The organism is Listeria goaensis (assembly GCF_900186125.1).
Classification (GTDB): Bacteria; Bacillota; Bacilli; order Lactobacillales; family Listeriaceae; genus Listeria; species Listeria goaensis.
In genome coordinates this window covers 1-57,671 of sequence record NZ_FYBQ01000011.1, presented here as the reverse complement: position 1 = coordinate 57,671, position 57,671 = coordinate 1, and the positions used below count along the sequence as shown (strand labels likewise).

The 57,671-nt window shown below is 42.5% G+C and carries 51 protein-coding genes and 1 rRNA gene (1 of these 52 running past the window's edge); 8 read left to right on the top strand and 44 right to left on the bottom strand.

All coding sequences use genetic code 11. The annotated features are described in order from the left end of the window. On the top strand, positions 1-125 hold the 3' portion of the coding sequence (locus CFT42_RS11980) for a MurR/RpiR family transcriptional regulator (protein ID WP_088810886.1). 628 nt of this gene lie to the left of the window's left edge; the window shows 125 of its 753 coding nt (coding positions 629-753); its start codon lies beyond the left edge, outside the window; its stop codon occupies positions 123-125. Between the two features lie 269 nt (positions 126-394). On the opposite strand, the gene CFT42_RS15125 is transcribed toward CFT42_RS11980, so the two are convergent. The 3 genes from CFT42_RS15125 to gltB form a co-directional block, all read right to left on the bottom strand. Continuing rightward, positions 395-484, bottom strand: a complete 90-nt coding sequence (locus tag CFT42_RS15125; protein WP_220387118.1) for a putative holin-like toxin — start codon at positions 482-484, stop codon at positions 395-397. Between the two features lie 285 nt (positions 485-769). After that, entirely contained in the window at positions 770-2,239 is a 1,470-nt protein-coding gene (locus CFT42_RS11975) for a glutamate synthase subunit beta (RefSeq protein ID WP_088810885.1), read from the bottom strand. Positions 2,240-2,253: 14 nt separating this feature from the next. Next, positions 2,254-6,840: a glutamate synthase large subunit gene (gene gltB / locus CFT42_RS11970; protein WP_088816219.1), complete on the bottom strand. Its 4,587-nt coding sequence runs from the start codon at positions 6,838-6,840 to the stop codon at positions 2,254-2,256. A gap of 179 nt (positions 6,841-7,019) precedes the next feature. Here gltB and gltC point away from each other — a divergent pair, with 179 nt between their 5' ends. Then, positions 7,020-7,910 carry a glutamate biosynthesis transcriptional regulator GltC gene (gene gltC, locus CFT42_RS11965; protein WP_088810883.1) on the top strand — a complete coding sequence of 297 codons (891 nt, stop codon included), beginning with the start codon at positions 7,020-7,022 and terminating at the stop codon, positions 7,908-7,910. A 96-nt stretch (positions 7,911-8,006) separates the two neighbouring features. Here the strand turns inward: gltC and CFT42_RS11960 are convergent, their stop codons facing one another. From CFT42_RS11960 to CFT42_RS11915, 10 genes are all read right to left on the bottom strand, one after another. Continuing rightward, the gene (locus CFT42_RS11960; protein WP_088816218.1) at positions 8,007-8,522 is read right to left on the bottom strand and encodes a GNAT family N-acetyltransferase; all 516 of its coding nucleotides are present in this window, start codon (positions 8,520-8,522) and stop codon (positions 8,007-8,009) included. 1 nt (position 8,523) lies between these two features. Next, positions 8,524-9,624 carry an iron-containing alcohol dehydrogenase family protein gene (locus tag CFT42_RS11955; RefSeq protein WP_088810881.1) on the bottom strand — a complete coding sequence of 367 codons (1,101 nt, stop codon included), beginning with the start codon at positions 9,622-9,624 and terminating at the stop codon, positions 8,524-8,526. Then, positions 9,609-10,676, bottom strand: coding sequence for a sensor histidine kinase (locus CFT42_RS11950; RefSeq protein WP_088810880.1), 1,068 nt, complete (start codon positions 10,674-10,676; stop codon positions 9,609-9,611). Before CFT42_RS11950 ends, CFT42_RS11955 begins: the two co-directional genes overlap by 16 nt. Positions 10,677-10,681: 5 nt before the next feature. After that, positions 10,682-12,424, bottom strand: a complete 1,743-nt coding sequence (gene ade / locus CFT42_RS11945; protein ID WP_088816217.1) for an adenine deaminase — start codon at positions 12,422-12,424, stop codon at positions 10,682-10,684. Between the two features lie 15 nt (positions 12,425-12,439). After that, on the bottom strand, positions 12,440-12,901 hold the full coding sequence (locus CFT42_RS11940; protein ID WP_088816216.1) for a hypothetical protein: 462 nt from the start codon (positions 12,899-12,901) through the stop codon (positions 12,440-12,442). 16 nt (positions 12,902-12,917) lie between these two features. Then, positions 12,918-13,808, bottom strand: a complete 891-nt coding sequence (locus CFT42_RS11935) for an NAD-dependent epimerase/dehydratase family protein (protein WP_088810877.1) — start codon at positions 13,806-13,808, stop codon at positions 12,918-12,920. A 75-nt stretch (positions 13,809-13,883) separates the two neighbouring features. Then, the gene (locus CFT42_RS11930) at positions 13,884-14,561 is read right to left on the bottom strand and encodes a response regulator transcription factor (RefSeq protein ID WP_088810876.1); all 678 of its coding nucleotides are present in this window, start codon (positions 14,559-14,561) and stop codon (positions 13,884-13,886) included. Between the two features lie 159 nt (positions 14,562-14,720). Further along, positions 14,721-16,700: an ABC transporter permease gene (locus CFT42_RS11925; protein WP_088816215.1), complete on the bottom strand. Its 1,980-nt coding sequence runs from the start codon at positions 16,698-16,700 to the stop codon at positions 14,721-14,723. Then, a complete protein-coding gene (locus tag CFT42_RS11920) occupies positions 16,687-17,457 on the bottom strand; it encodes an ABC transporter ATP-binding protein (RefSeq protein WP_088810874.1) in 771 nt (256 codons plus the stop codon). The genes CFT42_RS11925 and CFT42_RS11920 overlap by 14 nt, the downstream gene beginning before the upstream one ends. 119 nt (positions 17,458-17,576) lie before the next feature. Beyond that, complete coding sequence (locus CFT42_RS11915; protein ID WP_244169969.1) at positions 17,577-18,080, bottom strand: hypothetical protein; 504 nt, start codon at positions 18,078-18,080, stop codon at positions 17,577-17,579. Between the two features lie 182 nt (positions 18,081-18,262). On the opposite strand from CFT42_RS11915, the gene CFT42_RS11910 reads away from it, so the two are divergent. Next, positions 18,263-18,766 carry a shikimate kinase gene (locus CFT42_RS11910; RefSeq protein WP_088810873.1) on the top strand — a complete coding sequence of 168 codons (504 nt, stop codon included), beginning with the start codon at positions 18,263-18,265 and terminating at the stop codon, positions 18,764-18,766. A 69-nt stretch (positions 18,767-18,835) separates the two neighbouring features. On the opposite strand, the gene CFT42_RS11905 is transcribed toward CFT42_RS11910, so the two are convergent. Together CFT42_RS11905 and CFT42_RS11900 are read right to left on the bottom strand one after the other, a co-directional pair. Continuing rightward, complete coding sequence (locus CFT42_RS11905) at positions 18,836-19,375, bottom strand: molybdate metabolism regulator (RefSeq protein ID WP_369821473.1); 540 nt, start codon at positions 19,373-19,375, stop codon at positions 18,836-18,838. 81 nt (positions 19,376-19,456) lie between these two features. After that, on the bottom strand, positions 19,457-20,332 hold the full coding sequence (locus tag CFT42_RS11900; RefSeq protein WP_088816214.1) for a hypothetical protein: 876 nt from the start codon (positions 20,330-20,332) through the stop codon (positions 19,457-19,459). A gap of 183 nt (positions 20,333-20,515) precedes the next feature. Here CFT42_RS11900 and CFT42_RS11895 point away from each other — a divergent pair, with 183 nt between their 5' ends. From CFT42_RS11895 to CFT42_RS11885, 3 genes are read left to right on the top strand one after another with little or no spacing between them, the layout of a single operon-like run. Next, positions 20,516-21,151, top strand: coding sequence for an ATP-binding cassette domain-containing protein (locus CFT42_RS11895; RefSeq protein WP_088810871.1), 636 nt, complete (start codon positions 20,516-20,518; stop codon positions 21,149-21,151). Positions 21,152-21,164: 13 nt separating this feature from the next. Then, complete coding sequence (locus tag CFT42_RS11890) at positions 21,165-22,334, top strand: ABC transporter permease (protein ID WP_088816213.1); 1,170 nt, start codon at positions 21,165-21,167, stop codon at positions 22,332-22,334. A 46-nt stretch (positions 22,335-22,380) separates the two neighbouring features. Beyond that, on the top strand, positions 22,381-22,665 hold the full coding sequence (locus tag CFT42_RS11885) for a hypothetical protein (protein WP_088810869.1): 285 nt from the start codon (positions 22,381-22,383) through the stop codon (positions 22,663-22,665). 273 nt (positions 22,666-22,938) lie between these two features. Here the strand turns inward: CFT42_RS11885 and rlmD are convergent, their stop codons facing one another. From rlmD to CFT42_RS11830, 11 genes are all read right to left on the bottom strand, one after another. Next, positions 22,939-24,300: a 23S rRNA (uracil(1939)-C(5))-methyltransferase RlmD gene (rlmD, locus tag CFT42_RS11880; protein WP_088816212.1), complete on the bottom strand. Its 1,362-nt coding sequence runs from the start codon at positions 24,298-24,300 to the stop codon at positions 22,939-22,941. Positions 24,301-24,347: 47 nt separating this feature from the next. Further along, the gene (locus CFT42_RS11875; protein WP_088810867.1) at positions 24,348-25,103 is read right to left on the bottom strand and encodes a hypothetical protein; all 756 of its coding nucleotides are present in this window, start codon (positions 25,101-25,103) and stop codon (positions 24,348-24,350) included. Between the two features lie 106 nt (positions 25,104-25,209). Then, positions 25,210-26,166: a glycosyltransferase family 2 protein gene (locus tag CFT42_RS11870; RefSeq protein ID WP_088810866.1), complete on the bottom strand. Its 957-nt coding sequence runs from the start codon at positions 26,164-26,166 to the stop codon at positions 25,210-25,212. 30 nt (positions 26,167-26,196) lie between these two features. Then, the gene (locus CFT42_RS11865) at positions 26,197-27,141 is read right to left on the bottom strand and encodes a diacylglycerol kinase (RefSeq protein WP_088810865.1); all 945 of its coding nucleotides are present in this window, start codon (positions 27,139-27,141) and stop codon (positions 26,197-26,199) included. A gap of 134 nt (positions 27,142-27,275) precedes the next feature. After that, positions 27,276-28,706 carry an Asp-tRNA(Asn)/Glu-tRNA(Gln) amidotransferase subunit GatB gene (gene gatB, locus CFT42_RS11860; protein ID WP_088810864.1) on the bottom strand — a complete coding sequence of 477 codons (1,431 nt, stop codon included), beginning with the start codon at positions 28,704-28,706 and terminating at the stop codon, positions 27,276-27,278. Between the two features lie 15 nt (positions 28,707-28,721). Further along, positions 28,722-30,173 carry an Asp-tRNA(Asn)/Glu-tRNA(Gln) amidotransferase subunit GatA gene (gene gatA, locus CFT42_RS11855; protein ID WP_088810863.1) on the bottom strand — a complete coding sequence of 484 codons (1,452 nt, stop codon included), beginning with the start codon at positions 30,171-30,173 and terminating at the stop codon, positions 28,722-28,724. Between the two features lie 14 nt (positions 30,174-30,187). Continuing rightward, positions 30,188-30,481 carry an Asp-tRNA(Asn)/Glu-tRNA(Gln) amidotransferase subunit GatC gene (gatC, locus tag CFT42_RS11850; RefSeq protein WP_088810862.1) on the bottom strand — a complete coding sequence of 98 codons (294 nt, stop codon included), beginning with the start codon at positions 30,479-30,481 and terminating at the stop codon, positions 30,188-30,190. A 123-nt stretch (positions 30,482-30,604) separates the two neighbouring features. Next, on the bottom strand, positions 30,605-31,723 hold the full coding sequence (locus CFT42_RS11845; protein WP_088810861.1) for a CamS family sex pheromone protein: 1,119 nt from the start codon (positions 31,721-31,723) through the stop codon (positions 30,605-30,607). Between the two features lie 3 nt (positions 31,724-31,726). Beyond that, entirely contained in the window at positions 31,727-33,736 is a 2,010-nt protein-coding gene (ligA, locus tag CFT42_RS11840) for an NAD-dependent DNA ligase LigA (protein WP_088816211.1), read from the bottom strand. Between the two features lie 15 nt (positions 33,737-33,751). Then, a complete protein-coding gene (gene pcrA, locus CFT42_RS11835) occupies positions 33,752-35,947 on the bottom strand; it encodes a DNA helicase PcrA (protein WP_088816210.1) in 2,196 nt (731 codons plus the stop codon). A gap of 31 nt (positions 35,948-35,978) precedes the next feature. Next, positions 35,979-36,677 (bottom strand): geranylgeranylglyceryl/heptaprenylglyceryl phosphate synthase, encoded by a 699-nt coding sequence (locus CFT42_RS11830; protein WP_088810930.1) that lies wholly within the window; start codon positions 36,675-36,677, stop codon positions 35,979-35,981. A gap of 187 nt (positions 36,678-36,864) precedes the next feature. On the opposite strand from CFT42_RS11830, the gene CFT42_RS11825 reads away from it, so the two are divergent. Continuing rightward, positions 36,865-38,214: a sodium-dependent transporter gene (locus tag CFT42_RS11825; RefSeq protein ID WP_088816209.1), complete on the top strand. Its 1,350-nt coding sequence runs from the start codon at positions 36,865-36,867 to the stop codon at positions 38,212-38,214. An 83-nt stretch (positions 38,215-38,297) separates the two neighbouring features. Here the strand turns inward: CFT42_RS11825 and CFT42_RS11820 are convergent, their stop codons facing one another. Beyond that, entirely contained in the window at positions 38,298-41,492 is a 3,195-nt protein-coding gene (locus tag CFT42_RS11820; RefSeq protein WP_088816208.1) for an immunoglobulin-like domain-containing protein, read from the bottom strand. Between the two features lie 356 nt (positions 41,493-41,848). Beyond that, positions 41,849-42,124 (bottom strand): WxL protein host-binding domain-containing protein, encoded by a 276-nt coding sequence (locus CFT42_RS11815; protein WP_159457903.1) that lies wholly within the window; start codon positions 42,122-42,124, stop codon positions 41,849-41,851. 202 nt (positions 42,125-42,326) lie between these two features. On the opposite strand from CFT42_RS11815, the gene CFT42_RS11810 reads away from it, so the two are divergent. Beyond that, positions 42,327-43,229, top strand: a complete 903-nt coding sequence (locus CFT42_RS11810; protein ID WP_088810855.1) for an acyltransferase family protein — start codon at positions 42,327-42,329, stop codon at positions 43,227-43,229. A gap of 93 nt (positions 43,230-43,322) precedes the next feature. Here the strand turns inward: CFT42_RS11810 and CFT42_RS11805 are convergent, their stop codons facing one another. From CFT42_RS11805 to rrf, 16 genes are all read right to left on the bottom strand, one after another. Beyond that, positions 43,323-43,577, bottom strand: coding sequence for a hypothetical protein (locus CFT42_RS11805; RefSeq protein WP_088816207.1), 255 nt, complete (start codon positions 43,575-43,577; stop codon positions 43,323-43,325). A gap of 11 nt (positions 43,578-43,588) precedes the next feature. Then, the gene (locus CFT42_RS11800; RefSeq protein WP_088810853.1) at positions 43,589-43,882 is read right to left on the bottom strand and encodes a YerC/YecD family TrpR-related protein; all 294 of its coding nucleotides are present in this window, start codon (positions 43,880-43,882) and stop codon (positions 43,589-43,591) included. Positions 43,883-44,011: 129 nt separating this feature from the next. Further along, positions 44,012-45,274: a phosphoribosylamine--glycine ligase gene (purD, locus tag CFT42_RS11795; protein ID WP_088816206.1), complete on the bottom strand. Its 1,263-nt coding sequence runs from the start codon at positions 45,272-45,274 to the stop codon at positions 44,012-44,014. 15 nt (positions 45,275-45,289) lie between these two features. Continuing rightward, complete coding sequence (gene purH / locus CFT42_RS11790; RefSeq protein ID WP_088816205.1) at positions 45,290-46,807, bottom strand: bifunctional phosphoribosylaminoimidazolecarboxamide formyltransferase/IMP cyclohydrolase; 1,518 nt, start codon at positions 46,805-46,807, stop codon at positions 45,290-45,292. Further along, the gene (purN, locus tag CFT42_RS11785) at positions 46,808-47,368 is read right to left on the bottom strand and encodes a phosphoribosylglycinamide formyltransferase (protein WP_088816204.1); all 561 of its coding nucleotides are present in this window, start codon (positions 47,366-47,368) and stop codon (positions 46,808-46,810) included. Next, a complete protein-coding gene (gene purM / locus CFT42_RS11780; RefSeq protein WP_088810849.1) occupies positions 47,365-48,414 on the bottom strand; it encodes a phosphoribosylformylglycinamidine cyclo-ligase in 1,050 nt (349 codons plus the stop codon). The genes purN and purM overlap by 4 nt, the downstream gene beginning before the upstream one ends. Positions 48,415-48,433: 19 nt before the next feature. Continuing rightward, entirely contained in the window at positions 48,434-49,864 is a 1,431-nt protein-coding gene (purF, locus tag CFT42_RS11775; protein WP_088816203.1) for an amidophosphoribosyltransferase, read from the bottom strand. After that, complete coding sequence (gene purL / locus CFT42_RS11770; RefSeq protein ID WP_088816234.1) at positions 49,849-52,047, bottom strand: phosphoribosylformylglycinamidine synthase subunit PurL; 2,199 nt, start codon at positions 52,045-52,047, stop codon at positions 49,849-49,851. Before purL ends, purF begins: the two co-directional genes overlap by 16 nt. A 7-nt stretch (positions 52,048-52,054) precedes the next feature. Continuing rightward, positions 52,055-52,744 (bottom strand): phosphoribosylformylglycinamidine synthase subunit PurQ, encoded by a 690-nt coding sequence (gene purQ, locus CFT42_RS11765; RefSeq protein ID WP_088816202.1) that lies wholly within the window; start codon positions 52,742-52,744, stop codon positions 52,055-52,057. 2 nt (positions 52,745-52,746) lie between these two features. Beyond that, entirely contained in the window at positions 52,747-52,992 is a 246-nt protein-coding gene (gene purS / locus CFT42_RS11760; protein WP_088810846.1) for a phosphoribosylformylglycinamidine synthase subunit PurS, read from the bottom strand. Next, positions 52,992-53,705 (bottom strand): phosphoribosylaminoimidazolesuccinocarboxamide synthase, encoded by a 714-nt coding sequence (purC, locus tag CFT42_RS11755; protein ID WP_088816201.1) that lies wholly within the window; start codon positions 53,703-53,705, stop codon positions 52,992-52,994. The genes purS and purC overlap by 1 nt, the downstream gene beginning before the upstream one ends. Positions 53,706-53,769: 64 nt before the next feature. After that, positions 53,770-55,062, bottom strand: a complete 1,293-nt coding sequence (gene purB / locus CFT42_RS11750) for an adenylosuccinate lyase (protein WP_088816200.1) — start codon at positions 55,060-55,062, stop codon at positions 53,770-53,772. A gap of 18 nt (positions 55,063-55,080) precedes the next feature. After that, the gene (gene purK / locus CFT42_RS11745; RefSeq protein ID WP_088810843.1) at positions 55,081-56,205 is read right to left on the bottom strand and encodes a 5-(carboxyamino)imidazole ribonucleotide synthase; all 1,125 of its coding nucleotides are present in this window, start codon (positions 56,203-56,205) and stop codon (positions 55,081-55,083) included. Further along, on the bottom strand, positions 56,198-56,686 hold the full coding sequence (gene purE, locus CFT42_RS11740) for a 5-(carboxyamino)imidazole ribonucleotide mutase (protein ID WP_088810842.1): 489 nt from the start codon (positions 56,684-56,686) through the stop codon (positions 56,198-56,200). The genes purK and purE overlap by 8 nt, the downstream gene beginning before the upstream one ends. Positions 56,687-56,849: 163 nt before the next feature. Beyond that, complete coding sequence (locus CFT42_RS11735) at positions 56,850-57,386, bottom strand: DUF2179 domain-containing protein (protein ID WP_088810841.1); 537 nt, start codon at positions 57,384-57,386, stop codon at positions 56,850-56,852. A 146-nt stretch (positions 57,387-57,532) separates the two neighbouring features. Beyond that, a 5S ribosomal RNA gene (gene rrf, locus CFT42_RS11730) occupies positions 57,533-57,648 on the bottom strand. Between the last annotated feature and the right edge of the window lie 23 nt (positions 57,649-57,671).

The window sequence follows — 57,671 nt, the reverse complement described above, 5'->3', positions numbered from 1 at the left end:
GTAGTATTAGTGCGGGAATTCCAACAAATGCTTTTCATAACTATGATATTACTTCACGCTCGTTTTTAATGATTCAAATCGATTTGATTCTTGAACTGTTTTTGAAAAAGTATGCAGATAATTAATCGACTATTCCCCCACCTTCCTATGTTCTTGCTCATCTTTATTCAATTATTGCTTATATTAAATTTTGAAATACACCTTGGCTTTCGGTGGATTTTTTGGACTTTAGGAGTAATTTATCGTTTAAAAAGAATTTGTTTTTTTGAAAGTGTGTGGTATACTCGAAATAAGAAAAGGGATATGCGCTAACATATCCCCGCACAGAGCCATTAAAGATGGTGGCTGATTAGATGATATAAATAACCATCCTTTCGTCCAAAGAATTAGATGGTTATTTTTTTTGCTTATCGTTCGAGTCACGAACAGCTAATACTAACATTGCAAAAGCAATCATCAGCACTAGCGTTTCATACACCGACACAGTTAATCCTTTCCAGGAAGAAACCTCGAATAAACATCGGCCTCACCCCCTTGCTAGGGAATTTCAGCCACCATCTTTACTTCTCTGCTCATTTATCTTAACACGAATTGAGTCTCTTTTCTATCCCCTTTTATCTAGGAGAATATTGATTTTTGTGAGGTGTTCATGTTTTTCAAAAGTTATAACTCTTCCAAAAAACTCTCATTGAGTTTATTTTCACTAGTATGCTATTAAAGAATTATTTTCCCACGTAAAAAAGCGAAGGAGGCAAATCCTTCGCTTTTCTTATGGTAAGAACGTTTCGTCCATTAAATAAAAGTCAACCTCACGCGCAGCTTCTCTGCCTTCTGCAATGGCTGTCACAACGAGGCTTTGGCCGTATCTTGCGTCCCCACAAGCGAATACTGCTTCCTCACTCGTTCTGTAAAACCCTTTTGCGGCATCAATTGTGTGGCGCTTTGTTTGGCCCACATTAAAATTCGTGAAAATATCATCTGTAGCGCCAGCGAATCCAGCGGCAATTAGAACCATGTCGGCTTCAAAGAAACGTTCAGTACCTGGTATTTGTGTGTACTTATGATTCTCTACATCATGGTCCACTTGAACAGTGTGAAGACCAATTAGGTTTCCAGCGTCGTCTTTTTCAAACGCGACTGTGCTAATTAAATACTTGCGTGGATCAGCACCATAAACGGCTTCCGCTTCAGCGTGAGCGTAATCCATCTGGAAAATATGTGGGTATTCAGGCCACGGGTTTTTCCCGGTCCGCTGTTCCGGAAGCTTACCGCGGTGTCCGAATTGGTGGATGGAGGTTGCACCTTGCCGAAGGGCTGTCGCAACACAATCCGCACCGGTGTCACCACCGCCAATGATAATCACCTTTTTCCCCTGTGCAGAGAGGGTTTGAACGCCCTTGTTATCGAGATTGTCGCGAATGCTTTCGGTCAAGTACGGGACGGCCATGTGAATGCCTGCTGCTTCTCGTCCAGGGATTTCAACATCACGCGGCTTGCTTGCACCCGTTGCTAGGACGACGGCATCGAATTCAGCTTTTAAGTCCGTCATTGTGATGTCAACGCCGGCGTTGACGTTTGTCACAAATTCGACGCCTTCAGCGGCCATCAAATTGACACGGCGCATGACGGATTCTTTCTCGAGTTTCATCGTTGGGATGCCGTACATGAGCAAGCCGCCGATACGATCGCTTTTTTCATAAACCGTGACGAAGTGCCCCGCCTTGTTTAACTGATCAGCGCAAGCAAGACCAGCGGGACCAGAGCCGATGATGGCAATCCGTTTACCCGTCCTATTTTGCGGTGGCTCTGGCTGAATCCACCCTTCGGCAAATCCGCGGTCAATGATTTCCTTTTCAATCGATTTAATGCCGACCGCCGGTTCCGAAATCGCGACCGTACACGCCCCTTCGCACGGGGCTGGACAGACACGCCCAGTAAACTCTGGGAAATTGTTCGTCTTCATAAGCAACATGAGCGCTTCTTTCCAGTCGCCGCGGTAAACCGCATCGTTCCACTCAGGAATCAAATTGTTCAGCGGGCAACCCGATACGCCGTTTTTAATTTCCATGCCAACGCTACAAAACGGGACACCGCAGTCCATGCAACGCGCCGCTTGAATCGTTAAATCCTGTTCCGGCATCGGTAGATTATATTCATTCCAGTCGCGCGTCCGCGTTTTCGGATCGCGAACGGGCGCTTTAATCCGTTTATAGTCCATAAAACCAGTTGATTTTCCCAAATTCATCGCCTCCTTTACTGCGCCGTAACTTCCTCTTTATTTCCCGTCAGCTCATAAAATGCTGCCAGTTCCGCCGCCGCATGCGTTTCACCGCTCGCTTCAAGCTCTTCCATTCGCGTCAAAATCGCCTCATATTCATGCGGAATGACGTACACGAAATGCTCAAGTTCATTTTCAAATTGGTCTAAAATGGATTTCGCGAACTTGCTCCCTGTGTAGGCGACATGGCGAATCAGCATATCCTTCAAACGATTCGCCTCCCGCGCAGAAGACACGCTCCGCACCGAAACAAGTTCGTGGTTCGTCTTCAAATGAAAGGCTTCCTTGTCACGCGTATAAACGTACGCCACACCGCCTGACATTCCCGCTGCGAAATTGTCTCCCACTTCGCCTAAAATGGCTACGGCACCACCTGTCATATATTCACAGCCATTATCGCCGATGCCTTCTACAACGGCGGTCGCACCGCTATTTCGTACGGCAAATCTGGCGCCCGCTTTTCCTAACATATAAGCTTCTCCGCCTGTTGCGCCGTAAAGTGTGACGTTGCCGACGATGGCCGATTCGTGCGGATTTACGGGTGTCTTGTCATTTGGTGCGACGATGAGTTTCCCGCCTGACAGCCCTTTTCCGAAGTAATCGTTCGCATCGCCTATGATTCGAAGTGTCATGCCATTTGGCGTAAAGGCACCAAAACTTTGACCTGCAGCACCGATAAACGTCAAATCAACGGTATCTTCCGGTAAGCCTTCTGCGCCAAATTTTTCGCTAATCATTGAACCCGAGATGGTGCCAATTGCGCGGTCAATGTTGCGCACAGGGAATGTCCCCGTCACTTTTTGCCCCGCTTCAAGTGCTGGCTGAATTTGCTGTACAATTTGGCGGGCATCAAGTGTTTCTTCTAACTTATGATTTTGCGCCTTCGTGCAAATTTGCGTCTGTGTTTTGTAAAAGTCATCTGTATAAAGCAACTTGCTGAAGTCCAAATATTTCGCTTTCCAGTGTGCGTCTTTTCGTTCGTGGAGTGTGATATATTGTTTTTGGCCAATTAGTTCGTCCAGCGTGCGGAAACCTAGTTCCGCCATCATTTCGCGCATTTCTTGAACGATAAACTGGAAGAAATTCACAACGTAGTCGGCGGAACCGGCAAATTTTTTGCGCAGCTCTGGATTTTGTGTTGCGACGCCAACCGGGCAAGTATCCATGTGACAAACGCGCATCATGACGCAGCCGAGTGTCACGAGCGGTGCTGTCGCAAAACCATATTCTTCTGCGCCTAGTAATGCCGCGATGAGAACGTCTTTACCGGTCATCATTTTGCCGTCTGTTTCCAAGGTGACTTGATTTCTAAGGCCATTCAAAAGGAGCGTTTGCTGTGTTTCCGCGAGACCAATTTCCCACGGTAAACCAGTGTGGCGAATGCTACTTCTGGCAGCAGCACCTGTTCCGCCTTCATAGCCGCTAACTAAAATGACATCGGCGTTTCCTTTTGCCACACCAGACGCGATTGTGCCCACGCCGGTTTTCGAAACGAGTTTCACATTAATACGCGCCTTTTGATTCGCATTTTTTAAGTCAAAAATAAGTTGGGATAAATCTTCAATTGAATAAATATCATGATGTGGTGGCGGGGAAATGAGGCCGACTCCAGTTGTTGAACCACGTGTTTTGGAAATCCACGGATACACTTTCTTCCCAGGCAAGTGTCCTCCTTCGCCTGGTTTCGCCCCCTGTGCCATTTTAATTTGCAACTCTTCCGCATTGACCAAGTAATGGCTTGTTACGCCAAAACGACCAGACGCCACTTGTTTAATCGCGCTTCGGCGCAAATCGCCGTTTGCATCGCGCACAAAACGCGCTGGATTTTCACCGCCCTCACCGCTATTGCTTTTGCCACCAAGGCGATTCATTGCTACAGCGAGCGCTTCGTGGGCTTCTTGGCTAATCGAACCGTAAGACATCGCACCCGTTTTAAACCGTTTAAAAATCGCTTCGGCTGGTTCAACTTCCTCGATAGGAACGGGCTTACGATCACTTTTTATATCAAACAAGCCACGTAGAAAAGCTTGATTTTGATTTTGCATTAAATCGGCGTATAGTTCGTAAGCTTCGCGGTCATTTTCGCGTGTCGCGCGTTGCAAGGAGTGAATCGCAAGCGGATTATAGACGTGATATTCGCCGTTTGAACGCCACTGGTATTCACCGCCTGAATCTAGCGTAAACGCCTGATAGCCAATATCGTGAAACGCTTGTCTATGGCGGAGCCACGCTTCTTTCGCAATAATATCAAGCGGGATGCCAGATAATACGCTTGCCGTCCCAGGGAAATATTTCTCTGTTACGTCAGCGCCAATGCCAATCGCTTCAAAAATTTGTGCTCCGCGGTAACTTTGCACAGTGGAAATTCCCATTTTCGACATCACTTTTAAAATTCCGTCTGTGAGCGCCTCCATGTATCTCGTTTCCGCTTCATCAAGCGTAAAACCTTTCATGCGACCTTGCTCAATTAAATCATGGAAAGCGTGCAGCGCAAGATACGGGAAAATCGCATCCGCACCATAGCCAATAAGTGTTGCGCATTGATGAACGTCACGCGCCTCGGCTGTTTTCACGATGAGGCTCGCTTTCGTCCGCAAACCTTTTTGAATCAAATGTTGATGCAAACCACTTACCGCAAGGAGTGACGGAATACCAATCCAATCGGCGTTCGTCCCTTCGTCCGTTAAAACAATGAGCTTGCTACCTGCTTGAATGGCTTCTTCTACTTGGGTAAAAAGAATGTTTAAGCGCGCATCTAGCGACTCGCATTCTTCTTGTTTGAACAGCATCGGTAAAATCGTCGTGGCTTCGCTAAATTTAGTTTGGTTTTTTAGGGCCGCATATTCCTTACGCGTCAAAATTGGCGTTTTCAAGCGGATTCGATTAGCGTTTTGTGCGCCAGGAGCTAAAATATTTCCTTCGTCGCCTAGAAGCGTCATCGTCGACACAACCGTTTCCTCGCGAAGTCCGTCGATCGGCGGATTCGTCACCTGCGCAAATAGTTGCTTGAAGTAATTAAACAAAAGTTGTGGTCGTTTCGAAAGCACTGCAAGCGGCGCGTCGTACCCCATTGCGCCCATCGGATCTTTTTTCTCCGTCACCATCGGAATTAAAATTTTGTTCAACTCGTCCTGCGTGTAGCCAAAAGCCTGCTCGAGTTTAAAACAAGCCGATTTTGTGAGCGGCACGAAATCCTCTTTTACATCTTTCGTGAGCTCGGAAATATCGGTTAGATTTTCAAGCCAGTCCGCATATGGTTCCGCCGATTCTAATGCCCCTTTAAGCTCGGCGTCCGGAATGATACGCCCTTGCTCCAAATCAATGAGCAGCATTTGGCCAGCGCCAACGGTTTCTTTTTTCACAACGTCTGCTTCATCAACTGGCACAACACCTGTTTCCGACGAATAAATGATTGTCCCGTCTTTCGTCAAATAATAACGAGCCGGACGCAAGCCGTTGCGATCTAAAATTGTCCCAATGACGCGGCCGTCCGTGAAGGAAATCGAAGTCGGTCCGTCCCACGGTTCCATGAGTGTCGCGTGATACTCATAAAACGCACGTTTTTCCTCCGACATATTTTTGTTTTTATCCCACGGCTCCGGAATGAGCATCATTGCCGCGTGCGGGAGCGCCCGCCCTGTTTGCACGAGGAATTCAAGCGCATTATCAAGCGTGGCCGAGTCGCTACCTGCTTCATCAATGATTGGCAAAACCTGACCGAGCTTTTTGCCAAAAAGTGGACTTTCTGCGCGTTTCTCACGAGCCTTCATCCAGTTCACATTGCCGCGTTGTGTGTTGATTTCACCGTTATGAATCAAGTAGCGGTAAGGATGCGCCCGCTCCCAGCTTGGAAATGTGTTCGTCGAAAAGCGCGAATGAACGAGCGCAAAAGCCGACGTGTATTCTTGGCTTGCGAGGTCCAAATAATACGCGCTAATCTGCTCTGGCAGTAACATCCCTTTATAAATCACTGTCCGAGTTGATAAACTCGGCACGTAAAAAGTCCCTTCTAAGTCAAGTGTCTTTGCAAAATTTTCAATTTGTTTCCGTATCAAATAAAGCGCGCGTTCAAATTCCTTTTCAGAACGTGCTTCTTTCTGTTCAATAAAAATCTGGTAAATTGCCGGCTCCGTCTGTTTCGCGCCCGCGCCAATTTTCGTTGCATCGGTTGGCACTTTTCGGTAGCCAAGAAACGTTTGCCCTTCTTCCGAAACAATTGCCGCAAACCGTTCCATCAGCTTTGTGCGTTCAAATTCATCTTGCGGAAAATTAATCATGCCCACCGCATATTTAAATTTTTCTGGAAGTGAAATGCCCTCTTCAGAACAAACTTTTCTAAAAAAAGCATCTGAAATTTCAAGTAAAATGCCAGCGCCATCACCCGTATCTCCGCCAACTTCACCACCGCGGTGTTTAAGCTGGCATAACATGTGAATCCCTTGCTCCACAATTTTATGCGAACTTTTATTTTGTACATTCGCCACAAAACCGATTCCACAAGCATCATGCTCATTTTCTGGATTATATAAACCATGTTTTTTTGGCAATCCTACATTTCTCATTCAAATTCCTCCTCCAGCATCCGCCTCTCTTTATTGACGGAATAAACTAAATTGATAGAAAATTCTCTCCCATCAAGTGACGTTTTGTGTAAGTTCTATTTTATCCCTTTTCATTTATCGAAACAATATATATAATAGAATAAAACAATCTCATTTTGAGAACGAAAGAAGTGTTTAACGTGGAACTACGCCAATTAAAATATTTTATGGAAGTCGCAAGAGTCGAACATATGACGCAAGCATCCGAAAATTTACACGTCGCCCAATCTGCCGTCAGTAGGCAGATTATTAAACTCGAAGATGAACTCGGCGTGGCGCTGTTTGAACGCGTCGGCCGAAACATGCGCCTTACAAATGTTGGGAGAGATTTTCTTGAACAAGCCAAGCGCGCCTTCAATGAACTCCAAAAAGCAGAATCCATTGTTACCGAGTATACCAATCCAACACTTGGAACCGTGCGCGTCGGGCTCCCTAACTCGCTCGCCACAAAAGTTTTACCCGCCGTCATTTCCAAGTTTCGGGAAAAATATCCCGACATTTCCTATCAATTTCTGGAAGGCTCAAACGCAGAACTCACAAACATGCTACACTCTGGCGACCTCGACTTCACGTTTTTGTCACCCGTCCCAGCTGAATCCGAATTTTTTCACACAACCCGCTTTTTTGATGAAAAATTAAAAGTAATCGTCCCAAAAACGCATCCGCTAAGCAGCGAGCAGACGTTAACGCTTCAAGACCTCGTCCAAGAAAAATTTATCCTTTATCCGAGCGACTTCGATTTATTCCAAATCGTCCAAAAGTCCGCCGAAAAAAAAGGTATTATGCTTGATATCGCCTTTCAAAGCACCGATTTCTACACAATTCAAGGCCTAGTCGGCGCTGGACTCGGCATTTCCATTCTCCCAGAAATGATTTTAGACGGTGCCATCTTCAAAGAAACCATCAGCATCCCTTTGCGCGACAAGGACTTACGCCGTTCAGTCGGCCTCATCACCACCAAAAAACGCAATTTATCTCCATCCGAACGACTATTTCACGATTTTATTTTAGAATTTTTCCAAAGCAAATAGATTTTTCGCATCAAAATAAAGAAGCATACATCCAAGTAACCATTCCATTTCAAACATGGTTGTTACTGAATTTATGCCTCTTTTTTTCGCACTCCTTTACACTTGGTTAAACGCATCGGGATAGCTAACTTCTCCGCTAAAATCAGTTAAGCCGCCCGGATACAATTCAAGCGCTAAAAAGTTTTCTTCCGGGACATCAAACGGTGCAGAAATCCCAAAATCAGCAGCTTTCTTAAAACCAAATTTAGGATAGTAAGACGCATGGCCGAGCACGATAATTCCCGGATATGCTTTGGCACGCGAAAGCCGAATGCCCTCCTCAATGAGCGCACTCCCGACCCCTTCGCCTTGAAATTCTGGCAACACCGAAACCGGTGCAAGACCAAGTAAAACGCGTGTTTCCCCTTCTCTTTCAAGAAAAATTTCACTAAGCAAGGCGTGACCGACAAGTTGTCCGTCTAACGTTTCAGCGACAAGTGAAAGGTCACAGACATACTGCTCCGTTTCACGAATTAAATCCACTAACTTAGCTTCATCTTCGCGACCAAAAGCGCGTTTATGAATCTCAAAAATTTCCCGATTTTCCTCCTGCGTTTCTATCCGTATGTTCATTTTATCTAACCTGCTTTTCCATTCGATATTTTTCAAGCCCAAGTATCGCTTGCTCGACTTTATCCGCAGTTATTTCACCCGGCATCATATGAATTGTTTCGCCCGCCTCTGTCGCACGAGTTGAAACAGCGCGTATATCGCTTTCAGAAAGCGACTCCGTCAACATATCGGCAAGTGAAGTCGGCAAACCAAGCGCCGTATAAAATGGCAGTAACCGTTCCAATTCATCAAAACGATTTTCAAGAACGAGTTGAACGAACACGCCGTACGCAACTTTATTCCCATGTAAGATAGAATGTGTTTCTGGAATCATTGTGAGTGCATCGTGAATTGAATGTGCGCCAGCCGTTCGGCCATAGCGGTCACCAAAGCCACCCACCATTCCAGCAACTAAAATATTCGTTTCAACCGTTTTAATAAACGCATCATTTAATTCGCCCGCTTCCATTGCAGCAATTGCCGAAACGCTAAGCTCTAACAGATTTTCCCGACATTTATTCGCTGCAAAGTAAGCAATTTCAACTTCAACCGGCAGATTTTCCAGCTGGGAAATGATGACATCCGCCTCGTACCATTTCGCAAGCGTATCACCAATTCCAGCAATCATTAGCGAGATTGGAGAATGCAAAATGATTTCCGGCTCAATTAAAACAAGCGCGTTGCTTTCAGGGAACACATCGTAGCAAATCATAGCGCCGTTTTGATCATACATGACGCTAAGTGGTGTCGCTGCCGCACAAGTCGAAGCAAGTGTTGGTAAAATAAGTACTGGCATGCGTAACACATGCGCAGCCGCTTTCGCTAAGTCCGTTATTTTCCCACCGCCAACTGCAATAATCGCTTCAAATTGTTTTTCTTGAACGAGGCGAACAATTCGGTCGCGCTCTTCGTAGGTGCAGTCGCCATTATATTGTTCAAATGAAACGGTCACCTCTGGCAAATCAGGAAATTTCTCCTCAGCCACTTCCCATGACTTGTCGCCATGCAAAACGAGGACTTTTTCCAAACGACGTCTTTTTAAATGTTCCGGTAGCGTTTTCCATGCGCCCGTTGTACAAACATATTCTTGCGGTGCTCCGCGTACAATCAATTCTTCAACCATGATGAATCCTCCTCCAAATCTTTTGCCACTAATAAATAGTCTGCTTTTCTTGCAAAGTGAAGAATGAGCTCCGTGAACTCTCCTTCACTCGATTTAATTTCCACGCTGTGGCCGAGCTTTTTCGCCATTTGTTTCGCCAAATAAAGCCCAATGCCCGTCGCTTTCTTTTCTTTCCGACCAATCATGCCCGTGAAGCCTTGCTCAAACACGCGCGGCAAATCTTCTTCACTAATGCCACGACCGTTATCCCAAATATGCAAATCGATGCGCTCTTTTTCCTCCTCACACCAAATCTTCACTTCGCCACCCTCAGGCGTATACTTCAAAGCATTTGAAATAATCTGGTCCAAAATAAACCCAAGCCACTTGCTGTCCGTCCGCACATCAACGTTCACATCGTCCATCGAAAGCTTTTTCTTCCCGGAAATAAACAGCCGCGAATGGCGCTTAATCGACTCCCTAACAACACTTCCAAGATTTTGTTCTTGGATAAAATAGTCTTTTGCAAATGTGTCAAGCCGGGAGAAGTACAGGGCTTGCATCACTAATTGATCCACCCGGTCAAGCTCCTCATCGACTTTCGAAAAAATCGTTGCAGTATCATTCAAATCCGGATTTTTAATCAGCATTTTACTAGCCACAAGTGGTGTCTTAACTTCATGCACCCAGTATAAAATAAAATCATGATATTCTTCTTGCTTATCTTGAAGCGCCGTCACCGTTTTTTGTTCTTCTCGATGTTTTTTGCGCATCAGTTCATTGAAGAAGGCTTGCTCGCTCGTACGCGGTTTCGGTAAGAGTTCGATAATATTTTCATCGATTTCCCCATCAACAAGCTCTTTCATTTCTTGCCAGTACCGATATTTAAAAATATAGCCGAGAATCAGGTAGGCGACTAAAAACATGAACACGAAAAAGTATAAATAAATAATATTGCCGAGTGTTAGTTTACTGTTTGGGTCAATGTAAATTAAAAGACCAACAAAAAACATGACGATGAAAAAGAAAAATAAGAAAAAGCGTTTATCGCGTACATAGCGCCACCAAGTCATTTAGCTCACCCTTTCTCGTCAATTTCAAGTGGAACAAAATCAAATTTTTGGAAATCAAACAGCCCTTGATCGGTAAGTTTATATTCTGGAATGACAGGCAAAGTAAGAAACGATAGCGTAAGAAACGGATCAAATCCGCGCGCCTGACTAATCGTCTGGAACACACTTAAAAGCGTTTCTAAATCGGCTTGCACTTTTTCAAACGGGGCATGTGTAAGTAGGCCCGCAATTTCGAGGCGCAACTCGCCAAGCAATTTGCCATTTGCAACAACGACAACGCCGCCGCCAATTTCCGTTAAACGACGAATCGCAAAATCAATGTCCACATCATTCATACCAACCGCCACAATATTATGAGAATCATGGGCTACAGTGGTCGCAATGGCGCCGTTTTGCATACCGAAACCTTTCACAATGCCTAGGCCAACATTTTCCGTTCCTTTATGCCGCTCCACAACGACCATTTTAGCTAAATCGCGGGAAGCGTCGGGAACAAATTCGCCGTTTTTGAGGTCCACAGTGGCGGTTAAACGCTCGGTGAATAAACTGTTTGGCAACATGCCCATCACGCGTACGTTTTCCGATTTCAAAGTGAGTCGCAAATCTTTTTTCGTTAAGCGATGTGTGATTTTTGGCGATACAAAATTGGTATCCGCTTTTCCGAATTTTTCTTCCAAGCGAATGCCGTCCTGAACGAGTAGCTCTCCTTTTTTGAAAACTTTTGTAATCGCAACATCCTCCAAGCGTTCGAGGAAAACAAGATCCGCTTGGTAGCCGGCTGCAACCGCCCCCAAATAAGGTAAATTATGACAGTTTGCAGCATTAATTGTTGCCATTTGAATCGCTGTAATCGGCGCAATCCCGTGCGCAATCGCAAGCCGAATATTGTAATTAATCGACCCCTCCCGAACTAAATCCGGAATTAATTTATCATCTGTACAAAAACAAAAACGGTGACTGTTTTCAATTCGCACAGCCTGAATCGCTTTTTCTAAATCGCGTCCAACAGTTCCTTCACGAAGCATGACAAACATGCCCGCCTGAACGCGGTCTAGCGCCTCATCGCGCGTCGTACTTTCATGGTCCGTCCGAATCCCAGCCGCCAAATAATTATTCAAGTTATCGCGCGTTAAGCCGGCCCCGTGCCCATCAATGCGCCCGCCATTCGCTTTCGCATCAATGATTTTCTGTAAAATATCAGCCGAGCCTGATGCGACCGACGGAAAATCCATCACTTCCGCAAGCCCAATGACTTTCTCATGTGTATAAAGCGGCTTTAAATCTTCCGCAAGAAGTGTGGCCCCGTTGTTTTCTTGGGGCGTTGCTGGGACAGAAGATGGTGACATGACAAACATATCGATTGGCGCGTCTTCTGCATCTGCTAGCATAAATTCGATTCCCGGAACGCCTGCCACATTGGCGATTTCATGTGGGTCCGTCACAATCGTTGTGACACCATTTGGCAAAAGTACACGGGCAAACTCGCTCGGTGTAATCATGGCGCTCTCCACATGGACGTGGGCATCTATAAAGCCAGGCGCGATATATTGCCCTTTCGCATCAATAATTTTAGCAGCCTCTTCAAACGAGCCAATGCCGGCGATATAACCGTTTTTAATGGCAATGTCGCCCTCCATAATTTCTCCTGTAAAGACGTTGATAATTCGACCATTTTTAATAATACAATCCGCCTTCGCCCGATGATCACTGACGGCAATGCGCTCACGCAAACTTTGAACTGTTTCCAACTCGAAATCCTCCTCTTATTTTTGTTCAAAAAAACCTTCGTCGTTTAAATAGCTTTCCGCGGCTTCAATCGTTGGGAATATCGCTTCCACATTTTCGAAAGCGTAAACAATCCACATTTTATTTTCATAAATTAAGGACAGTTTTTCATTAAATTCATCAACATACGTTATTTCTTGCCCTTCTTGGAATATATCCCCGTCGCTATCCATATATGCGATTGCGGCTTCGATGAGCCCGACTAATTCGGATTCGCTTGCTTCAAAAACGTTGAAATAACCTTGTTTATCAAGCGTATCCGCATCTAAATACGGCGCATACACATAGCCATTTCCGTTAGGATGTAAATGTTTAATTAAGATGGACTTATCACGTTTACTTTCTGGATAATGATAATTCACACGCCCAAGCGAAATCGCTTTTTCCTCTAATTGGGTATACCGGGAAATAATTTGTTTTTTCTCTTCAAAAGTTAGCATCGTCTTCTCTTCTTTCTTATTTAAAATCTTTCGCTAGCATTTGTTCTTTGGCAACAACTGGTAGCCAGTCATGGACATCTTGAAAGATGAAGCCAAGATTTTTAGCTTTTGTATTGTCTAAATAATACGATTTCGGAATATCAAACGGCGATTCGTTTTCATCATCAGTTTCCGAAACATCAGCAACATGCGCTTTTTTCTGCGTAATTGTTTCTAATGTTTCGATTAATTCGCTAAGCTTGTAAACACCATTTGACGCCGCGTTTATCGGGCCAGTAAAGTCTGACTTCGTGCCGATAAACGCAAGAAACCGCGCAGCTTCGTCTGAGGTAATAAACCCGATTTCCGCCTCCTCGTTTTGGAGCCCGATTTCTGTACCATTCATGATTCTTGATGTATGAAATTGCAGACGCTTCGTGTAATCATCGGCGCCAAGCACGATTGGAAAACGTACAGCGACCACGTCGAAATCCGCTTTCTGGCAATATACCGCTTCGCCGAGACGCTTCCCTTCGCCGTAATCAAAGTCCATGCGGTCGCCAAGAATAATTTCGTAGTGCTTGCTATCAAAATCTTCTTCCAAAAGCGCCCGTCCTTTTATCCCGTAAACCGAAAGAGAGGACGTATAAATCAGCCGCGTTTTCTTGCCTTTAAAGGCTTGAATTAAATAAAGCGCATCTTGCGGTGAAAAACAAATATTGTCATAAATTACATCAAATTGTTCATTTGCCAGTTGAAATAAATCTTCGCGCCGCTCGCGATTTAATTTTAAATGCCTCACACCAGCTGGAATAGTCACATCCGCCTTGCCGCGCGTCACAATCGTCACACGGTGCCCCTCCGCTTGCAAAATATCCACAAGACGCTTACCAAAAAAACGCGTACCACCTAAAACTAAAACCTTCATCCAAACCCCTCCTTTTTTTATGTAAAAACAGGAAGTAAAAGTTTCTCGTAGCAAAAGAAACCTACTTCCTCCAATTTATTCAATCATATAGCCCTGCCCTTTTTTCGTCTTAATGAAATCATCTAAGCCAATTTCGGCAAGTTTTTTACGAATGCGCACAACATTAACGGTAAGCGTATTGTCGTCCACAAAACTTTCATCTTCCCAAAGTGCACGCATGATTTCGTCACGGCTAACAATACTGCCTTTTTGTTTCATTAATTCATATAAAATTAAAAACTCATTTTTAGTCAGCTCAATCTTTTCATCAAGAAAAGTAAGCGTGTTTGTGTCGATATGCAAAAAGACATTATTATGTTCCATGACATTGGGCTCTTCAAGTTCAGCATACGAATAAGTACGCCGCAGAAGCGCATTAATTCGCGCCATTAAAACGTCCAAATCGACAGGTTTTTCAATATAATAATCTGCCCCCATATTCATGCCCATAATTTGATCCATACGCGAATTTCTAGAAGACAAGAAAATAATAGGTACGTTCGAAACTTCGCGAATTTGATTGCACCAGTAAAAACCATCAAAGTATGGCAAATTCACATCTAAAATAACCAATTGTGGTTCGAATTCTAAAAACTCATTTAAAATGTTATTAAAATCCTCTACGGTGTGAATATCAAAGCCCCACTTCATCAAATGTTTTTGAATCGTATCGCGAATGACTAAATCATCTTCTACAATATAAACTTTAACCATCGTTTTGCCTCCAATTTCAAACTAACACCACACGACCAGTTCTATTTGTATTTCATTTCGCAGCGCGTATCTGTCTCCATCACCGGATAATGAAATCACCTGCTTTAAAGTAAAATTTCGCTCTTCTCTATTTTAGCTGATTATCGTTATTTTTACCACTTAATGGCGGAAACGCGTGACAATATTCATGTAGCTGTTCACACAAATCCAGTAATAAAAACCATAAAAAATGCAGTACACACTTGTGACGATAATGACAGGCCACTGCAAGCTATAATCGATATTTCTTGATAGCCCAATCATGGCAATCATGCTGTGTGAAAGGCCAAGTAAGAGCGGGATAATAAACATTGGCGCAATTTGTCTAGAAACAACACGCCTTAATTCTTTTCGCGTTAAGCCCAGTTTAAAGAGTGTCGTAAATTGATTTTGCTCTAAATAGGCGTCCGTCACTTGTTTAAAGTAAATGATACTGCCTGTTGCCATGAAGAAAACCAGTCCAATAAAGACGCCAATATAAAGAATCGTTCCCATTAAAATCGACACCATGTGATAGTTGGAATAATAGCTTGAAAAGTTTTCCGACCATAGATTTATTTTTCCTTCTGTGGCCATTTGAATTTTATTTCCTAAAGCTTCGGAATGATCGACTTCTGTCACATCATAGATGGAAACTTTTTGCGTGCGTAACTCTCCTGTAAGTTGATTATAAAACGCATCACTAACAACAAGCATCGCATCTGCAAAACCAGCATTAAAAATCGGATAATAGCGAAAATCGGTAATCGTGACATCGCCTAGTTTTTTTGTTTTATCGGTTGAAACAATTTTAAATTCTTCGCCTAGCAATTGTTGTACACGCTTATCACGTACATTGCTCATTGATTTTCCAACAAAAACAGCTTCACCCGTTTTTAAATTGTGAATGGGTTTATTATTCCTGTTTTCTACTAAATTAAGACGATTAAATTCTGATTCTGTAATGAAAGAAAACGTAGCTTTATTTTGATAGTAATCATACGGCATTTGGTCGAGTTCTTGCTCAACGTAAGCATCAATATAAGCACTTCTTGTCATGTAATTTAAATTATGATTCTTATCGCGCTTAATAATTCGCTCCACTTCAGCTTCTTTATTTGGTGTTAAATTTAAAAGTTGATAACTACTTGGATTTTCTTTTTGCACTTGATCGATGGTGATGTAATAGAAGCTACTAATAGCGCCGATGATAGTTAAAGTTGTGGCACTTAAAACGGCAATCATGGCTAATGTATTGGCATTTTTTTTCATGCGGTAACGCAGGGATGTGACGGTGATTAAATTTGTTCCGCGATAATAGGCCTTTTTAAAGTTATAAAAATAACGTAACCCGAGTGGCATGGAGTAGCGAATAAAAATCCATGTTCCCAGTATAACTGACCCAAGGATCAATAAAATGCAGTTGCCAAATCCTACTTTTTCCCAAAAAGAAGAATTTACAACGATTTGAAGTGCTAAACAATAGCCAAAGACGATGAAAAGGAGTCCGGCAATGGTCAACATGAGCGAGCCTTTTACACGTTTCTCGCGTGTTTCGGATTTAAAGAGTTCGAGCAAACTGTAGCGAAAAATGATGTACACCGCATAGACTGACGTGACGCCCATGATGAGGAGGAAAGTATAGATGGTGTCTGTAATCGCCTTAGTAGACACAATTAGCTGTGTATCTACGCGTAAGTTGACAATCCAAAAGAGGAGCATAATGAACAGTTTAGAAAAGAAAATACCTGTCAAAATCCCCGCCACAAGCGCGAGCAAATAAGTTAACAAATTTTCAAAAATAATAATAATACTAATTTGCCCTCTTCTTAAACCGAGCAAAGCGTACAAGCCAAATTCCCTTTTTCTTTTTTTTAAAAAGTAGCTATTCGAATAAAAAATGAAAAAGCCGACAAATAAAATAAGAATGACGCCCGCTGATGAAAATAAAGAGTTCCCAACAACTTCCCAGTTTTTGAAAATTTTATTTATAAGCGGATTTTGCGAAAGCGACATAAAGGTAAAATAAATTAATACGCTAATCGCAATACTAATGAAGTAAATCAAATATTGGTTGAAATTTTTTCGCATGTTGGTGACAGCAATTTTAAAAAGCGTCATCAGCTTCACCGCCAAGCATCGCCAGCACATCTAATATTTTTTGAAAAAATTGTTTGCGCGTCGTTTTACCGCGGTGAATTTCAGTATAGATTTCACCATCTTTAATAAATAAGACGCGGTCTGAATAGCTTGACGCAAAAGCATCGTGCGTGACCATTAAAATCGTAGCACTTCCTTGTTCTTTCGCTTGCTTTAAACCTTCCAATAAGTTCGTTGCCGCCTTTGAATCAAGTGCACCGGTTGGTTCATCCGCAAAAATAAGCGCTGGCTTTGTAATCATCGCGCGGCAAACTGCTGTGCGTTGTTTTTGGCCGCCTGAAACTTCACTTGGAAATTTATCACGCAAATCATAAATGCCAAATTGCCTTGCAATCTCTTCAAAACGCACTTCAATTTCAATAGGTGGCACACGATTTAAAGAAAGCGGCAACACGATATTATCTTTTAGCGACATCGTTTCTAATAAATTATAATCTTGAAAAATAAAGCCTAATTGGTCCCGCCTAAACATCGCCAATTCCTTTTGGCGCATATCGGAAAGTGACTTCCCGTTAATTTCAATTTCACCAGAAGTGGGGCCATCAATTGATGACAGCACGTTTAAAAGTGTCGACTTTCCCGCACCAGACGGTCCCATGACACTAACAAACTCCCCCTTTCTCACCTCTAAAGAAATACTATTTAAAGCAGGAAAAAGACTTCCTTTTGACCCGTAAACTTTACGCACTTTATGGGCTTTTAAAATTAAATCTTCCATCGTTTTCCTCCTGATATTCAGTCATCTCGTGTTATTTTACAGTATACCGAAAGATTTGAACAAGGTCTATAGTTGTAGAAAGCTATTTTTTTCAAAAAAAAAAGCAGATATTCTGCTTTTTAGAAAGATAATGCTGGTTCTTCCGACGTTTTACGATTTTCCTCGCCAAATTCCGCCATGCATTCCTGAATAAGCATTTCTAGCTCAGAAAGTGAGATTTCACTATCATACGCGGTAATATCCCACACAAGTTCTCTCTCTTCTTTAATAAACGTATAAATTTCAAGGCGTCCGTGTTGAAAAACTGTTACACGTGGCATTTTTAACTCGAGCTCACAAACGGCAGACCAAGTTTGAAAATCGCCGCGATACGAAATTCCTTCTTTGGAAAGTTCAATAGTCGGCTGCACGTTTAAAAGCCGAAAAAACGGACGCAAAGTCGCCGCCGCTAGAAAAATGAGGAGAATGACTTCCTCCGTTCCCGTAACCCCTTTCAAATGACTAAAACTCAAATATATCAAGACGCAAACAGCCAAAGTCATCAGCACACTTGAAAAAACAAGCCGCCGATTCACCATCAACTTCATCGTCTCACCCGACTTCAATTTAGCTAAATTTCCCATCTTTTCGATCCTTCCTTTATCCACATAACTTCATTCTACACTAAATCCTACTGGATAAAAAGGGGCAACCTCCAAAATCAACATACTGACAAACGATGATTTTCGTTAGTTAGCATCACTTCGAACCATTGACCTTTAATTCTTAGAAGTGTTAAAATACTTGTAAATTGGGGGAGATAAATATGGTAAGACAACTTATTTTAACTGGCTTTATGGGAGCTGGCAAAACGACCATTGGAAAGCTCTTAGCAAACAAAATGGAACTTCCATTTATTGATATTGATAAGGAAATCGAAATCGAACAAGAAAAGTCAATTCGTGAGATTTTTGATACATATGGCGAAGAAGCCTTTCGCAAAATGGAGCGCGGAAAACTTGCCGAATTACGCGACACTTCTGCCGTGCTTTCAACCGGAGGAGGTATTGTGCTAGACGACAACAATCAAGCCTTCCTAATCCGCCACCCCGCGCCGGTTTTTTACTTAAGGACGAGCCCGAAAATCTTTCTACATCGCCTCAGAAACGACACAACAAGACCTCTCCTTCAGGCTAAAACGAGCGAGGAGATAACCGCCATTTTCGAAAGTCGCACACCACTATACGAGCAAACTGCTAATTATGTCATCATAACCGACAATAAAGATCCTTACGAAATTGCCGATGAAATTTTGGCGAAACTAAAATAACCCCTCGCTGCTGCGAGGGGTTATTTTAGACTGAATATGGTGTGAAGCTGTTTTATATTTGATTTTAGTTTACTGTATGCAGCGTTTACACCAAAGTTCTGGTAAAATTGCCGTGTAATCTTTCGTGAATGTCAATAAATCATAAAACATTTGGTCATAATATCCCGACTCGTCCACTTCAATTTCTTTTAAAACATGCAAAGCGTCGAGTGCCTTATCGCGCAAGGCAGGTAAAATATAACCGGTAATTTTAATTTGACCGAGTGCGGCACTAACAGCTATTTTCATGGATAAAAAGGTGTTTTCATCCTGGCTTTCGCGCATTTTTTGAAGCGTCGCAGCATCATAGTCTTTCGGCTCCACAAATGAAATCCCTTTTTCTTCCGCAAAATATTTCGGAAATGCAGATAAATTTAGCCCCTCATCTGATTTATCTTTAAAATAAGACGTTAGGCGATCTAAAACTTCTTGTCCTATAGCGCTACTAAACGGCGCCTCTTTTTGCTCCAAATCATAGTAAATATCCAAGTGAAAGTGCTCTGTAAAGTGCGGATGGCTCGTTTCCTTCTGAATCCCGTTCTCATTATCAAAATACATCGTCATACTCAAAGTCAACTACTCCTTCCATGTGAAGTTCTTCTCATAACGATTGTATCAAATTTTTTTGGAAAAAGCACGAGTATTTTTGTTTCATAGACTTGCCACTTCGATTCCCGCTCCCAACCAGTCTTTCTTAAAAGCGAACGCTGTGTCCACTTGTTGCATGACTAATAAACCGCTCAAAATACGGTCTACCTTCGCTGATATATCTGTCCTATCCTCTGAACTTTCAATCCTAGCGAGCTCACACAATCTAAATTCACATTTAAAAATCATAAGTCCATCTTCACGTGTAATCGCTCGTTTCAAAGTACATTCTAATAAATCTTTTGTTTCACAAAAGCGACCATTTAAACGAAGCCTTTCACAAAAACAGAACCACGTCGCTATTTGTAGCCCCTCAACATTTTGATAACCTTTGTACCGCTCTAACGATTTAAACACCCTGCTCGCTATCACATCAATTTGCGTAATATCAATCATATATAAAACATGACACATTACAATAAGCTCATAATACGTCCACTGCTCTTGTTCAGCTAACGTAACCCATATAGGAAGAATGAGCTTTTGGATAGCTTCATCAGTTTGCTGAGGCATGTATGCCCTTGTTATCGTTTCTAAATAAGCACAAAGTTTACGCTCTTTTTTTATTTCTTTCACTTGGGATAAAAGCTGGTTCATGTTTGTTCCAATGAAATCGCTACCCACCTTCAAAAATTGGTCCATAATTTCATCTAATGCCCTTTTCTGGTATCCCCGGCAAATAAAAATAAGCTCTTCAAAAGAAACTCCGTTATCTCGCAATACTTTTTCAAGTTTTTCCTGTCCAATATTTTGATGCCCACCCTCAATTCGGTACGCATACTTCTCTGACATGCGCTTGCCATAAAAATCCGTAATCGTTTCATTTTTATTTTTACGAACCACACGAAGCGCATTCCCAATTAATTTCGCTATTTCCATCTCGATGTCATCTCCCTTATTCTACTTATCAGTTGAATTTTCGTCGCATATAAATAAAGTATGTTATTCTAAAAAGTAAGGGCAAAACAATGTCTATATTTCATTCAGTGTAACATAAATACACAGAATAATGAACATTAATTTCTATTTACATAGTTCTAACAAGAAAGAATAGGTGAAAAAATGATACAAGTTCAAAACTTAGATATCGTTACACGGGAAACTTTACTAAAAGATAGCAACTTTACTTTTAAAGATGCTTTAATTTATGGAATATCAGCACCAAATGGCTCTGGAAAAACAACACTTTTACGTGTCTTAGCAGGTTTAAAGCCTGCCAATCGTGGACAAATTATTTTTAAAGAAAATCAGCTCTTTTTAAAATCAAAAGACGTCCGTCAAAAGCTTTTTTACTATGAAACTTCCGAATGGTTTAATCCAAACTTATCTGCATGGGACTACTTGCAATTTGTGCAAAAAATGTGGACTAGTACATCTGCTGATTTAGCAGAGATTATTCAATTTTGGGAACTAGAAGAATTTCTAAAAATACCTATCCGCAAATATTCTTTAGGTATGAAACAAAAAACATTGCTTGCGATGTATGCCGTTAGTCAAACAACTTACTGGCTTTTAGATGAGCCCACCAATGGATTAGATTACAAGAATCAAGAACGCTTTGTAACATTCATAGAGCAAGCAAAAGCCAGTGGTAAAACGATTATTTTCACCTCTCATCAGGACGATAAAATGTACGCTATTTCAGATGAGATTGTTCAAATTCACGACCGAAAACTACAAACAACGATAGAAATTTAAGGGGGGGCAACCTATGCAACAGCAAACTTTTTATTTTAAGAAGTTTTTCAAAACAAAGGGAAACTGGATACCACTTTTTGTATTAGTAGCCACCATCTTATTTGTTCTAATTATGAATACAATAACAGAAAAAGAACACGATATGGCTGCTATCGCTGATTTGAACATGTCAATCAATGAGCAAGGTTTTAAAAACAACCAAAAAAAAAGAAATAATGGTGAGTTATCAAAAGAGGATGAACAATTACTTGATGAAAATCAAGTAAGCACTCAACAACTTTTGACTACCTATCAGAAAATTCGCGATTACTATAATTCGGGACAATACAAACAAGCATACGCTTTGAAAATTAAAGAAATCGAAAAATCTATTGCTTTTGAAAAAGAAACCTTTACGGATAATGGAATGGAATCCCTCAATATCCGTGACTTAACCAAATATAAGAAATTACAAGAATTAAATATTAACGAGCAAGTGGAAGATATGGAAACACAAGGATTCACCTATCTTTACCGTATGCTAGTAAATTTCTTCCCTCTACTCATTATTATTGTCAGTTGTTTCGCTCTAACTTCCGTTTTAACAGAACGATTTCATAATGGCTTAGATCGAATGAAATTGATGCCCCTTAGTAGCTTTAGAAATACAACAGAACGCTTAGTTTTTAGTACGTGTGTGGCACTTATCATTTATTTTTTAAGTATTCTTTTTGCGTTTCTTCCAGCAACAGTTTTATCTGGTCTAGGAAGCTTAAATTATCCAATTCTTTCAGAGATGAGTGGTGGATATGTAACCCTTCCTGTTGGAAAATTGTTGCTGGAAACCATCATTCTTCAAATGCTCAGTTTGTTAATTGTCATTTTAGTCATTGATTTAATTAGTAAAATAGTTAAGAAAGCCATGCCCACTTTATTCTTAAGCCTAATTCTCTTAATTGCACCAACGTTTCTTATCGGCAAAGTGGTTTTTCTTGATAAAATAGCTGCTTTTCTACCAATGACTTATTTTAATTCCGGGCAAGTGACAAATTATTTTTTAGCGGAAGCATGTAACAATCCTACTATTACATTTGTTACTGGTGTAATCGTATTACTAATTAGTTTATGTCTTCTACTGGTGATTAATTATTATATAGATTGGAAAGGAGGTGAAAATAGCTCTCACTTTAAGCAAAAAAAATAAACACTTAGTGCTACTATAAACTTACACAAGGGAGTTGTTTACCAACATGAAAAAGGCTATGTACAAGATTGCGCTTGCGCTTATATTAATAACTGGAATTTTAATTACTATCACCCCAGATGCTATGTCAAAATCCGTGTTAAGCTGGCAAAAATATGATATCAATAAATATACTAAAAAACGTACAGTTGTATCAGAGCAATGGAAAAGTGTTCCAAATAACGTATACTGGCATAGTAGTAATGTAAACCGTGCTGGCAGTGGCTGGAATTATAATCGTTATGTTATTACATTAAAATATTTTGATGCGAAAACAAAAAGATATTATTAGAACTATAAGAAATTTTATAAAATACTTATCTACATAATGTATTTAGATATTTCATAAGTTCATTTTTCGGAAAATAACACAAAATAAGTAATTTTATATTGAAAACACTTAGCCCGATGATTCTTTTGTATCATCGGGCTTTTTTATAGCATAAAACTCACTAAAAAATATATTTATTCCTCGACTGGTAAAGAGAAACAAATGTTGTCAGCTCTTGCGCAGTGCCTGAATACGTCCTCTTTGCTTGCAATTTTATCCAACTTGAGACTCCTGTTATAATTCCAAAGATACGACATTTTCAATATGCGTCGTCATCGGAAACATGTCCACAGGTTGGACGGCTGAAACTTTATACCCGCCTTCGTTTAAGATGCGTAAGTCGCGGGCAAGGGTTGCTGGGTCACAGGATACGTAGACGACTTTTTTCGGTTTCATTTTTAAGATAGTGGCAAGCAATTTTTCGTCGCATCCTTTTCTTGGGGGATCGACGACTAGGACGTCTGCGGTAATCCCATTTTTATACCAGTTGGGGATAACGTCTTCTGCTTTTCCGGTTTCAAACGTGACATTCTCGATTTGGTTTAGCTTGGCATTTGCTCGCGCGTCAAGGATGGCTTGGTTTACGATTTCGACGCCGTAAACATGTCTTGCTTTTTTGGCGAGGCAAAGCGAGATGGAGCCAATGCCACAATAGGCATCAATGACGGTTTCATTTCCGGTTAAATTCGCTGCATCAAGCGCTTTTTGATAAAGGACTTCCGTTTGCTCCGGATTGACTTGGTAGAAGCTCCGTGCTGAAATTGCAAATTGAATCCCGTGAATGGTGTCTGTAATCGTATTTGGGCCATAAAGCGTGACCGTTTTATCGCCCAAAATGACGTTCGTTTTATTCGCATTGATGTTTTGGACGATGGAGGTGACACCTTGAACGCGTTTTTTAAGTTGTTCAAGGATAGCTGGTTTGTTTGGGAAATCAAGCGTGCGCGTGATTAAAACGAGCATGAGCTCACCTGATGTTTTGCCGACGCGCGTCATAATGTGGCGCAAATCGCCTTGGTGGGTTGCTTCATTGTATGGCTCCGTGTAAAATTCCGCGAAAACCGCACGTGCTTCTTGAATGGCCGCATCGCTTTTCTCATCTTGAATGAGGCACGTATCCATATCAATGATGTCATGACTTCTCTTTTGATAAAAACCTGCGCCGAGTTTCCCGTTCACATAACCGACTGGCACTTGCGATTTGTTTCGGTAGCGGAACGGTTTTGCCATTCCAATTGTTGGCAGGACTTCGGTTTCGAGTTTACCGACGCGCTTCATAAGCTGTTCGACTTGCCTTCTTTTAAACAAAAGTTGCCCTTCATAAGAGAGGTGTTGGAGCTGGCAGCCGCCGCATTTTTGGTACACGGGGCAAGGTGGTGTGACGCGTTCTGGGCTTTCTTTTTCGAAGCTTTCGATTCTTCCGAAACCATACTTTTTGTTCACCTTGACCACTTTTACACGGACTTCTTCGCCTGGAAGCGCCGCAGGTATAAATAGCGGATAGCCGTCGATTTTGGCGATTCCGCTTCCGTCATGAGTTAAATCCTCGATGGTTACAGACAGTATTTGGTTTTTCTTTAACATTTCGTTTGGCATCTGGCGTTCTCCCCATTCAAAAAGCAGAGCGAGTGACTGCCCTGCTGTTATTTGATAATATATTCAATCCCAATTGGCACAGAAACATTTACTTGTTTCGTTTCTGAAAAAATGAGCCATGAGTTTCGAGTAACGTTGAAATCATAAAAGAATGTTTTAGGATAGGCTGTGACCGTTTTAGCTTTCGCCTCAAACGAATCATCTAGCGCTAAACTTTCTGTTGTGATGTTCATTTGCAAAGCTTTTATGCTTTTTGTCGCCAGTTCATTTGAAAACTCGACGGGCACTAAAGATTTGGCAGTCACTTGATTTTTTTTGCGTGTTAAATTGATGGTTTCATTGCTCGTTTGGATTTCACGCGTGCCACTTTCAATTTGATAATTAGAGAAGCCATCGTAAGCATGATCCATAGGATATTTGAATTTCGAGTTATTGATATACTCCGCCACATTTGACGCAGCAATAACTAAGCGATATTCTTTAATCCCTTCGTACTTAGAATCTTCTTCTGAAAGTTGATTTAAAATTTCATGATTGGTGACATCGACAACTAAATTTCCGTTAGCTAATATATGAACCTCTGTATCTTTTTCGGCTGGTAAAAATGAAATGTCATCCGTTAATGGAATTGCTGTTTTCGTTGCAATCCACGATTTATTGCTTGCAATAAGCTCCGCTTCGCTTACTCTAGGTGTAATTTCCTCTGCTTGAACCTTCCAAACTACAAAAAGTGCGATAACAACTGAAAGGATGAATAGAGCACTTAGAAATAATGCTTTTTTGGGTCGGGCTACTTTTTCCAAGTTTGCTTCACCCACTTTCTATTTTTTGACTCTACCATTATACTGGCAAAACCAAAATAATACAATACCATGACAAAAAAGACATATTTTCGACTAATTTAAAGGGCTATTTCTTATATTTTACGGACTCTACTTTTTCTTCGTTATGACGGTCAACAAAATAGAGCGGACGTTGTTTCGTCTCGTTGAAGATTCGCCCTAAATATTCGCCAATAATTCCGAGTGAGAGCAATTGAATGCCGCCAAGGAATAATATTACGACCATAAGGGATGGGTAGCCACTTACACTTTCCCCAAAAAGAAGGGTTTTAATAAAGGTCCAAATCATGAAAATGAACGCAATAATTGAAATCAAAACGCCGCTAAGCGCTGAGAGTCTTAAAGGAGCCGTGGTAAATGATGTTATCCCTTCCATCGCTAAATTCATGAGTTGGAAATAATTCCATTTTGTTTGGCCGGCGCCGCGTTTGTCACGGTCAAATAAAATTTCTTTTTTGTGGAAACCTATCCAGCTAAACATTCCTTTTGTATAGCGTTGTGCCTCGCGAAACTCGCGCAGCGCATTCACTGCTCGGCGATCAAGCAATCTGAAATCTCCCGTATCTTCTTGGATAGGTACTTTCGTCAGCTTTTTAAGTAGTTTATAAAACTGTCTTGACGTCAGCTTCTTCATGGCACTTTCGCCGTCACGCGATCTTCGTTTTGCGTAAACATCGTCGTAACCTTCTTCCCAGTATTGAATCATTTCTGGGATCAGTTCAGGCGGGTCTTGCAAATCTGCGTCCATAATAATTACTGCATCGCTGTCCGCATAGTCGAGTCCTGCAATCATCGCAATTTCTTTACCAAAATTTCGACTTAAGTTAATATAGCTTACTCTTTTATCCTGTTCACGGAGCTTTTTTAAGATTTCAAGTGTATTGTCTTTACTTCCGTCATTTACAAACAAAATTTCGAATGAATAGTTTTGAATCGTATCTAAAGTGAGTAAGACTTGATCGTAAAACATGTTTAGAACCTGCTCCTCATTGTAAGCTGGGACTAGAATCGTTATTTTTTTCATTTCCGCTCTTTCTCCTATCATTTACCCTTTTTAAATTTGAGAATCCGCTTGTTTTTTGCTGTCTAAATCAGTTGCTGGAATGGCATGCACATCGGCAAAAAATTCGATATGTTGGTTTAAATTTTCAAATGTCATCGGTGTTTCTCCGCCAAGTTCTCCGTCAAGATTAATAAGCATTTTTTCTTCGGATGTCACAATGACTTTTTTCGATTTCACGTAGATGATATTCGGTTCCTTAATGTGGTCGCCGCGAAGGGCGAGCGTCACTAATCGAATAAATTCTGCTAAGTTCACTTTTTTCAAGATGATGAGGGAAAACTTGCCGTCGTCTAGTTTTGCGTCAGGTGCAATTTTTTCGAAGCCTCCGATAGAGTTCGTCAAGCCAAGTAAAAAGAACATCGCTTTTCCTTCAAAGACACCATCATCATATTCGACACGCACGTCCGTCGCTTTTAAAGAAGGGAGCATTTCAATCCCTTTCAAATAATACGCGAGTTGCCCAAGCATCGTTTTTAGCTTGCTTGGCACATCATAGGTTAGCTCCGTAATCCGACCGCCACCGCCAATATTAATGAAGTACGTTTCATTCGCCTTCCCAATATCCATCGCCACACTATCACCACGAGCAATGATTTCCGTTGCCTTCATAACGTCGCGCGGCACGTGTAGCGCCCTCGCAAAATCATTCGTTGTCCCAGTTGGAATGATGCCAACCTTTGGACGGTATTCTTGTTCAGCAATCCCATTGATGACTTCATTTATCGTTCCATCGCCACCTGCTGCGACGACTAAATCGTATTTTTCTTGCACGGCACGTCTAGCTTCACGTTCGGCATCACCTGGTTCTGGTGTTGTCGCATGGGCTGACGTTACATAACCGGCATTTTCTAAAACCATGAGCACATCTGCTAAATTCTTTTTTATGATTTCTCGTCCTGAAGTTGGATTATAGATGACACGGGCGCGCTTCGCCATGGAATTCATCCTCTCTCGCATAAAACTCATTACGTTTTATCTACAAATTTTCACTAACATTTTTATTATAGCAAAATGCGCCTTTTTTTAAAATAAAAAGAAGGGACTTTTTGTTGCCCCTCCTTCCAGTTTACTTAGCGCTTATTCATTTCGTCGATAAGTAATTTATTTACCATTGGCGGATTAGCTTGCCCTTTCGTTGCTTTCATCACTTGCCCAACTAGGAAGCCAACAGCACGATCCTTACCATTTTTGTAATCCTCAATCGATTGCGCGTTTCCGTCTAAAATGCCAGAAATGATGGCGCGTAATTCGCCTTCATCGGAAATTTGTACGAGCCCTTTCGCTTTGACAACTTCTTCCGCGTCCCCACCATTTTCGGCTAACTCACGGAAAACTTTTTTAGCGATTTTAGAAGAAATCGTGCCTTTTTCAATCAACTGAATCATCCCAGCTAAGTTTGCTGGCGTCAGCCCTGTTTCATGCAACTCTTTTTGCTCGGCGTTCAGGTAAGCGGACACTTCGCCCATAAGCCAGTTGGAGACCTGTTTTGCGTCTGCGCCTTCTTGTAAAGTAGCTTCAAAGAAATCAGACATTTCCTTTGTAAGTGTGAGCACCATCGCGTCATAGGTTGGCAAGCCTAGCTCGCTCACGTAGCGCGCTTGACGTTTGTCTGGAAGCTCTGGAATTTCAGCACGAATTCGTTCCATCCATGCGTCATCGATATAAAGATCGACTAAATCTGGTTCTGGGAAGTAACGATAATCATCAGAGCCTTCTTTCACGCGCATAAGTGATGTTTTACCTGTTGCCTCATCAAAACGGCGCGTTTCTTGTTCGATGATGCCGCCTGCCATGAGCACTTCTGCTTGGCGTTTTTCTTCATATTCAATTCCTTTACGCACATTATTAAAGGAGTTTAAATTTTTAAGCTCTGTTTTAACCCCAAATTCTTCTTGCCCAACTGGACGAATGGAAATATTCGCATCACACCGCATTGAGCCTTCTTCCATCTTCACATCGGATACACCCGTGTATTGAATGATTGATTTTAATTTTTCAAGATACGCGTATGCCTCGTCAGCAGAACGAATATCTGGCTCTGATACGATTTCAATAAGCGGCGTCCCTTGACGATTAATATCAACAAGCGAGTAACCTTTATTCGTATGCGTATTTTTCCCAGCATCTTCTTCTAAGTGAAGACGCGTAATGCCGATTTTCTTTTTGCGTCCGTCTACTTCAATTTCGATGTGCCCATGTTCCCCGATTGGCTTATCGAATTGCGAAATTTGGTACGCTTTCGGATTATCTGGATAAAAGTAGTTTTTGCGGTCAAACTTCGTATGTTTCGCGATGTCACAATTGATTGCCATCGCAGCTTTCATACCAAACTCAACTGCCCGTTTATTTAAAACAGGTAAAACGCCTGGCATCCCTAAATCGACCACCGTAGTATTTGTATTCGGTTCTGCACCAAAATGCGCCGGAGCAGAAGAGAAAATTTTGGATTCTGTTTTTAATTCAACATGGACTTCAAGCCCGATAATAGTTTCAAAATTCATGACTGCACCGCCTTTTTATAATGATGGTTTTACTTTATGAAAATCTGTTGCTTGCTCAAACGCATGCGCAACTTGATAAATTTGACCTTCTTTAAAATGATTGCCAATAATTTGTAAGCCTACAGGTAGACCGTCGCTTAGACCACACGGAACCGAAATCGCCGGAAGTCCTGCCAAGTTAATTGGAATCGTTAATAAGTCATTTTGATACATCGTAATTGGATCATGAATCATGCCATCAATATCAAAAGCAGTCGTCGGCGTACTTGGTCCAATAATGACATCGTAGTCCGCAAAAACTTTTTCAAAATCTTGCTTAATAAGCGTTCTCGCTTGCTGCGCTTTTTTGTAATACGCATCGTAATAACCCGAGCTTAGTGAATAAGTTCCGAGCATAATCCGGCGTTTTACTTCGTCGCCAAAGCCTTCTGAACGCGTTTTTTTGTAAAGCTCTTCAAGCGAATTCGCATTTTCCGTACGATAACCGTAACGCACACCATCAAAACGCGCTAAGTTCGAAGACGCTTCACTCGAGGCTAAAATATAGTAACTCGCTACCCCGTATTCAGAATGCGGCAAGGAAACTTCTTCCCAAGTTGCGCCAAGTTTTTCAAGTGTTTTTAAAGCTTCCATAACAGCGGTTTTCACACCAGGCTGTACACCATCGCCTAGGTACTCTTTTGGAACACCAATTTTAAGACCTTTTACATCACCCGTTAAGTATTCTGAGAAGTTTTCAACAGGCGCGTCAATCGACGTTGAGTCATTTTCATCTACGCCAGAAATTGCTTGCAGCAAGTAAGCATTATCCTCAACCGTCCGAGTAATAGGACCGATTTGATCAAGCGACGAGGCAAAAGCAATGAGCCCAAACCGAGAGATGCGGCCATATGTAGGTTTCATTCCGACTACGCCACAAAAAGCGGCAGGCTGGCGGATGGAACCACCTGTATCTGAACCGAGTGAGAAGAGTACTTCAGACGCGGCTACAGCAGCAGCACTCCCGCCTGATGACCCACCAGGTACTTTCGATAAGTCCCACGGGTTGTATGTTTTGTGGAAATGAGACGTTTCGGTCGATGAACCCATCGCAAACTCGTCCATATTTAATTTTCCGATGTTGATAACTTGGGCTTGTTTTAGTTTCCAGACGACAGTCGCATCATAAATTGGGTCAAAGTTGTATAAAATCTTACTTGCCGCTGTTGTTCGTAAGTTTTTCGTAACAATATTATCTTTAAGTCCGATTGGCAAGCCAGCGAGCATGTTTGCTGGATCAATGCCAGAATCGCCTAATTCTTCTGCGACGTCGAGCGCTGTTTCTTTGTTTAATGTTATAAATGATTGTACTTTATCTTCTACTGCCTCAATGCGGTCAAAAGATTCTTTCACCAAATCAAAAGGGGAAATTTCTTTTTTGACGAGCATGTCATGCAAGTTTTTTACTGAGTGTTCGAATAATCCCAAAATGAATTCCCTCCTTAATCCTCTAAAATCGTTGGTACTTTAAACATGCCGTCCTGTGTGTCAGGCGCGTTACGGAGTACTTTTTCACGTTTTAATCCCGGGTGAGAAACATCTTCCCGTAAAACATTTGAAACCTCAATTGCATGAGAAGTTGGCTCAACATTGGCTGTATTTAGCTGGTCCAGTTTTTCCACCATTTCAATAATATTGCCTAGTTGGCCTGCAAAAACATCTGCCTCTGCGCCAGAAACATCAAGCTTAGCTAAATTGGCCACTTTTAAAACGGTCTCTTTTGATATGTTCGTCAAGACGCCATCCTCCTTTTCGTTTTTTCCACTAATGGTAAAATTATATCATAGAAGCGACTATTCGGATATAAAAAATACCGGAAAACGTGAAAAGTTCCTAGCGAATGCTAGGAACTTTTTTAATTAATTATAAATGTGCGCGTTCGCTGCGCTGTCGCTTGGTTTGCGCGTAATTAATGCAGCAGGACCATCAGAAGTTGAAATGCTAACTTGGATATTCGCTTCTTTTGGTAAATGCTTGCCAATTAAATCGGTAACATATTGCGTGAAACCGATAATTTCCGCTTCCCCGTAAAATTGAAGGGGGATATCGACGTTTAAGTCTGCCATTTGGCCATCTTCATAACGTGCGCGTCCCACAACCCCAGTGAAGTTCGGATAGTATTTTTCAATATCGGCCTGGAAGTTTAAGAATGAATCATTGTCTGCCTTGTGGTCAGATTGTGCCTCTGCACTTGGCAAAACATAATTTTTTTCTTTGATTGTTTTAAAGTTGCCAATGTCATTGCCGTTTGTTGTTGCATAAGCGATATAATTCCCCGGGGCAACGGCATCACGTCGGCCTTGTTTATAAATGGCAATCGTGACGGGGACATTTTCTAGCCCTTTCGTTTGGCGAATTCGCGTTAAAATCGTTTGAGCCATTGCTTTTCCTTCTGATAACAATTTATCATCGCTAATCTCTTGCTCAAATGTGTCACCGTATTGTTCCTTTTGGTAATAATCAACGGAATTCATCGCGAGCGCAATGGATACACCACCGAGTGCGACCGTGTCTTTATCCGTTTTCTTCAAATAGTTTTGTTCTAAAATATGCGCTAAATAAATAGGATTACGGTTAGCACCGAAACCGTTATCTACTGGATTCAAACCGTCTTTATTTTTATCGCTTTTACGACTAAGCCAAGACGTTAACAATTCTTTATCCAAATATTGTCCTTCTTGGAAAAGGTAATCGTCCGGTGAATATTCATTTTGCGAAACACGCATTAAACCAGACTCTAATTCGTTAATGTCATAACGCGAATAAATATTCGATACAACGAGTCCTCTTGATTTACTCGCTTTATAGGGCAGAACCGTCTTATAGTAATTCTCAGAAATTTGATTTTTCGTCATAATTCCGGTTTCGCTTTTCTTTTCTTCGTCTTTTGTGACCACTTTCTCATCTGATGACAGTTTTGGGGCACAACCTGTGAGTACAAGTAGCGAAGCCAAAACGAGTATTAAATATTTTTTCATTATTTATAATTCACCCTCATCTGGTAAGTATTCCATAAGCTCTTCTTCCGACCAGACAGATATGCCGAGTTCATTTGCCTTTTCAAGCTTAGAACCTGCATCGCTGCCCGCAACAACAACATCCGTCTTTTTGCTGACGCTACCGGAAACATCGCCGCCAAGTTTCTCAATTAGGGCTTTCGCTTCGTTTCGCGTAAGCTGTTCCAATTTCCCAGTTAAAACTACCTTTTTCCCGGAAAAAACTAAGTCTTCCTCATCTTGCTCTTCGATGCGTGGACCTGTGTAGGTCATGTTCACGCCAGCCGCTTCGAGTTCAGCGAGCAGTTCGTGGACTTCTTCATTTTCGAAATAAGTGACGATGCTATCCGCCATTTTTTCGCCAATGTCGGCCGTATTTTGAAGGGTTTCCTTATCTGCTTTTCTGAGGGCGTCCATCGTGTCAAAGCGGAGTGCGAGCGTGCGCGCCGCCTTTTCACCTACGTGACGAATGCCAAGACCAAATAGCAATCGTTCAAGCGAATTTTGCTTGCTTGCTTCAATGCTCGAAAGCAAATTGGAAACAGATTTTTCTCCCATTCTTTCTAATTCTAACAGTTTTTCTTTTGAAAGGGAAAACAAATCTGCAACATCGGCAATGAGGTTGTGTGAAAAGAGCTGAATAATCACTTTTTCGCCAAGTCCATCAATATTCATTGCATTGCGCGATACAAAATGAATGAGCCCTTCTTTAATTTGCGCTGGGCATTTTGGATTGATACAGCGCAGAGCGACCTCTTCTTCGAGGCGAACAAGTTCGCTTCCGCAGTCTGGGCAAACTTTTGGCATGTGAAACGGCTCTTCTGCACCAGTTCGTTTTTCCGGGATGCTACGAATCACTTCGGGAATAATATCGCCTGCTTTTTTGATGACAACGGTATCGCCAACACGAATATCTTTTTCATGGATTAAATCTTCGTTATGAAGGGACGCACGGCCAACTGTTGTACCCGCTACTTGAACGGGTTCTAAAATAGCAGTTGGTGTGACAACGCCTGTTCGACCAACGCGAAGTTCAATATCAAGTAATGTCGTTTCGACTTCTTCAGCCGGGAATTTGTAAGCAATTGCCCAGCGTGGTGTTTTAACACGAGCGCCAAGCTCATTTTGTTGCGCCAAATCATTGACTTTAATGACAATCCCATCAATATCGTAATCGAGTGATGTTCGTTTTTCTGTCCACTTTTTAATATAAGCAAACACTTCATCCATTGTGCCGCAAACAGCGCGTTCTTTGTTCGTTCTAAGACCGAGTTCGCCGAGCATGTCCAAGCCATCGCTATGTTTTTTGACGCCCATTTCACCAAAATCAGCCACCGCATAAAGGAAAATATCCAAATTCCGCGATGCCGCAATTTTTGTATCGAGCTGTCTAAGCGAACCAGCCGCCGCATTACGCGGATTTGCGAACAGCATGAGGCCTTCTTGTTCGCGTGTTTCATTTAAGTTTTTAAATGATTTTTTAGGCATGAAAGCTTCGCCGCGGACTTCAATTGAAAAGTCGCGTTTTAGTTTCATGGGGATGGACCGAATTGTCCGCAGATTTGCGGTAATGTCTTCACCGGTTGTGCCGTCGCCACGAGTCGCGCCGCGCTTATAGCGACCAGCTTCGTATTCGAGTGAAACGGCAAGGCCATCAATTTTAAGTTCGCACATATATTCGCGGTCGTCGCCGACTTTTTCGCGTACACGGCGGTCAAAATCGAGCAGATCCTGTTCGTTAAATGCATTGGCCAAGCTTAACATTGGCGTTTTATGTGCCACTTTATCGAAGCCTTCTAAAACTTCACCGCCGATTCGTTGTGACGGTGAGTCACTTGTTATCCAATTAGGGTGCTTTTCTTCTAAAGCGATTAGTTCGTGGAGCAATTTATCATAGACAGCATCTTCTACGGTTGGCTTGTCTAGGGCATAATACTCGTAACTATACTGATTAAGTTCAGCGATAATTTCGTCGTATCTAGTTCTTTCACTCATGCTCTCTACCTACCTTTACACTTTTTCAATTGGCGCGAATTCGGCCAGTAATCGTTTAATTCCAGTTGGACTTGGGAAAGCGATATCGAGTTCCATATTGCTACCTTCCCCTTTTACGCTCACAACAGTTCCAGTTCCCCATTTTTTATGGGTCGCTTTGTCGCCAACAGACCAACCAACTTTTTCAGCACCGCTCGTTTGGTAATTCGCCACTTGTTTCGTGTTGATTGTGGAACGTTTGAACGGCACTTCTTTTAATTTATTTTCGTTGCCTGTTTCAAGCAAATCTTGTGGGATTTCGCCGATAAATCGGGATTCAACGTTGGCTGCTGAACGCCCAAAAATCATGCGCGAATAGGCGCTCGTTAAGAACAATTCTTCTTCTGCCCGCGTAATCCCTACGTAAGCTAAACGACGTTCTTCTTCCATTTCATCTTCTTCAAAAAGAGCGCGCGAATGTGGGAAAATGCCTTCTTCAAGGCCGACTAAAAAGACAACTGGAAACTCGAGCCCTTTTGCTGAGTGAAGCGTCATCAATGTGACCGCGCCAGTTTGCTCTAAGTCGTCTTCTAATTGATCCACATCGGCAACAAGAGCCAAGTCCGTTAGAAACGCGATAAGCGACTTATCTTCACTTTCTTTTTCGAAGTTTTGCGTAACAGAAAGGAGCTCGTCAATATTTTCGAGCCTCGTCTGCGCTTCAATCGTTCTTTCATTTTTCAGCATGTCACGATATCCCGTTTTATCCAAAACTTGCTCTACAAGCTCGGTTACAGAGAGAAATTCTTGCATTTGACTAAAGCCGCGAATTAAATCGTGGAATTCGACCAACTGTTTACTCGTTTTCGCGGGAATGCCGGCGAGTTCGATGCGATTTAACACTTCAAATAAAGTTAAGTCATACGCGTTCGCTGTACTTGCTATTTTGTCGAGCGATCCAGCCCCCACCCCGCGCTTCGGCACGTTAATGATGCGCGACAAACTAATGTCATCTTCATTGTTTGAAATGAGGCGCAAATAAGCTAAAATGTCTTTAATTTCTTTACGGTCATAGAATTTTGTGCCGCCGACCATCGTGTAGGCCATGTTCGATTTCATGAAGAATTCCTCCATGACACGCGACTGGGCGTTTGTTCGGTACAGAATTGCAAAATCAGATAATGGTCGATTTTTGTTTGCCACTTCTTCTTGAATTTTACTTACTACATAGGAAGCCTCTTCTTTTTCAGTGAGCGCTTTATGATAGAAAATTTTGGCGCCTTCGTCATTGCTCGTCCACAAATTTTTCGCTTTGCGGTTACGGTTATTTTCAATCACACGGTTTGCCGCTTCTAAAATCCGTTTTGTCGACCGGTAGTTCTCTTCAAGCAAAATCATTTGCGCCTTTGGATAATCCTTTTCAAACGACAAAATGTTGGAAATATCAGCACCGCGCCAGCCATAAATCGACTGATCCGAGTCCCCGACGACGCACAAATTCTGAAGTCTTGCCGCGAGAAGTTTCACGAGCAAATACTGCGCGTGGTTCGTATCTTGATATTCATCTACGTGAATGTATTGAAATTTTCGCTGATAGTACTCTAAAACATCTGGTACGCGCTCAAATAAGCGAATCGTCACCATGATTAAATCGTCGAAATCGAGCGCCTGATTCTTTTTCAATTTCTTCTCATACGCTTCGTAAACTTCTGCAACCATATTATCATAGTAGCCACTCGCCTCGCGCTTATACTCCGCCGCGTCCATCAATTCATTTTTCGCGTTGCTAATGGAAGCGAGTATCCCGCGTGGCTCATATTTTTTTGAATCAATATTTTTGTCTTTTAAAATACCTTTAATAACGGAAAGCTGATCGCTACTATCTAAAATTGTAAAATTGCGCTCGTAGCCAATTCGCTCGATGTCGCGCCTTAAAATGCGGACACACATGGAGTGAAATGTAGAAATCCAAATTGATTCCGCTACACCACCAAGAAGCCCGACAACTCGCGCTTTCATTTCGCGCGCCGCTTTGTTTGTAAACGTAATCGCCAAAATGTTATACGGATTCACTTCGCGCTCTTTGATTAAATACGCAATTCGGTGCGTTAAAACACGCGTCTTCCCACTACCAGCTCCTGCCATAATTAAAAGCGGTCCTTCCGTTGTTTCTACCGCCCTTTTTTGCTCCTTATTAAGTCCTTTTACAAGTTCTTCACTGTTTAATTGCATTTTTTATCCACCACCACACAAACATTTGTTCTTATTTTATCATATCTTCCTCGCACCTGCTAGCACGAGCTGAAACTTGCGCCGTAACAAGCGCTTCTTCTAAATCTTCATAAATTAAATTACCCACGATGATGACATCAGCCACTTCCGCCATTTCTTTTGCATCTGTAAGCGAGCGAATGCCCCCACCATACCATAATTTCGTTTCCTTAAGCACAGCTTTGACTGCCCGCAAAATTGTCACGTCACCAAACATGCCACTATATTCCACATAAAAAATCGGTAGGTGGAAAAAATGTTCTGCTAATTCAGCGTACGCCGCAACAGTTTCTGCTTCCAAATTGGTCAGCGCTCCGGTTTTAATCGCCGCTTTTGCCTCTGGATTTAAAATGACGTAACCAACTGGCGAAATACGCCTAAATGGGACGTGCGGTGCATATTCACGCAATAAGTCAACGTGTAAACCATGCGACCAAGTTGTATCAAGCGTATTTAAAACCATCGGAATTAAAAATTGGTCAGCCAGAGGTAAAATCATATCTGGCGTACTTATTTCCAAATAAAGTGGCAAGTCGGTTTCCATAAAACGTTCGTACGTTTCTGTGACATTTTCTAAAGTAATTCCATCTGTCCCGCCAATAATAAAACCATCTGTCTCACTTTGTAAGAGCATTTGAACCGCTTCATCAGACAATGGTTTGGCTGGATCAATCTTAAATAAATGACGCACACGCATAGACTCCCTTACTAAAATTCCAATTTTAATCGCTAGACTAATCTATTATAGCATTTGTTTGTTTTTCATTCATCTGTTCAAACGAGAATTTAACTTTTTTTGAACTTTTTCTAAAAACTTGCTTTAAATAAAAGACTTTTTTGATATGATTAACCTTACATCACTTTGAAAGGGGAATTTTATGCATCAAAAAGAAAAATGGGGTTCTAAAATAGGCTTTATATTGGCATCGGCTGGATCAGCTATCGGGATTGGTGCCATTTGGAAATTGCCATATGTAGCGGCAACAGCAGGCGGAGGAGCATTTTTTCTACTTTTCCTCGCCATCACGCTCCTTGTTGTTATGCCTATCTTAATGGCCGAATTTATTATCGGTCGCAGTTCAGGCGGTGACGCCATTTTAGCTTATAAAACACTCGCTCCAAAATCAAAATGGAACTTACTTGGAAAACTAGGCGTTGTTGGCGCAAGTATTCTGTTTTCTTTCTACAGCGTTGTAGGTGGCTGGATTATTACTTACCTCTTTAAAGCCTTATCAATGAGCTTAGCGGGTGCCACGCAAACTGAATTACTACAGGAATTTAGTCGCACAACAGCCAACCCGTACCTTTCACTTATCGCTACCTTCATTTTTATCCTACTAAATGTTTTCGTTATTAACCGCGGAGTCGTATCTGGAATCGAGAAAATGAGCAAATTTATGATGCCGGCACTTTTTCTATTATTTCTTGTCTTGATTATTCGCTCATTAACGCTTGACGGTGCGATGAGCGGCGTACAATTTTTCTTGAAACCTGACTTCACACATATGACAGCCAACACGATTTTAATCACGCTCGGGCAAGCCTTCTTCTCACTAAGCGTTGGTATCTCGGTTATGGTCACCTACAGTTCTTACTTAGATAAATCTGTCAGCTTGCCGCAATCTGCCATTTCTATCGCTCTTTTGAATGTCTGTGTTTCGCTTCTTGCAGGGCTCGCTATCTTTCCAGCAGCCTTTGCATTCGGAATCACGCCTGACGCAGGCCCCGGCTTATTATTCGTCATCCTGCCATCGATTTTCAACCAACTGCCATTTGGAACATTCTTCTTTGTCATTTTCCTTATTCTGTTCCTTTTTGCAGCCCTTACGTCAAGCTTTTCCATGCTCGAAGCAACGGTAGCACCGATTATGTCCAGCGGCGTTTCTCGAAAAAAAGCAAGTACGTGGATGGGAGTGCTTATCATGATTATGGCCGTTCCGTCGGCGCTTAGTTTCGGCGTGTGGAATGATATTCACCTCTTCGGCCTTACCTTCTTTGAATTCGCAGACTATCTCGTTTCCAATATCATCCTTCCAGTCGGCGCCTTATTCATTTCCATTTTCGTCGGTTACCGACTGCCTAGACAGCTTTTACAAGATGAATTTACGGCAAGTAGTCATTTTGGCAAAAAAACCTTCATTGTCTGGCTTTTTATCATCAAATACATTGCTCCTATCGCGATTATCTTTGTCTTTCTAAGCGCGACTGGGATTTTAAAATTATTTTAAAACTAAAAAACCTGAAGGTAACGTATTTCAAGTAAGTTGCCTTCAGGTTTTTATTACTGACTGATTAAATAACGATTATTAAATTATGCTGTAATTCTTACTGTGTTAGTAGTCACAACAGCGCCACTAGCATTATATCCCTTCATAATAACCTCATCCGTAACGCTTGTTACATCGCGTTTAATATAGTAGCTATACGTACCCGTGTTATCCACAGGAATCTTAGAAAGTTGTGTCCCATTCACGGTTGCAGAAATGTATTTCACATCTCCTGAATAGGTTCCAATAATTGACTTGTCCCCAATTCGATAGCTATTCGATGTAATGTCACTTGTTAATCGAACACGAACTGGAGCTTCTGCAACTTGTACTTTTTCCTGATTGTAAGCCACAATGGATACTGTATCTGTAAGAGATGTAATATTAGGACGAGCATAGTAGGTATACGTGCCGTCTGATGGAACTGGAATCCTACTCAATAATGTTCCATTCACTTTCAACGCAATATATTTTACGCTTCCTTCATACGTCCCTGATATATATTTATCTTGATGTAAGAAAAAGTCATTTGCTGCAATTGCATTATTTTGTGGTGGACTTAGAACCACATTGACTGGTTCTTGATCGACAACATTTCCAGCAGCATTGTACCCTTTCACAGAAACTGTGTCGCCCGTTGCAATTTTATCTTTAGCATAGTATCTCCATGTTGTCGTATTTATCACGGATGTTCTCGAATACTCTGTTCCATTCACAACCAAGGATACATATTTCACATTGCCTGCATACGTTCCTTCTATATATGAGTCTGAAATAGCATAGTAATTCGGATTAACCGTAATTGTCCCACCTAAACTCCCTGGTCGATATAAGTCTACTTTCTTCCGTGAAACTTCGGTATTTTCCGAATTGTAACCGATGACAAACACTTCATCTGTATCTGCATTTGTAATGTTTGAACGTGCATAATAGCGGAATTTACCGTCTGCTTCAACTGGAACTTTAGAAAGCGTTGTTCCATTCACAGAAAGTCCTACTTTTCTTACCGAACCCGTATACGTTCCTTCCACATAAGCATCAGTCCCCACTACAAAGTTATTCGGGGAAACCGCTCCAATTTTTAGTTGCCCATCTTTTAAATTTACTCGTGCGCGGTCTAGTTCTCTATTTGCTGAATCAAGTCCAACTAAATAGACTGTTTGATTTATACTTGTAATATTATTTTTAGCATAGTAAGTGAAGCTTCCTGTAACAGGAACCTTAGATTGTTGAACGCCGTTCACTTCTAGGTAAACTCTCTCCACATCACCTGTTACTTCTGCTTGAATGCGACTATCATAACCTACATAATAGTCTTGTTTCACGGTAACCGTACCACTTTTTGCTGCTTGTGTAACTGTTGTATGGGCATTAGACGTTTTATCACCTGCTGTTACAGTGGCAGTTACGACTGTTCCGGCTACTTGCGCTGGAATCGTCAAACTGTAAGCGCCATCTGAAGCAATTCGACCACTCGCAAGTTGATTATTATGCTGGTCTTTCAGCACAATTGTTGCATTCGGTTCACCTGTTCCTGTCGCTACTCTCGAGTCTACATTTAATGGATTAATAGTAGTTTGAGCAATATGCTCATTCGTTACAGTCGTAAAAGCACTAGACGTTTTACCACCTTGTGTCACTGTCGCCGTCACAACTGTCCCAACCATTTGTTTTTGAATCGTCAAGCTATAACGACCATCTGAGCCTACTCGCCCTGTTGCAAGTTGATTATTATTTTGATCTTTTAACACAATCGTCGCATTCGGTTCTGCGGTTCCTACGGCGATTACCGAATCTGTGTTTAATGGCTCAATGGTTGTTTGAGCAAGGTTACCTTGTGCAACGGTTGTATTCACACTCGATGTCTTACCATCTGCTGTTGCCGTTGCTGTCACAATTGTTCCTGAAACTTGTTTCGGAATTGTTACACTATAACGACCATCTGAACCGACTCGACCCGTTGCAAGTGTTGTCGAACCTGCTTTAATTACAATCGTCGCATTTGGTTCTGCGGTTCCCTCTGCTTTGACAGAATCCGCATCTAATGCATTAATGGTTGTTTGTGCGATGTTTCCTTGTGCAACAATTGTATCTGCACTTGATGTTTTCCCGTTCAATGTTGCCGTTGCTGTCACAGACGTCTCTGCCTCTTGCCTTGGAATCGTTATACTGTAACGACCATCTGAACTTGCTGTACCCGTTCCAAGCGTTGTCGAACCTGCTTTAATTACAATCGTCGCATTCGGTTCTGCAGTTCCCTCCGCTTTGACAGAATCTGTATTTAACGCACTAATGGTTGTTTGTGCGATATTTCCTTGTGCAACAGTTGTATTTACACTTGACGTTTTCCCGTATGCCGTTGCAGTTGCCGTCACAACGGTTCCTACTGCTTGTTTTGGAATCGTCAAACTATATTGCCCATCTGCAGCTACTCTCCCTGTACCAAGCGTTGTCGAACCAGCTTTGATTTCAATCGTTGCATTTGGTTCTGCAGTTCCCTCCGCTTTGACAGAATCCGTGTCTAACTCATTAATAGTTGTTTGATCAAGAGCTGCATCCAAATCCATCAATGATACATTTCCAATATTTATTGTACCTTCCGTACCAATTGCATCTTTAAAACCAAGTACTTTTAATTCAATCCGCATCGTGATGTCTGCAGGAGCAGTGACAGTTGTCGTATAATTTCTTGCTGTAGGACTCGTGACAGGTAACCAATCACTGTTTGATATCTCAACATCATTATTATTGAGGTCTGATGTCCGTACTTGGATATGTTCTAAATCCGATCCAGAAACATACTTATAATCCACAGACAAACGATATCTGTGTCCCTCTATAACCTCTACATTTTGTCCTAAAAAAGCAATATGTCCATTATTTATAGCCCTTTTATGTGTAACGTTAATACTTCCATCACTTTGAGGAGCCATATAATTATCCAAGTATTCTCCAGAACCGCCGTATATCCTATAATTTTCCATATAATAAGCTCGGCCCGCTGAATACCTACCTTGTACATCCCAATTTGTAATCAAATTTCCGTCCCCTACAAATCCAGGATTTTGCAGTAAGTTACTTGTGACTGAAGTTAATGAACTATTTAGCCCAGCCTCCTGTGCATGGCCTTCAGTTGCTTTTGCATTATATGGCAATGAAGTAGCAATTGTTGATGCAAACAGGGTCGCTACTAAAGTACTAATCACCGTTTTCCTTAATCTAGATTTCTTAATTTTCAATATTCAATTCTCCTTTCGAGCGTTTTAGACATGGCAAAAAATAGGGGGTCCGCATCAGGACACCTCTAATCCTAATCGTTTCCTATTAGTCCCCTTGTCTATTATACTGTCTAATTTTTTAACACAATCCTCCTTTTTTAATCCTCTAATCACTGTAAGCTTTTTTCATAGTAACATTTAAAATTTACCGAAAAAAGCCAGAAAAATGGATTTTCAAAAAAAATATATATAAATTTTGTGACAGATTTTCTTCATTTTCACTTCGATTCTCAAGCCCAAACGGATCGATAATCATTGCTACAAGAAGAAGTACACAATTGGCACGATGAGATTCCACTCTGGTCTAGCTCAACCGCTCACTCATTGTACTTATTCACTTCCATTCGACCTTTTCGATAACTTTTCCCCTGTAACTTTAAATCGCGCCAAATTATGCTTTTCAGATTTTGAAGGGTGACGAGAAGCGTATTACGATGATTCACTTGCCCAGATTGCACCTTTAAAAGCGAAAGTTTTGGCGACACCAGTTTATTATTTTCTTGTATAGCTACACCAATTGCATACGCCAAGCTAGGAGGATTTTCTTCTTCCAAAATTGAACAAACTGGTATTTTATGTATAAATTGTAACAATTTCCATCTAAATACCTCTAATAAACTTAAATATTGACTTAAAAACCTCCTTTTTTCCAAAAATGCTTTATGTTATAATGAAGTCTGATTTTAGTGAGGTTTCGACCTATATGGAGGAGATGAACAGAGAAAACTTGCCGAAATGAAGATGAAAAAGAACACCTAAGAACGATTATTTTAGTCAAATAAGGAGATTAGTTTTATGATAACAAAGCAACAGACGACTCTTTTAAAAGGGATAGCTATTTTTATAGTAATCGTGTCACATATATGCTATAAAAACTTTGATAATTACCATTATATTGGTCCGATTTCTGTGTGGATATTTTTAATTCTTTCAGGATATGGACTAACGGCCTCTGCTGATAAAAACGGTTTATCCAAATACTATAAGCGTTATGTCAAAATCATTATCCCATACTGGATTTTTAGTATTTTTAAACTGATTTTTGTAGCCATTATTTTCCAGCAAACTTTTTCGATGAAACAATTATTTTCAATCATGTTTTTCTTTGACATCGGGCGTGACTTAGATCCGACGATGTGGTTTGTACTATTTATACTATTTTGGTACACGTTATTCTTAATCGCGCGCTTACTTGTAAAAAATCGTGTATTACAACTGATTATATTATTACTCGGTTCAGTCAGCATCGTGTTTATTGACGAATACTGGTTATTTTATTCCATCGCCTTTCCGGTTGGGGTCTTCCTGAAAAGAGAAGAACACTGGTTAGCACCTATGAAAGATAAATTATTAGCAAAAGCCTCAATAAAGTGGGGCAGCCTAATTGCATTAACGGTTGTGTGCGTATTTTTATACTTCACTTCTAACATTCCAATGGCATCCTTTATGTGCTTTATCGGAGCGCTCCTTGTCATTATGGTAGTCCAGTCTTTCCATGTGAAAAGTAAATTCTTACTATTTTTGGGTACTTGGTCCTTCTTCCTTTATCTAATCGAAGGCTTCCCGAGTTATTCTTTCGATTTAGTAGGCTACTTCAATCCAATGATAGTCGGCTTACTTGTTTACCTTGCCTTTACTTTTATCATAGGTATTTTGCTTGGTAAATTCAGTAATAAGATTTTGAAAATGTTACGTTAATTGCTAATCATTAACCGCCTATTCTTAGGCGGTTTTTTTGCACAAAAAAAGAACTTGCGTTAGCAAGCTCTCATTTTTTTATTTTGTTTTAGACTAAATCGCCATCAAAATAAGACTCAATACACAAATCCACATACCAGAAAGTCCGATGGAAATTCCGATGTAATTTTTTGCGCGCACATTGAAAAGTGTTGTGAAACTAAAACAAACAATGAATATCCAGTGCCATAACATGCTGAAATTCAGTCCGACATTTTGGATAATCATATCGATTGAAATATACATAACGGCGAGAACCAAAATGGCGATAATCGCAGTTTGGAACCCTTTACTTGGTTTCTTCTTCATTTATATCCTTCTTACTTCGTTTCCATTCGGTTGAACACAACTTCATACATGTCGTTACCGTAGTTTAGCGAACGTTTTACACGTGAAATCGTTGCGGTGCTTGCACCTGTTTCTGCTTCAATAACATTATATGTTTTTCCTTCTGAAAGCATTTTAGCAACTTGGAAGCGTTGTGACATCGACTGAATTTCATTCACAGTGCAGACATCATCAAAGAAAGCATAACATTCTTCAAGCGTTTCGAGCTTTAAAATACCATTAAAAAAAGCATCCAAACCTTCCCCACGAATCTTTTCTATTTGCATATTTAGATAACCTCCGTTCCTCTACTTGTACTTTCATATTTTAACGTACCAACGCATGAAAAAGCAACTACTTTATTTCTGTAAAAGGGAAAAGCGGATTTGCCAAATCGCTCATCCGCTTGTTTTATCTTATTCAGCTTTCGCACCTATGTCAATTCGGTAGAAGAAATTTGGATTGTCTAGTTTCTTCATTTCCGCATATAAAATTTGACGTGTTTCTTTCATTGTATTTGCAGAAGTTTGAAGAAGGAGTACTCGGCCACCATTTGAAATGAGATTGCCGGCAGTGTCCAATTTTGTTCCAGCATGATAGATTGCGATTTCTGGGCTGACTTGGTCAAGGCCGGTTAGCAATTGGCCGGTTTCGTATTGTTCGGGGTAGCCCTTGCTTGCAAGGACGATGCCGAGGTGAATACCTGCTTTTTTAAAGCGTACGTCGGGAGTCTCATTTTTTAGAAGTGCGAAGATGAGCTCGGCGAAGTCGCTTTCTAGGCGCGGGAGGACGACTTGCGTTTCTGGGTCTCCGAAGCGCGCATTAAATTCGATGACTTTCGGACCTTCATTTGTGGCAATCAAGCCGGCGTAAAGGATACCTCGGAACTCACGCCCTTCTTCGACCATTCCTTTTGCTGCGGGAAAAAGAATCGTTTGAATGGCTTCTTCGACCAATTTTTCTGGTATATGTGGAACGGGTGAATAGGCGCCCATTCCGCCTGTGTTTGGACCTTTGTCGCCGTCATAGGCGCGTTTGTGATCCTGGGCGATGGGCATCGGATAGACTTCTTCGCCGTTTACAAAGGCCATGAGGGAAAATTCTTCGCCTTCTAAAAATTCTTCGATGACGACTTTTTGTGAGGCTTCACCGAATCGTTCTTCTAGCATCATTTCCTTTAATGCGAGTACGGCTTCTGGCATCGTCATTGCGACAGCAACGCCTTTTCCGGCGGCAAGTCCGTCCGCCTTAATCACAATGGGGACTCCTTTTTCCTCCAAATAGGCTTTCGCTTCTTCGTACTTGGTGAAGGTCTTCGAGTTTGCGGTTGGAATCGCGTATTTTTGCATGAACTGTTTGGCGAAATCTTTGCTTCCTTCGATGAGAGCGGCGGCTTTTGTTGGACCGAACGCGAGCAAACCAGCTTCTGTGAAAGCATCCACTACGCCTGATAAAAGCGGGATTTCTGGGCCGACTACCGTGAATGCGACGGCTTCTTCTTGCGCGAAGTGAATTAGTGCTTTAGCGTTTTTTTCTTGAATGTCCACGCAGTGCACGCCGCTGTTTTTCATGCCGTCATTTCCTGGGGCACAAAAAACGGTGTCAACGTCACGCGAGGAAAGAAGTTTTTGACAGATGGCATGTTCTCGGCCACCACTACCAATTACGAGTACTTTCATCTTTTCACTTCCTTTTTAATGTTTAAAGTGACGAACATGTGTTGTAACCATTGCAATACCGTGTTTATTTGCCATTTCAATGGAATCCGCATCTTTAATCGAGCCGCCTGGTTGAATGATTGCGGTAATGCCGGCTTCCGCTGCAGCAAGAACCGTGTCATTCATTGGGAAAAAAGCATCGCTCGCTAGTACTGCCCCCTGTGCGTTCACGCCAGCTTGACTTAGCGCAATTTTTGCCGCGCCGATGCGATTCATTTGTCCAGCGCCGACACCGAGCGTCTGGCTAGCGTTTCCGACAACAATCGCGTTTGACTTCACATGTTTCACAATTTTCCACTGCACAAGAAGCGCGCGCATCTCCTCGTCAGTCGGTGCTTTTTCCGTCACAACCGTAAAAGTCTCGGGATCAGCCACAAAAGTATCACTATCTTGGACAAGCAAGCCGCCGTTCACAGACGTTTTTTCCAAGCTCGGCGCAAAACTCGACATGTCGACCGAAAGCAAACGGATATTTTTCTTTTTGGTTAAAATAGCTAACGCGGCGTCAGAAAAACTTGGCGCAACAATGATTTCCAGAAAGATTTCACTTAGCTTTTGCGCAGTTTCCACGTCAACCTCACGATTTAGCGCGACAATTCCACCAAAAATCGAGGTTTCATCCGCCTCGTACGCCTTTTCATACGCCTCAAAAATCGTCGTACCGACACCAACGCCGCATGGGTTCATATGTTTCACGGCCACTGCTACAGGTTCTGTGAATTCGGCTGCAATTTTAAGCGCAGCGTCTGTATCGCGAATGTTGTTGTAGGATAGCTCTTTGCCGTGGAGCTGTGAAGCGTGTGCCACACTATGAACGTCCGCCAGTGGTTCTTCGTAAAAAGCCGCCTTTTGGTGCGGGTTCTCACCGTAGCGTAAACTTTCTTTTAGGTCATATGTTAGCGTGAGCTTTTCAGGGAATTCCTCTTCCGTCAAGAAGCCCGCGATTAGCGCATCATAGGAAGCCGTATGGCGGAACACTTTTGCGGCAAGTTTCGCACGAGTTTCGGGTGTCACACCGCCGTTTTCAAGTTCAGCTAAAACAGGCGCGTAGTCGGCCGCATCAACTAAAACCGTCACCGCCTGATAGTTTTTGGCCGCCGAACGGAGCATCGAAGGGCCACCGATGTCGATATTTTCAATGGCTTCGCTAAGTGCCACATCAGGTTTCGCAATCGTTTCTTGGAAGGGATATAAATTGACGCAAACTAAATCGATCGGCTGGATACCGTGTCGTTTAGCCTCATTCACATGCGTTTCTAGGTCACGCCGAAATAAAAGGCCACCGTGAATCATCGGGTGGAGGGTTTTCACGCGTCCGTCTAGCATTTCTGGAAACTCCGTCACCGCTTCAATTCCGGTGGTTAAAACGCCGTTTTCCTCCAAAATTTTCTTCGTTCCGCCAGTTGAAATAATCTCAAAGTCAAGTTGTACGAGTGCCTTCGCGAAGGCCACCACGCCTTCTTTGTTCGACACACTAATGAGCGCTCTTTTCATTTATTTAAACTTCCCCTCTACTAAATTTTTCACCACTTTGGGGTAAAAGATATGTTCGATTTTGTGAATTTTCGCCGTGAGTGACGCCTCCGTATCTGTTGCAAGGATTGGAATGCTTTCGCGTGCAATCACTTCGCCCGTATCCATGCCCGCATCTACAAAATGTGCGGTGACGCCCGTCTCGTCTGCCCCGTCTGAAAGCGCCTGTAAAATCGCATCCTTGCCCGGATATTTCGGCAAAAGTGACGGGTGCAAATTGACAATTTTATTCGGATACTGGTCGAGTAGCGTTTCGCCGATGAGGCGCATGTAGCCAGCCAAGACGATAAAGTCTACCTGTTTCGCTTCTAGCTCGGCTAAAATGGCGGTTTCAAATTCCGCTTTATTCGCGTAAGCTTTCGGCTCAAACAGAAATGTCGGCACGCCAAATTGCTTGGCCCTCTCGAGCACCCCGGCGCCCGCTTTATCACAGACGAGCAGGACGATTTTATCCCCGACATCGCTTTTCATGAGCGCTTCGAAATTCGTTCCCGAACCTGTTGCAAAGACGGCGATATTCATTTCGTTTCGCCCCCAATAAATGTGACGGCTGCCGTTTGTTTCTCCGTGACGCGCCCAATTTTATAAGCCGGCTCGCCTAGCTCCTGCAATACATGTAAAACGTTCGCCGCTTCATTTTCTGGAACCGCTAGCACCATGCCAATTCCCATGTTGAAGATGTTATACATTTCCATTTCATCTAACTGGCCGCGCATTTTAAGGCTACTGAAAATCGGCAGTTCAGGCCAAGAGCCACATTTAATTTCCGCCGCCAAATTTTCGTTTAGCATTCTCGGCAAGTTTTCAATAAAGCCACCGCCCGTGATGTGCGCAATGCCATTCACCTTGCTTTGCTTTAAGACTTCTAAAACAGGCTTTACGTATATTTTTGTCGGTTCTAACAAGTAGTCCACAAGTTCCCCGTCTGGGAGTTCTGGAAGCTTGGCATTCAATTTTAGAGCGCCATCTTTGAAGTAGATTTTTCGAACGAGCGAGTAGCCATTGCTATGAATGCCGCTTGAAGGAAGCCCAATTAAAACGTCACCCGCCTGAACGGCATCAGCCTGAATCAATTTGCTTTTTTCAACAGCGCCAACAGTAAAGCCAGCTAAATCGTAATCGTCCGCCGCATACATATCGGGCATTTCAGCGGTTTCCCCGCCGATAAGCGCGCACCCTGAAAGCTCGCAGCCAGTCGCCACACCTTTCACAATTTGTTCCATTTTAGACGGCGTGTTTTTCCCTGTCGCAATATAATCTAAAAAGAAAAGTGGCTCGGCGCCTTGTGCGAGTATATCGTTTACACACATAGCAACGCAGTCAATCCCAATTGTATCGTGTTTTCCAGCAGAGATCGCCACAGCGAGTTTTGTTCCAACACCATCTGTGCCTGATACTAAAACAGGTTCTTTTAATGCGAGCTCACTTAAATCAAACATACCACCAAAAGAGCCAAGTGCGCCCATAACGCCTAATCGCTCTGTCCGCGCAACATGTTTTTGAATGCGTTCCACGACTTCGTAGCCTGCATGGACATCAACGCCTGCCTTACTGTATGCATTTTCCACTTTTTAACACTTCCTCGTCTTAGTTTTTTTGATCTTCTAGACTTTTCAAATACTCCGCTTCATAATCGTATAAATCAGTTGGATAGTCTCCGTTGAAATACGCCATACATAAACCGCCGTACGGCTCATTCGGATAAGGTTTGCCGACTGCTTCCACAAGCCCCTCTTCACTTAAATACGTGAGCGAATCGGCGCCGATAATTCGGCAAATTTCATCGACACTATGGTTTGCCGCAATGAGTTCGTTGCGTGTTTGAATATCAATGCCGTAAAAACACGGGAACGCAAGGGGCGGGGAAGCAATTCGGACGTGCACTTCTCTGGCGCCAGCTTCGCGCAGTAGTTGAACAATACGCTTACTCGTTGTTCCGCGCACAATGGAATCGTCAATCATGACGACACGTTTACCTTCAACGACACCGCGAACCGCCGACAATTTCATGCGCACCCCTTGTTCTCTTAGCTCCTGTGAAGGCTCAATGAACGTTCTGGCCACGTACCTATTTTTAATCAAACCGAGCTCGTAAGGTAACCCAGATTCCTCCGCGTAACCGATTGCCGCTGAAATGCTCGAATCGGGTACACCTGTCACGACATCAGCGTCCACGAAAGCTTCCTGTGCGAGCCGTTTGCCACTACGCTTTCTCGCCGAGTGCACGTTAATCCCCGCAATATTTGAGTCGGGGCGTGCAAAATAAATGTACTCCATGCTACAAATCGAGTGCTTGACTTCTTTGGTGAAAACGTCAATGTGAAGTCCGTCATCATCAATCACAATGAGTTCGCCTGGTTCAACGTCACGGACAAATTCTGCACCTACCGTTTCAAACGCGCATGTTTCCGATGCAACGACGTAACTGTCGCCAATCCGGCCAATCGAAAGCGGACGGAAGCCGTTCGGATCTAGTGCGGCAATCATCGCATGTTCCGTAAGAAGCATATAGGCAAAGCCGCCTTTCACACGGTTTAGCGCCACTTTCAAATCTTGAATGAAGTCCCCCGTCTGACTGCGCTTAATCAGATGCGCCAGCACTTCCGTATCCGAACTCGTTTGGAAAATCGCCCCTTCTTTTTCCAGTTCCGCACGTAGCGATGAAGCGTTAATTAAATTGCCGTTATGCGCAAGCGCCAATGAAGAGTTTTGAAAGTGGAACAAAAACGGCTGCACATTGCCTAAACTTTTGCCTCCTGCCGTCGCATATCGCACATGCCCAATTGCCCCCGTTCCTTTTAACCCATCAAGCTCTCCGTGTTTAAAAACGTCCGCAAGCAACCCTAAATTCCGGTGCCCCTTAAGCGTCAGACCGTCCGTTGACACAATCCCAGCGCCTTCTTGCCCGCGATGTTGCAAACTGTGCAAGCCGTAATACGTAATTTCCGCAGCAGCCGGGTGATTCCAAACGCCAAAAATTCCACATTCCTCGTTCAAACCTTTTATTTCAGCAAGCATGGCAAAGCCCCTTCCCAAATTTCGCGCAAACTTTCCGTAGATACAACCACTTCTTCTTTTTTGGAAGAAATCATTAGCACAGCGTCTTCCGTCACCACTCCAACTTCATGCACATTTTTGTTCGCGAAAATTTCCTCAAATTTCGCTTTGTCCGCTTGTTTCACCGATACAATAAAACGAGATTGTGACTCACTGAAAATCATTTCAAGTTCAAATGGCACAGCCACTTTCGCCCCGTAATTGCCTTTAAATGCCGCCTCCGCGAGTGCCACTGCAAAACCGCCTTCTGAAATATCATGCGCACTTTGAACAAGTCCAGCTTGAATCGCTTGAAGTACCCCCGCCTGGTTCGACTGTTCCACATCTAAATCAAGCCGCGGAGCACGCCCAGAAATCTTACCTTGCAAGAGCTTTTGCAGTTCCGAGCCATTATATTCAGCGAAAGTGTCACCGACCAAATAAATCGCATCACCTGCCGCCTTAAAATCCTGCGTCGTAATATCTTTTATATTTTCAACCAAACCAACCATACCAATTACTGGTGTCGGGTAAATCCCCGTGCCGTCCGTTTCATTATACATCGACACATTCCCCGAAATAACTGGTGTATCAAGCGCAAGACACGCCTTACTAATGCCGTCTGCCGCTTTCTCAATCTCCCAGAAAATTTCCGGTTTGTCCGGATTTCCAAAATTAAGGCCGTCCGTAATCGCAAGCGGTTTTGCACCACTCGCCACAATATTACGCGCCGCCTCGCTCACCGCAATCGCACCACCAAGCTCTGGGTCAAGATACAAATACCTTGAATTGCAATCCGTCGTCATCGCAATCGCCTTCTCCGTTCCACGCACACGTACAACCGCCGCATCACTACCCGGCACAACCGCCGTACTCGTGCGCACTTGGTAATCATATTGCTCATAAATATACCGCTTACTCGCAATTGTCGGTTGAGCCAAAAGCTTTTCCCAAGTTTCTTTTAGGTTTAAAAGATTAGGCCGAAATGGCGTTTCATTTTGAAACTCTTGGTAACGTTTTGGTTCACTTGACGGTTTGTGATAAACCGGTGCATCTTCCGCAAGAGCATCAACCGGCACACTCGCCACAACTTCCCCGTGATGAATAATCGTGTACATTTTATCATCCGTCACTTCGCCAATTGTCACCGCATGCAAGCCGTAACGCTCAAACAATGCTACAATTTCCGCCTCATGACCGCGCTTCACACATAAAAGCATCCGCTCCTGCGACTCCGAAAGCAGCATTTCATACGCGGACATATGTGTTTCCCGTTGCGGCACATCGTCCATCACAAGACGCAGACCAGTTCCCGCCTTCGATGCCATCTCCGAACTCGAACTCACAAGTCCCGCTGCCCCCATATCTTGAATCCCAACTAAAATATCCGCATGCTTCTGAATGACTTCCAAACAAGCCTCTAAAAGCAGTTTTTCCATAAACGGATCGCCAACTTGAACCGCTGAACGCTGCTGTTCGCCTTCCTCACTAAATTCCACCGAAGCAAATGTCGCCCCGTGAATTCCGTCACGCCCCGTTTTGGCGCCAACGTACATGACCGGATTGCCAACACCAACTGCTTGCCCTTTTTGAATGTCTTCTTTTTTGATTAAACCCACACACATGGCGTTGACCAGCGGGTTCTTCGAGTAGCACGTTTCAAATTGTACCTCGCCCCCAACCGTCGGAATCCCAATTGAGTTTCCGTAGCCTGCAATGCCTGCCACAACTTCATTTACCAAGTATTTCGTATGCGGATTATTTAGTTCGCCGAAACGAAGTGAGTTCAGCATCGCAATTGGACGAGCGCCCATCGAAAACACATCGCGAATGATTCCGCCGACTCCAGTTGCCGCACCTTGATATGGCTCCACGTATGACGGGTGGTTATGACTCTCCACTTTAAAAGCCACGCCTAGTCCGTCCCCAATGTCAACAATTCCAGCTCCCTCACCCGGGCCTTGTAAGACTTGCTGCCCTTCTGTTGGGAATTTTTTCAAAACCGGTTTGGAAGTTTTATAACTACAGTGCTCCGACCACATGACCGAGAAGAGGCCTGTTTCAGTGTAGTTCGGCTTGCGCCCGAGAATGGAAACGATTAAATCGAATTCGCTATCCGTTAAACCCATTTCCTGATATATTTTTTGCTGTGCGATTTGGTCCATCGTTGGTTCATTTGCTAGCACTTTCGCTCGCCTCCTTCATAGAACTGACAATCGATTGAAATAATTTCAAGCCGTCCACACCGCCGACAATTTCTTCGACAGCTCGCTCTGGATGTGGCATCATGCCGAGCACGTTGCCGCGTTTATTCACAATACCAGCGATATTCGCCGCGCTACCATTTGGATTTTCAGCCGCATACGTAAAGACAATTTGCTTGTTCGCCTGAAGTTCCGCAAGCGTTTCTGCATCGCAATAATAATTGCCTTCCCCGTGCGCCACGGGAATTTGGATTTCTTCACCAGCTTGATAGCTAGACGTAAAAAGCGTATCCGCATTCTCAACTTGAAGCGGCAACGTTTTACAAACAAAATGCAAATTGCGATTCCGAATGAGCGCGCCTGGCAACAAGCCGCATTCCGTTAAAATTTGAAATCCGTTACAAACGCCTAGAACGGGACGCCCCTCTTCCGCAAAACGCATCACTTCTTTCATAATATTCGCAAATTTAGCGATGGCGCCCGTGCGTAAATAGTCCCCGTATGAAAAGCCACCCGGAAGAAGCACCGCATCAAATCCAGCAAGCGACTTTTCAGCGTGCCACACGTATTCGGCTTCCTCACCTAGCACATCTCGGATAGCATGAAGCATATCTAAATCGCAATTTGACCCCGGAAACTGAATCACAGCAAATTTCATTCTTATGCCTCCTCAATTTCGTAACGATAATCTTCCATCACTGGATTCGTTAACAATTTATCACAAAGTTCATCCAACATAACGCGTACATCACGGTCCGTTTTTTCAACTTGAAGCTCCATATATTTTCCAATCCGAACGTCCTGAACACTCGCATACCCCATACTAATAGCCGCCTCGTTCACCGCGTCCCCTTGCGGATCAAGCACACTTTTTTTTAACGTCACATAAATTTTCACATTATACATTACTTCATGACCTCCTCAAGTCGCGATAAAACTTCATCATAAACTGTAATTAAATTCCCAATATTCCGACGAAAGACATCCTTATCGAGCCTCTCCCGCGTCTCTTTATCCCAAAGTCGACACGTATCCGGCGAAATCTCATCCGCAAGCAAAATCTGACCTGCCACATCGCGTCCAAATTCAAGTTTAAAATCAACAAGCGTAATCCCCATTTTTTCAAAAAGTTCCTGTAATTTACCGTTCACTTGAAGCGCGAGAGCCTTAAGCGTTTCAATTTCCTTCCTATCGCAAGCACCGAGAAAAACAACGTGGTCATCATTGATGAAAGGATCGTCTAGTGCATCATTTTTAAAATAAAATTCCACAATCGGCGTATCAATAAGTTCCCCCTCGTCCCTGCCAAGCCTTTTCGCAAGACTACCCGCAAGCACATTTCGCACCACCACTTCCAGTGGAATGATGTCCACCTTTCGAATCAATTGTTCCGTTTCAGAAATTTGTTCAATAAAGTGACTCGGAATTCCCTCGTTTTTCAAATAACGAAAAATAAGCGAAGTAATGTTGTTATTGCGTATTCCTTTTCCCGCAAAAACTTCTTTCCTTCCGCCGTTTAATGCCGTTGCATCATCTTTATATTTCGCGCGGAGCACATCCGCTTTTTCTGTCGTAAAAAGTTCCTTCGCTTTGCCTTCGTAAATGAGTTCGTTTGTCACTTAAAATCTCTCCTTTTGAAAAAAGTAGCCTCACTCGCCTAATAAAAGACGAGCAAGTCGTATTTTAAAGCCCTAAACGGTTAAAAATTAAATCTACATTTTTAAGATGATAGTGATAATCAAAGCAGTCATCAATCTCTTTTTCCGAAAGTAATGCGGTAATTTTCGGCTCATTTTCCACAAGCGTTCTGAAAGACGTTTTCGTTTCCCACGCTTCCATCGCTTTTGGTTGAACCGTATCATATGCCTCTTCCCGCGCCATTCCTTTATCAATTAAAGAAAGTAAGACGCGCTGTGAATAAATTAGACCTAGCGTCGCATCCATATTTCGCTTCATATTGTCAGGAAATACCGACAAATTTTTCACAATGTTTCCAAAGCGACTTAAAATATAATCAAGTAAAATGGTCGCATCTGGTAAAATAATTCGCTCCGCCGAGCTATGTGAAATATCGCGTTCATGCCATAGCGGCACATTTTCATACGCCGTCATCATATGTCCGCGAATTACGCGTGCAAGCCCCGTCACGTTTTCCGAGCCAATCGGATTACGCTTATGCGGCATCGCCGAACTCCCTTTTTGGCCTTTCGCAAAAGCTTCCTCCACTTCACGAACTTCACTTTTCTGAAGGCCACGCACCTCAACCGCAAATTTTTCAACAGACGTTGCGATTAAAGCAAGTGTTGCGACATATTCCGCATGTCTGTCGCGCTGCAGTGTCTGCGTGGAAATTGGTGCCGGCGTAGTGCCTAAGTGCTTACAAACATATTCTTCGACAAAAGGGTCAATATTCGCGTACGTGCCAACTGCACCAGAAATCTTACCAAATTCAACGCCCTTCGCCGCATGATCAAATCGCTCTAAATTACGCTTCATTTCCTCATGCCAAAGTGCAAGTTTCAACCCGAATGTCGTCGGCTCCGCATGAACGCCGTGTGTTCTACCCATCATGACCGTGTTTTTATGTTCCCGAGCTTTGTCAGCCAAAATTTGAATGAAGTTTTCCAAATCTTTACGTAAAATTTCATTCGCTTGTTTTAATAAGTAAGAGTTTGCTGTATCCACCACATCCGTTGACGTTAAGCCGTAGTGCACCCATTTACGTTCAGCACCAAGCGTTTCAGAAACCGCACGTGTAAAAGCCACCACATCATGACGCGTTTCAAGCTCAATCTCTTTAATCCGTTCAACATCGAATGTCGCATGCTCGCGAATTTTAGCTACATCCGCTTTTGGAATATCGCCAAGCTCTGCCCATGCCTCACAAGCTAAAATTTCAACTTCAAGCCAAGCCTTAAAGCGATTTTCCTCCGTCCAAATTTTGCCCATTTCCTCTCTCGTATAACGTTCAATCATGCGCCTTTAGTCCTCCATCTATTTCCAAATTTTCGTTTCTTCTAAATCAATTAATACAGCGCTTGGATCATTCGCTAAAATCGTAATATGCCCCATTTTGCGGTCGCGCTTCGCTTCTTTTTTCCCGTAATAGTGCACATACCAACGCGAATAATCACCCATCTGTTCATTTACGCCTTCCACATGCTGCCCTAAAATGTTAATCATGACTGCTGGCTTAATCAATTCCGGCTTTAAAAGCGGCAAGCCAACAATTGCCCGAATATGCTGCGTAAACTGCGAAATATTACATGCTTCAATCGTATAGTGCCCCGAATTATGCGGTCTAGGCGCGAGCTCATTCACATATAGCGCACCAGACGCTGTCACAAACATTTCAACCGCCAAAACGCCTTCTAAGCTTAAAAACTCGGCCAATTTCACAGCAATGGCTTGCGCCTCCTCGTGGACATCGGCTTCTAGTTTTGCCGGCACAACGGATGTATGCAAAATATTATTGCGATGCACATTTTCACTTACTGGAAAGGTTTCAATTTGCCCCGCAGCATTTCGAGCTACAACAACAGAAACTTCTTTTTCAAACGGAATAAAAGCTTCGAGCACACACGAACCATATTTTAACACTGGAAGGGTTTTATCCACATCTGCCTCACTACGGAGAATAACTTGACCTTTTCCATCATATCCGCCCCGCGCCGTTTTCACAACAGCTGGATAGCCAATACTTTTAATCTGTTCCAAAATATCCTCTTTATCAACAACAACCGCATAAGGAGCAATGTTCACATTCACAGACTCCAAATATGCTTTCTCTAAAATCCTATCTTGCGTAATCGACAAAAGCTCAGAGCCTTGCGGAACTTTCACCATATCTTCCACTTTTGCAAGTGCTCCGTAATCTACATTTTCAAACTCATACGTCACGACATCTGACTTCGCCGCGAGCTCGCGTAACGCCTTAATATCATCATATTCCGCCACAATCTGTTCATCACAAACCTGACCACAAGGCGAATCAAAAGTTGGGTCTAAAACAATCACCCGATACCCCATCGCTTTCGCACTAAGTGTCATCATTCTGCCTAGTTGTCCACCGCCAATTATGCCAATTGTGCTATTCGGTAATAAAAATGTGTTATTCAAGTTTATCACTACTTTCTAGTACAGTTTCCTCTAGTGTAGCACGTCTTTTCGCTAATCGGCTAGCAATTAAATCATTAGAAATTGATAAGATTTGTGCAGCCAGTAAACCAGCATTCACAGCACCGCTCTCACCAATTGCAACCGTAGCAACTGGCACACCAGCCGGCATTTGTACAATTGAAAGAAGTGAATCCATTCCATTCAGCGCCTTCGATTTAACCGGCACACCAATAACAGGTAACGTCGTCTTCGCCGCAACCATTCCTGGTAAATGCGCCGCTCCGCCAGCACCTGCAATAATCACTTTTATTCCATTTTCTCGCGCCGCCTCCGCATAACGAAACATTAAATCAGGCGTACGATGCGCCGAAACAACCTTCTTCTCATAAGAAATCTCCAGCTCATCCAGTATCTCACAAGCCTTTCGCATCGTTTCAAAATCCGAGATACTCCCCATGATGACACCAACATCCGCAGACATTTACGGCTCAACTCCTTCTATAAAAGTGAATTTCCGTTTCAACACCTTAATTCTAACAATACAAACCTTAATTGTCAATTAAAAATCGAACGTTTTTATACTTCTAAAACCGAACGTTCGGTTTTTACTTAATTATAAAAAAGTCCCGCCAACCAGCAGGACTTCACTTCATTCGTTTTCGCACACTCTTAACCCAAAATCCACCATGAATTTGTTTCGGCTCTGAAGAAACAATAAATGCCTTTTCATCAATCGCCACAATTTCCTTATAAAGCTTCCGTTCATTTTTCCGTGGTGTCAAAATCTCGAGCATCATCCGCTCACCATCTCGACCATTCGCAAGCCAACTTGTCACCCCGTAACCCAAATCCCGAATCTGGTTCGGCAAATCCAAATTGTACTCCTGCGTAATCACGTTCACCGTAATATAACCTAACGCCAAACGTTCCTCGATTTTCATACCTATAAACAATCCCACGCCAAATCCGACTGCATATGCAATCACATTCGCGATATTATTTAAGTTATCAAGCACCAAACTAAGCGCCACCACGTACACAACCATTTCAATAACGCTCACAAAAGCCGCCAAATAACGATATCCCTTCATTGTTAGCAACAAACGCACTGTTGAAATCGCGACATATAAAATGTTCACAATAAAAATTGTAAGCACAATACCAATTGCCCCATGAACCATCCTAATCCCCACTTCCTTTAAAACCAAACAGACTTACCTACTTATCCATTCTACACTATCCCTATTCCATTTTAAATACCACCTTAAACACTTTCTAAAAAAAAGTATTAAAAAAAAGGCTCAGAAAATTTCTGAGCCTTCCAATTGCCCGGCAGCGACCTACTCTCACAGGGGGAAGCCCCCAACTACCATCGGCGCAGAGAAGCTTAACTACCGTGTTCGGGATGGGAACGGGTGTGACCTTCTCGCCATAACTACCAGACAATGAAAGAAAGAACGTTGTTC

Bases quoted from the DNA above. Each gene is read 5' to 3' on its own strand.
- gltB (WP_088816219.1), bottom strand. From the start codon at position 6,840: ATGAGAAATGTAGGATTGCCAAAAAAACATGGTTTATATAATCCAGAA.
- CFT42_RS11920 (WP_088810874.1), bottom strand. From the start codon at position 17,457: ATGGAAGATTTAATTTTAAAAGCCCATAAAGTGCGTAAAGTTTACGGG.
- CFT42_RS11900 (WP_088816214.1), bottom strand. From the start codon at position 20,332: ATGGAAATAGCGAAATTAATTGGGAATGCGCTTCGTGTGGTTCGTAAA.
- purB (WP_088816200.1), bottom strand. From the start codon at position 55,062: ATGATTGAACGTTATACGAGAGAGGAAATGGGCAAAATTTGGACGGAG.
- CFT42_RS11950 (WP_088810880.1), bottom strand. From the start codon at position 10,676: ATGACTTGGTGGCGCTATGTACGCGATAAACGCTTTTTCTTATTTTTC.
- CFT42_RS11925 (WP_088816215.1), bottom strand. From the start codon at position 16,700: ATGACGCTTTTTAAAATTGCTGTCACCAACATGCGAAAAAATTTCAAC.
- CFT42_RS11800 (WP_088810853.1), bottom strand. From the start codon at position 43,882: ATGCAAATAGAAAAGATTCGTGGGGAAGGTTTGGATGCTTTTTTTAAT.
- CFT42_RS11885 (WP_088810869.1), top strand. From the start codon at position 22,381: ATGAAAAAGGCTATGTACAAGATTGCGCTTGCGCTTATATTAATAACT.
- purH (WP_088816205.1), bottom strand. From the start codon at position 46,807: ATGAAAAGAGCGCTCATTAGTGTGTCGAACAAAGAAGGCGTGGTGGCC.
- CFT42_RS11825 (WP_088816209.1), top strand. From the start codon at position 36,865: ATGCATCAAAAAGAAAAATGGGGTTCTAAAATAGGCTTTATATTGGCA.
- CFT42_RS11735 (WP_088810841.1), bottom strand. From the start codon at position 57,386: ATGGTTCATGGGGCAATTGGTATTGTGCTTACAATTTTTATTGTGAAC.
- pcrA (WP_088816210.1), bottom strand. From the start codon at position 35,947: ATGCAATTAAACAGTGAAGAACTTGTAAAAGGACTTAATAAGGAGCAA.
- purS (WP_088810846.1), bottom strand. From the start codon at position 52,992: ATGTATAATGTGAAAATTTATGTGACGTTAAAAAAAAGTGTGCTTGAT.
- CFT42_RS11955 (WP_088810881.1), bottom strand. From the start codon at position 9,624: ATGGTTGAAGAATTGATTGTACGCGGAGCACCGCAAGAATATGTTTGT.
- gatB (WP_088810864.1), bottom strand. From the start codon at position 28,706: ATGAATTTTGAAACTATTATCGGGCTTGAAGTCCATGTTGAATTAAAA.
- rlmD (WP_088816212.1), bottom strand. From the start codon at position 24,300: ATGCCAAACGAAATGTTAAAGAAAAACCAAATACTGTCTGTAACCATC.
- purQ (WP_088816202.1), bottom strand. From the start codon at position 52,744: ATGAAATTTGCTGTGATTCAGTTTCCGGGGTCAAATTGCGATTTAGAT.
- ligA (WP_088816211.1), bottom strand. From the start codon at position 33,736: ATGAGTGAAAGAACTAGATACGACGAAATTATCGCTGAACTTAATCAG.
- CFT42_RS11865 (WP_088810865.1), bottom strand. From the start codon at position 27,141: ATGGCGAAGCGCGCCCGTGTCATCTATAATCCAACTTCAGGACGAGAA.
- CFT42_RS11895 (WP_088810871.1), top strand. From the start codon at position 20,516: ATGATACAAGTTCAAAACTTAGATATCGTTACACGGGAAACTTTACTA.
- purD (WP_088816206.1), bottom strand. From the start codon at position 45,274: ATGAAAGTACTCGTAATTGGTAGTGGTGGCCGAGAACATGCCATCTGT.
- purE (WP_088810842.1), bottom strand. From the start codon at position 56,686: ATGTCTGCGGATGTTGGTGTCATCATGGGGAGTATCTCGGATTTTGAA.
- CFT42_RS11910 (WP_088810873.1), top strand. From the start codon at position 18,263: ATGGTAAGACAACTTATTTTAACTGGCTTTATGGGAGCTGGCAAAACG.
- CFT42_RS11935 (WP_088810877.1), bottom strand. From the start codon at position 13,808: ATGAAGGTTTTAGTTTTAGGTGGTACGCGTTTTTTTGGTAAGCGTCTT.
- purF (WP_088816203.1), bottom strand. From the start codon at position 49,864: ATGCTTGCTGAAATAAAAGGTTTGAACGAGGAATGTGGAATTTTTGGC.
- CFT42_RS11810 (WP_088810855.1), top strand. From the start codon at position 42,327: ATGATAACAAAGCAACAGACGACTCTTTTAAAAGGGATAGCTATTTTT.
- purL (WP_088816234.1), bottom strand. From the start codon at position 52,047: ATGGACCAAATCGCACAGCAAAAAATATATCAGGAAATGGGTTTAACG.
- CFT42_RS11870 (WP_088810866.1), bottom strand. From the start codon at position 26,166: ATGAAAAAAATAACGATTCTAGTCCCAGCTTACAATGAGGAGCAGGTT.
- CFT42_RS11915 (WP_244169969.1), bottom strand. From the start codon at position 18,080: ATGGGAAATTTAGCTAAATTGAAGTCGGGTGAGACGATGAAGTTGATG.
- purN (WP_088816204.1), bottom strand. From the start codon at position 47,368: ATGAATATCGCCGTCTTTGCAACAGGTTCGGGAACGAATTTCGAAGCG.
- CFT42_RS11890 (WP_088816213.1), top strand. From the start codon at position 21,165: ATGCAACAGCAAACTTTTTATTTTAAGAAGTTTTTCAAAACAAAGGGA.
- CFT42_RS11845 (WP_088810861.1), bottom strand. From the start codon at position 31,723: ATGAAAAAATATTTAATACTCGTTTTGGCTTCGCTACTTGTACTCACA.
- CFT42_RS11940 (WP_088816216.1), bottom strand. From the start codon at position 12,901: ATGCTAACTTTTGAAGAGAAAAAACAAATTATTTCCCGGTATACCCAA.
- CFT42_RS11930 (WP_088810876.1), bottom strand. From the start codon at position 14,561: ATGGTTAAAGTTTATATTGTAGAAGATGATTTAGTCATTCGCGATACG.
- CFT42_RS11805 (WP_088816207.1), bottom strand. From the start codon at position 43,577: ATGAAGAAGAAACCAAGTAAAGGGTTCCAAACTGCGATTATCGCCATT.
- CFT42_RS11960 (WP_088816218.1), bottom strand. From the start codon at position 8,522: ATGAACATACGGATAGAAACGCAGGAGGAAAATCGGGAAATTTTTGAG.